The sequence below is a fragment of the Exiguobacterium sp. SH3S3 genome, from assembly GCF_004337115.1.
Classification (GTDB): Bacteria; Bacillota; Bacilli; order Exiguobacteriales; family Exiguobacteriaceae; genus Exiguobacterium; species Exiguobacterium aurantiacum_A.
Window position 1 is genome coordinate 114,548 of record NZ_SJUU01000006.1, and the last position, 56,584, is coordinate 171,131.

Annotated in this window: 58 protein-coding genes and 1 pseudogene (2 of these 59 cut by a window edge); 34 read left to right on the forward strand and 25 right to left on the reverse strand. The window is 53.7% G+C overall.

Features of this window, described 5'->3' with window-relative positions:
* Positions 1-508 carry the 3' portion of a DUF2750 domain-containing protein gene (locus tag EVJ28_RS07575; protein ID WP_131468104.1) on the forward strand. Its footprint begins 209 nt before the window's first position, so only the last 508 of its 717 coding nucleotides appear in the window; the start codon falls outside the window, past its left edge; the stop codon is at positions 506-508.
* 54 nt (positions 509-562) lie between these two features.
* On the forward strand, positions 563-1,099 hold the full coding sequence (locus EVJ28_RS07580) for a DUF2199 domain-containing protein (protein WP_131470535.1): 537 nt from the start codon (positions 563-565) through the stop codon (positions 1,097-1,099).
* Positions 1,100-1,104: 5 nt separating this feature from the next.
* On the opposite strand, the gene EVJ28_RS07585 is transcribed toward EVJ28_RS07580, so the two are convergent.
* Complete coding sequence (locus tag EVJ28_RS07585) at positions 1,105-1,821, reverse strand: DUF5694 domain-containing protein (RefSeq protein ID WP_131457675.1); 717 nt, start codon at positions 1,819-1,821, stop codon at positions 1,105-1,107.
* 334 nt (positions 1,822-2,155) lie between these two features.
* On the opposite strand from EVJ28_RS07585, the gene EVJ28_RS07590 reads away from it, so the two are divergent.
* From EVJ28_RS07590 to EVJ28_RS07605, 4 genes are read left to right on the forward strand one after another with little or no spacing between them, the layout of a single operon-like run.
* Complete coding sequence (locus EVJ28_RS07590) at positions 2,156-2,524, forward strand: hypothetical protein (RefSeq protein WP_131488552.1); 369 nt, start codon at positions 2,156-2,158, stop codon at positions 2,522-2,524.
* A 21-nt stretch (positions 2,525-2,545) separates the two neighbouring features.
* A complete protein-coding gene (locus EVJ28_RS07595; protein ID WP_131488554.1) occupies positions 2,546-3,031 on the forward strand; it encodes an SRPBCC family protein in 486 nt (161 codons plus the stop codon).
* A 2-nt stretch (positions 3,032-3,033) separates the two neighbouring features.
* On the forward strand, positions 3,034-3,510 hold the full coding sequence (locus EVJ28_RS07600; RefSeq protein ID WP_131470531.1) for a GNAT family N-acetyltransferase: 477 nt from the start codon (positions 3,034-3,036) through the stop codon (positions 3,508-3,510).
* A 19-nt stretch (positions 3,511-3,529) separates the two neighbouring features.
* Entirely contained in the window at positions 3,530-4,510 is a 981-nt protein-coding gene (locus EVJ28_RS07605; protein ID WP_131488556.1) for a Gfo/Idh/MocA family protein, read from the forward strand.
* Between the two features lie 33 nt (positions 4,511-4,543).
* Here the strand turns inward: EVJ28_RS07605 and EVJ28_RS14355 are convergent, their stop codons facing one another.
* The 3 genes from EVJ28_RS14355 to EVJ28_RS07615 are packed head-to-tail and all read right to left on the reverse strand — an operon-like array spanning position 4,544 to position 8,664.
* Positions 4,544-4,666: a hypothetical protein gene (locus EVJ28_RS14355; RefSeq protein ID WP_016508707.1), complete on the reverse strand. Its 123-nt coding sequence runs from the start codon at positions 4,664-4,666 to the stop codon at positions 4,544-4,546.
* Complete coding sequence (locus EVJ28_RS07610) at positions 4,647-8,027, reverse strand: dynamin family protein (RefSeq protein ID WP_236634087.1); 3,381 nt, start codon at positions 8,025-8,027, stop codon at positions 4,647-4,649. The genes EVJ28_RS14355 and EVJ28_RS07610 overlap by 20 nt, the downstream gene beginning before the upstream one ends.
* A 16-nt stretch (positions 8,028-8,043) precedes the next feature.
* A complete protein-coding gene (locus EVJ28_RS07615; protein ID WP_131470525.1) occupies positions 8,044-8,664 on the reverse strand; it encodes an NAD(P)-dependent oxidoreductase in 621 nt (206 codons plus the stop codon).
* A 187-nt stretch (positions 8,665-8,851) separates the two neighbouring features.
* Between EVJ28_RS07615 and EVJ28_RS07620 the strand changes: the two genes are divergently transcribed.
* From EVJ28_RS07620 to EVJ28_RS07690, 15 genes and pseudogenes are all read left to right on the forward strand, one after another.
* Positions 8,852-9,943 (forward strand): FUSC family protein, encoded by a 1,092-nt coding sequence (locus tag EVJ28_RS07620; protein ID WP_070327270.1) that lies wholly within the window; start codon positions 8,852-8,854, stop codon positions 9,941-9,943.
* A 117-nt stretch (positions 9,944-10,060) separates the two neighbouring features.
* Positions 10,061-10,486, forward strand: coding sequence for a hypothetical protein (locus tag EVJ28_RS07625; RefSeq protein WP_070327269.1), 426 nt, complete (start codon positions 10,061-10,063; stop codon positions 10,484-10,486).
* A gap of 725 nt (positions 10,487-11,211) precedes the next feature.
* The gene (locus EVJ28_RS07630) at positions 11,212-11,721 is read left to right on the forward strand and encodes a PH domain-containing protein (RefSeq protein ID WP_070327268.1); all 510 of its coding nucleotides are present in this window, start codon (positions 11,212-11,214) and stop codon (positions 11,719-11,721) included.
* Entirely contained in the window at positions 11,718-13,220 is a 1,503-nt protein-coding gene (locus EVJ28_RS07635) for a PH domain-containing protein (protein WP_131470522.1), read from the forward strand. The genes EVJ28_RS07630 and EVJ28_RS07635 overlap by 4 nt, the downstream gene beginning before the upstream one ends.
* Positions 13,221-13,830: 610 nt before the next feature.
* Positions 13,831-15,093 carry an NCS2 family permease gene (locus tag EVJ28_RS07640; RefSeq protein WP_016508713.1) on the forward strand — a complete coding sequence of 421 codons (1,263 nt, stop codon included), beginning with the start codon at positions 13,831-13,833 and terminating at the stop codon, positions 15,091-15,093.
* A 63-nt stretch (positions 15,094-15,156) separates the two neighbouring features.
* Positions 15,157-15,750 carry an Imm64 family immunity protein gene (locus EVJ28_RS07645; protein WP_070327266.1) on the forward strand — a complete coding sequence of 198 codons (594 nt, stop codon included), beginning with the start codon at positions 15,157-15,159 and terminating at the stop codon, positions 15,748-15,750.
* A 109-nt stretch (positions 15,751-15,859) separates the two neighbouring features.
* The gene (locus EVJ28_RS07650) at positions 15,860-16,348 is read left to right on the forward strand and encodes a DinB family protein (protein WP_016508708.1); all 489 of its coding nucleotides are present in this window, start codon (positions 15,860-15,862) and stop codon (positions 16,346-16,348) included.
* On the forward strand, positions 16,345-16,836 hold the full coding sequence (locus EVJ28_RS07655; RefSeq protein ID WP_131488560.1) for a DUF3916 domain-containing protein: 492 nt from the start codon (positions 16,345-16,347) through the stop codon (positions 16,834-16,836). The genes EVJ28_RS07650 and EVJ28_RS07655 overlap by 4 nt, the downstream gene beginning before the upstream one ends.
* 162 nt (positions 16,837-16,998) lie before the next feature.
* A complete protein-coding gene (locus EVJ28_RS07660; RefSeq protein WP_236634088.1) occupies positions 16,999-17,772 on the forward strand; it encodes a hypothetical protein in 774 nt (257 codons plus the stop codon).
* A complete protein-coding gene (locus EVJ28_RS07665) occupies positions 17,769-18,692 on the forward strand; it encodes an AAA family ATPase (protein WP_016508724.1) in 924 nt (307 codons plus the stop codon). Before EVJ28_RS07660 ends, EVJ28_RS07665 begins: the two co-directional genes overlap by 4 nt.
* Positions 18,693-18,694: 2 nt before the next feature.
* Positions 18,695-19,762 (forward strand): DUF58 domain-containing protein, encoded by a 1,068-nt coding sequence (locus EVJ28_RS07670; RefSeq protein ID WP_236634089.1) that lies wholly within the window; start codon positions 18,695-18,697, stop codon positions 19,760-19,762.
* 14 nt (positions 19,763-19,776) lie between these two features.
* The gene (locus tag EVJ28_RS07675) at positions 19,777-20,481 is read left to right on the forward strand and encodes a hypothetical protein (protein WP_131488562.1); all 705 of its coding nucleotides are present in this window, start codon (positions 19,777-19,779) and stop codon (positions 20,479-20,481) included.
* On the forward strand, positions 20,469-21,671 hold the full coding sequence (locus EVJ28_RS07680) for a hypothetical protein (protein WP_145963154.1): 1,203 nt from the start codon (positions 20,469-20,471) through the stop codon (positions 21,669-21,671). The genes EVJ28_RS07675 and EVJ28_RS07680 overlap by 13 nt, the downstream gene beginning before the upstream one ends.
* A 61-nt stretch (positions 21,672-21,732) precedes the next feature.
* Positions 21,733-21,981, forward strand: a pseudogene (locus EVJ28_RS14285) (CPCC family cysteine-rich protein); the annotation flags it as partial.
* Between the two features lie 272 nt (positions 21,982-22,253).
* On the forward strand, positions 22,254-22,805 hold the full coding sequence (locus EVJ28_RS07690) for a hypothetical protein (RefSeq protein WP_131488568.1): 552 nt from the start codon (positions 22,254-22,256) through the stop codon (positions 22,803-22,805).
* A 465-nt stretch (positions 22,806-23,270) separates the two neighbouring features.
* On the opposite strand, the gene EVJ28_RS07695 is transcribed toward EVJ28_RS07690, so the two are convergent.
* Positions 23,271-23,981, reverse strand: coding sequence for a GntR family transcriptional regulator (locus EVJ28_RS07695; RefSeq protein WP_201738408.1), 711 nt, complete (start codon positions 23,979-23,981; stop codon positions 23,271-23,273).
* A gap of 164 nt (positions 23,982-24,145) precedes the next feature.
* On the opposite strand from EVJ28_RS07695, the gene EVJ28_RS07700 reads away from it, so the two are divergent.
* From EVJ28_RS07700 to EVJ28_RS07710, 3 genes are all read left to right on the forward strand, one after another.
* On the forward strand, positions 24,146-26,035 hold the full coding sequence (locus EVJ28_RS07700) for a beta-glucoside-specific PTS transporter subunit IIABC (protein ID WP_131488572.1): 1,890 nt from the start codon (positions 24,146-24,148) through the stop codon (positions 26,033-26,035).
* Between the two features lie 12 nt (positions 26,036-26,047).
* On the forward strand, positions 26,048-27,502 hold the full coding sequence (gene bglA, locus EVJ28_RS07705) for a 6-phospho-beta-glucosidase BglA (RefSeq protein ID WP_131488574.1): 1,455 nt from the start codon (positions 26,048-26,050) through the stop codon (positions 27,500-27,502).
* A gap of 422 nt (positions 27,503-27,924) precedes the next feature.
* The gene (locus tag EVJ28_RS07710) at positions 27,925-28,188 is read left to right on the forward strand and encodes an excalibur calcium-binding domain-containing protein (RefSeq protein WP_131488576.1); all 264 of its coding nucleotides are present in this window, start codon (positions 27,925-27,927) and stop codon (positions 28,186-28,188) included.
* 33 nt (positions 28,189-28,221) lie between these two features.
* Here the strand turns inward: EVJ28_RS07710 and EVJ28_RS07715 are convergent, their stop codons facing one another.
* Together EVJ28_RS07715 and EVJ28_RS07720 are read right to left on the reverse strand one after the other, a co-directional pair.
* Positions 28,222-28,761, reverse strand: coding sequence for a hypothetical protein (locus tag EVJ28_RS07715; protein WP_131488578.1), 540 nt, complete (start codon positions 28,759-28,761; stop codon positions 28,222-28,224).
* Positions 28,758-29,624, reverse strand: a complete 867-nt coding sequence (locus EVJ28_RS07720; protein WP_131488580.1) for an alpha/beta fold hydrolase — start codon at positions 29,622-29,624, stop codon at positions 28,758-28,760. The genes EVJ28_RS07715 and EVJ28_RS07720 overlap by 4 nt, the downstream gene beginning before the upstream one ends.
* 194 nt (positions 29,625-29,818) lie before the next feature.
* On the opposite strand from EVJ28_RS07720, the gene EVJ28_RS07725 reads away from it, so the two are divergent.
* Together EVJ28_RS07725 and EVJ28_RS07730 are read left to right on the forward strand one after the other, a co-directional pair.
* Entirely contained in the window at positions 29,819-30,577 is a 759-nt protein-coding gene (locus EVJ28_RS07725) for a glucose 1-dehydrogenase (protein ID WP_131442822.1), read from the forward strand.
* Between the two features lie 29 nt (positions 30,578-30,606).
* Complete coding sequence (locus EVJ28_RS07730; protein WP_131488582.1) at positions 30,607-31,527, forward strand: NAD(P)-dependent alcohol dehydrogenase; 921 nt, start codon at positions 30,607-30,609, stop codon at positions 31,525-31,527.
* An 85-nt stretch (positions 31,528-31,612) separates the two neighbouring features.
* On the opposite strand, the gene EVJ28_RS07735 is transcribed toward EVJ28_RS07730, so the two are convergent.
* Positions 31,613-32,425 carry a helix-turn-helix domain-containing protein gene (locus tag EVJ28_RS07735; protein WP_161566966.1) on the reverse strand — a complete coding sequence of 271 codons (813 nt, stop codon included), beginning with the start codon at positions 32,423-32,425 and terminating at the stop codon, positions 31,613-31,615.
* Between the two features lie 165 nt (positions 32,426-32,590).
* Positions 32,591-32,851 (reverse strand): DUF1294 domain-containing protein, encoded by a 261-nt coding sequence (locus tag EVJ28_RS07740; protein ID WP_071397523.1) that lies wholly within the window; start codon positions 32,849-32,851, stop codon positions 32,591-32,593.
* 208 nt (positions 32,852-33,059) lie between these two features.
* Here EVJ28_RS07740 and EVJ28_RS07745 point away from each other — a divergent pair, with 208 nt between their 5' ends.
* Positions 33,060-33,842, forward strand: a complete 783-nt coding sequence (locus EVJ28_RS07745) for a LysM peptidoglycan-binding and 3D domain-containing protein (RefSeq protein WP_131464994.1) — start codon at positions 33,060-33,062, stop codon at positions 33,840-33,842.
* 171 nt (positions 33,843-34,013) lie between these two features.
* The gene (gene cls / locus EVJ28_RS07750; RefSeq protein WP_131469311.1) at positions 34,014-35,480 is read left to right on the forward strand and encodes a cardiolipin synthase; all 1,467 of its coding nucleotides are present in this window, start codon (positions 34,014-34,016) and stop codon (positions 35,478-35,480) included.
* 49 nt (positions 35,481-35,529) lie between these two features.
* On the opposite strand, the gene EVJ28_RS07755 is transcribed toward cls, so the two are convergent.
* From EVJ28_RS07755 to EVJ28_RS07775, 6 genes are all read right to left on the reverse strand, one after another.
* Positions 35,530-36,507 (reverse strand): hypothetical protein, encoded by a 978-nt coding sequence (locus tag EVJ28_RS07755; protein WP_131488586.1) that lies wholly within the window; start codon positions 36,505-36,507, stop codon positions 35,530-35,532.
* Positions 36,504-37,532 (reverse strand): DUF58 domain-containing protein, encoded by a 1,029-nt coding sequence (locus tag EVJ28_RS07760; protein WP_131488588.1) that lies wholly within the window; start codon positions 37,530-37,532, stop codon positions 36,504-36,506. Before EVJ28_RS07760 ends, EVJ28_RS07755 begins: the two co-directional genes overlap by 4 nt.
* Position 37,533: 1 nt before the next feature.
* Positions 37,534-38,442 (reverse strand): AAA family ATPase, encoded by a 909-nt coding sequence (locus EVJ28_RS07765; RefSeq protein WP_070327249.1) that lies wholly within the window; start codon positions 38,440-38,442, stop codon positions 37,534-37,536.
* Between the two features lie 110 nt (positions 38,443-38,552).
* On the reverse strand, positions 38,553-38,726 hold the full coding sequence (locus tag EVJ28_RS14095) for a hypothetical protein (RefSeq protein ID WP_161566967.1): 174 nt from the start codon (positions 38,724-38,726) through the stop codon (positions 38,553-38,555).
* Between the two features lie 110 nt (positions 38,727-38,836).
* Complete coding sequence (locus EVJ28_RS07770) at positions 38,837-39,532, reverse strand: amino acid ABC transporter permease (RefSeq protein ID WP_016508715.1); 696 nt, start codon at positions 39,530-39,532, stop codon at positions 38,837-38,839.
* Between the two features lie 6 nt (positions 39,533-39,538).
* Positions 39,539-40,387 (reverse strand): transporter substrate-binding domain-containing protein, encoded by an 849-nt coding sequence (locus EVJ28_RS07775; protein WP_131470644.1) that lies wholly within the window; start codon positions 40,385-40,387, stop codon positions 39,539-39,541.
* A gap of 422 nt (positions 40,388-40,809) precedes the next feature.
* Here EVJ28_RS07775 and EVJ28_RS07780 point away from each other — a divergent pair, with 422 nt between their 5' ends.
* Positions 40,810-41,319: a flavodoxin family protein gene (locus tag EVJ28_RS07780; RefSeq protein ID WP_131470646.1), complete on the forward strand. Its 510-nt coding sequence runs from the start codon at positions 40,810-40,812 to the stop codon at positions 41,317-41,319.
* A 255-nt stretch (positions 41,320-41,574) separates the two neighbouring features.
* Here the strand turns inward: EVJ28_RS07780 and EVJ28_RS07785 are convergent, their stop codons facing one another.
* From EVJ28_RS07785 to EVJ28_RS07795, 3 genes are read right to left on the reverse strand one after another with little or no spacing between them, the layout of a single operon-like run.
* Positions 41,575-42,024, reverse strand: a complete 450-nt coding sequence (locus EVJ28_RS07785; RefSeq protein WP_131488590.1) for a GNAT family N-acetyltransferase — start codon at positions 42,022-42,024, stop codon at positions 41,575-41,577.
* A gap of 18 nt (positions 42,025-42,042) precedes the next feature.
* Positions 42,043-42,759: an MBL fold metallo-hydrolase gene (locus EVJ28_RS07790; protein WP_131488592.1), complete on the reverse strand. Its 717-nt coding sequence runs from the start codon at positions 42,757-42,759 to the stop codon at positions 42,043-42,045.
* Positions 42,760-42,774: 15 nt separating this feature from the next.
* Entirely contained in the window at positions 42,775-43,386 is a 612-nt protein-coding gene (locus tag EVJ28_RS07795) for an NUDIX hydrolase (RefSeq protein WP_016508712.1), read from the reverse strand.
* A 173-nt stretch (positions 43,387-43,559) separates the two neighbouring features.
* On the opposite strand from EVJ28_RS07795, the gene EVJ28_RS14370 reads away from it, so the two are divergent.
* Both EVJ28_RS14370 and EVJ28_RS14375 read left to right on the forward strand, forming a co-directional pair.
* Positions 43,560-43,808: a DinB family protein gene (locus tag EVJ28_RS14370; RefSeq protein ID WP_330849192.1), complete on the forward strand. Its 249-nt coding sequence runs from the start codon at positions 43,560-43,562 to the stop codon at positions 43,806-43,808.
* Positions 43,786-44,073, forward strand: a complete 288-nt coding sequence (locus EVJ28_RS14375) for a DinB family protein (protein WP_370253638.1) — start codon at positions 43,786-43,788, stop codon at positions 44,071-44,073. The genes EVJ28_RS14370 and EVJ28_RS14375 overlap by 23 nt, the downstream gene beginning before the upstream one ends.
* Positions 44,074-44,144: 71 nt before the next feature.
* Here EVJ28_RS14375 and parC read toward each other — a convergent pair whose 3' ends face one another.
* From parC to EVJ28_RS07815, 3 genes are all read right to left on the reverse strand, one after another.
* Positions 44,145-46,550, reverse strand: coding sequence for a DNA topoisomerase IV subunit A (gene parC, locus EVJ28_RS07805; protein ID WP_131470650.1), 2,406 nt, complete (start codon positions 46,548-46,550; stop codon positions 44,145-44,147).
* A gap of 2 nt (positions 46,551-46,552) precedes the next feature.
* Complete coding sequence (parE, locus tag EVJ28_RS07810) at positions 46,553-48,520, reverse strand: DNA topoisomerase IV subunit B (RefSeq protein ID WP_131458887.1); 1,968 nt, start codon at positions 48,518-48,520, stop codon at positions 46,553-46,555.
* A gap of 132 nt (positions 48,521-48,652) precedes the next feature.
* Entirely contained in the window at positions 48,653-49,057 is a 405-nt protein-coding gene (locus EVJ28_RS07815; protein WP_131488594.1) for a CoA-binding protein, read from the reverse strand.
* A 352-nt stretch (positions 49,058-49,409) separates the two neighbouring features.
* On the opposite strand from EVJ28_RS07815, the gene EVJ28_RS07820 reads away from it, so the two are divergent.
* Together EVJ28_RS07820 and EVJ28_RS07825 are read left to right on the forward strand one after the other, a co-directional pair.
* Positions 49,410-50,462, forward strand: a complete 1,053-nt coding sequence (locus EVJ28_RS07820) for a GGDEF domain-containing protein (RefSeq protein WP_131458886.1) — start codon at positions 49,410-49,412, stop codon at positions 50,460-50,462.
* Positions 50,463-50,478: 16 nt separating this feature from the next.
* Positions 50,479-51,489: a tyrosine-type recombinase/integrase gene (locus EVJ28_RS07825; RefSeq protein ID WP_131488596.1), complete on the forward strand. Its 1,011-nt coding sequence runs from the start codon at positions 50,479-50,481 to the stop codon at positions 51,487-51,489.
* A gap of 58 nt (positions 51,490-51,547) precedes the next feature.
* Here EVJ28_RS07825 and EVJ28_RS07830 read toward each other — a convergent pair whose 3' ends face one another.
* The 3 genes from EVJ28_RS07830 to EVJ28_RS07840 form a co-directional block, all read right to left on the reverse strand.
* A complete protein-coding gene (locus EVJ28_RS07830; RefSeq protein WP_131488598.1) occupies positions 51,548-52,687 on the reverse strand; it encodes a hypothetical protein in 1,140 nt (379 codons plus the stop codon).
* Positions 52,684-53,895 (reverse strand): hypothetical protein, encoded by a 1,212-nt coding sequence (locus tag EVJ28_RS07835; protein ID WP_131458883.1) that lies wholly within the window; start codon positions 53,893-53,895, stop codon positions 52,684-52,686. The genes EVJ28_RS07830 and EVJ28_RS07835 overlap by 4 nt, the downstream gene beginning before the upstream one ends.
* A 70-nt stretch (positions 53,896-53,965) precedes the next feature.
* On the reverse strand, positions 53,966-55,138 hold the full coding sequence (locus EVJ28_RS07840) for a MalY/PatB family protein (RefSeq protein WP_131470652.1): 1,173 nt from the start codon (positions 55,136-55,138) through the stop codon (positions 53,966-53,968).
* Positions 55,139-55,255: 117 nt separating this feature from the next.
* Here EVJ28_RS07840 and EVJ28_RS07845 point away from each other — a divergent pair, with 117 nt between their 5' ends.
* Positions 55,256-55,912, forward strand: coding sequence for a M48 family metallopeptidase (locus EVJ28_RS07845; RefSeq protein WP_131470653.1), 657 nt, complete (start codon positions 55,256-55,258; stop codon positions 55,910-55,912).
* A gap of 49 nt (positions 55,913-55,961) precedes the next feature.
* Here EVJ28_RS07845 and EVJ28_RS07850 read toward each other — a convergent pair whose 3' ends face one another.
* Positions 55,962-56,584 carry the 3' portion of a methyl-accepting chemotaxis protein gene (locus tag EVJ28_RS07850; RefSeq protein ID WP_167615645.1) on the reverse strand. Its footprint extends 283 nt past the window's final position, so only the last 623 of its 906 coding nucleotides appear in the window; the start codon falls outside the window, past its right edge; the stop codon is at positions 55,962-55,964.

The following is a 56,584-nucleotide window of genomic DNA, read 5'->3' on the forward strand; positions in this document are numbered from 1 at the left end:
GCGCGGGTTGCCTGAACACTTTATAACGGTCGCTGCGAACGGGAGCGGGGACGAACTTGGTTTTTTGACTTCAGACGTCGAGACGATTTATGTCTGGTGGCACGAGACGGATGAACTCGAACGAGTGGCTGATTCAATCGAGGCGTTCGTCGAGGTGACGCGATTGGAGTTGGACGTGATTGAGACGTTCTGTGAACGTGTCAATGAAAGCGAGACGGTGTTCGGGTTGTCGGCAGAAGCGAATGACGGTTGGGCATATGCGCCCTCGGTCATTGAGGAGACAGACGTGTTACTTTTCTTTTCGACTCGTGAACGTGCACTTTCTTGCAGAGTAGAGGAATGGGACAACTATCATGTGATTGAGTTACCGCTCGATTTATTTATTGCGGCCTGGTTGCCGAATATGTCAGAGGACGGGTTGTTATGCGGGTTGGACTGGCCTAGTGACTTGAAAGGGATGGAATATGATCCCGAGACCGTCCTAGAAGCCATCGAAGAAGCAGAATGATTTTATTTCACATACCGCAATTGTATTTGTTTTTTTTAAAGGAGAACGCATAGAATGATGAACCGTTTCAAACAGAAGCGCAAGCATAGCGCGCAGTGTGCCTGCTCGGTCTGCCAGACGCAGATTGACACACCGCTCGGATATGGCTCACTCATGCCGACCTATATCGAGGATTTCTCAAAGAAAGACATGAAGCGGCGTGTCTTTTTGACCGACGACATCTGCGTCCTAGACGAGGAACATTTCTTTGTGAATGGTTGCCTCGAACTCCCGATTATCGGAGAGGACGACGTCTTCACTTGGAACGTCTGGGTATCGCTCAGCGCTGATAACTTCTTTCGGATGCTTGATGCGTGGGAAGACCCGGCTCGTGTCGGACTTGAACCGATGTTCGGCTGGTTCTCGACAGACTTGCCCGATTATCCGGATACAATCAATTTGAAGACGAATGTCCATATCCGAGAGGTCGGGATGCGGCCGTTCATCGAATTAGAGCCGACCGACCACCCGCTCGCCGTAGAGCAGCGAGAAGGCATCTCACGGGAACGAATTGAGGCGTTGGCCCGTAGTATCGAACGAAGGGAACAGTAAAAGTATTAAGTAAGGATGGCATTGAGTGTACGGACGAGAAAGTCGTCGTCCGTCTCAAAAAACTTTCTCAACAAATGGACGTGTGCTAGGCCATACAATAGCACGATGCGGTCACCCGTCTTCGCGGCACGCCTCACGTTTTCATAGATGCGCTGGTTGCGTTCGTTCCAATACGATTCGACCCAACGCGAGCCAGTCGGTCCGATAGCAGCAATGTCTGTATAGGCTTGATGCATGACATCCGTGACTTCTCTCTGGTTTATATACGCATAAAAATCAGTAATCGAGCGAAGACGGAAAGCAGTCTCCACGCTATGCATGAGTACGCGTTGTGTCGCGATGATTGCCTCCATCTCGACCGGATGAGTGTCCATCACGTCGCCGAGGCTGTCACCGTCAATCGTCTCGTTCCAATCAACGGCTTGAACGAATGACAAGTCGCACAGTTTGGCTAGCCGGAACCCGATTTGCTCGCGCTCATCTTCGGTCGCTGTGCGAGGGTCTGCCACATACGATTGATAGCGTTGACTCAACGAGTGTTGATCAGTGGTTGCGACTTCGAGACAAACGGTAGTCGGTTTGAAGCAAGAACATTGGGCTACGAAATCGTCTAGCTCCTGTTGGCGGGTCGGACTGAGGATATCGGACGCTTCCGGCATCAATACATCCCCGTTGTCCGGCATATTCAAATGTGTCGTTCCGATAAGTAACAACTGAATCATGTTTTGCTCACGCTCCTAAGGTAAGATATCTATAAGTTTTGTATACGAACTCCTACAAAATAGGTTTCAGAGCAGACAATCGAGGGTGAAGCAGTGTGACACGAGACGATTTCTTTTCAATGTACAGGCGCGACCCTGTACGAGGAAAGTCAATCGTTCGTCAAGGTTTGGATCAGGTTCAACATCATGGTCTCCAGGGAATTCTGATGCCGGAAGGGTTCAATCCGGCAACATGGAAGCAAAAGGCAACTGCCGCATTACTCGGTTTCAATCTCGGCAAAGAGACTTTAGAAACATACAAGCGAAAGTATCAGTTACGCTAGGAAGGGGTATTATGTTCGAACTTGTTCGCCATACACAATCCATCGCCTATTTATTTTTCCCTGCCTCTAAGCGGATGGACATTCATCGTCAATTGAGCCGATGTAAAGATGGTTCCATCGAAACGTTTGAGACGACCTCAATCACGTCCGGTTTTGGTTCAATCCAAAAACGGCTTGTGCTTCAGTATGGAGACTTGTCTTCGCTTCAAGTGGAGCATCATGACGTCACCATCACATTGTCTGAAGCGACGCTTCATCACTGGCTGACGGGGCTGGCTGTCGAGTCTGAACATTACGAAGACTTCGTCGTGCCGGCCACACATTTGGACGAGACGAACGCTAAAGGGATTGAGTGGTTAATCTTCTTTAGGAGAACATAGACCAGTCCACGAGGAGGAACAATGAAACAACCTACTGAAATCGCGACTTATCAGATGACCATTCAAGCCCCGATCGACCATGTCTTCGCCTGCCTCGCAGAAGATGAACATATCGTCAAATGGAACGACCATTTGATTGAAAACATTTATGAGGATGGGGACGCATCGCTCGTGACGGGGAAACGGTTCATCTCGGTCCAACAGTTCGAGAAGAAAGAGATTCGGGTCGAATCCGAATTGACGTATGTGAATCGCCCTTATGAGTGTGAAGTGCTAGCGATGACGAATCAGGGAATATCGACATCGACTTATGTGTTGACCGAGACACCGAATGGGACGGACGTGACGATTCGCCTCACGCTCATCCCATCGTCATGGCTGTACTCCTTGTACGTGAAAGGCTTTGCTTGGGCGATTCGGCTCATTTACGACGATCAGTTTAAACAGTTTCGGATCTATACGGAAGCGAGCGCACCGAAGCAGCCTTCCGTTCAGGGGGCGGAGTGACAATGATTCGACCTATTATTCCGACGCTGCGTGAGCCGGTGCGTGACGTCTTTATCGCTGAGTGGGGATCACCTCAAATGGTCATCTCGACCGGGACGTATGACTGCGCTACGCTCGACGGTTTCGTCGCGATGGAAGAAGCGACAATCATCGGGCTGATCACGTATGTCATTAGAGAAGAGGAACTTGAAATCATCTCGCTCGATAGTTTACGAGAAAACCGCGGCATCGGGTCGTCACTACTCGATGAAGTGGAGCGCTTGGCCCGGCTTCATCGACTCAAGCGTATGTCGCTCATCACGACGAACGACAACCTGAAGGCGCTTGCTTTTTATCAAAAGCGGGGTTGGCGCCTCGAACGAATCATCCCTGGTGCGGTTGATGAGGCCCGCCTACAAAAATCGTCGATTCCAATGATCGGCGAGCACGGCATCCCGCTCCATGACGAAATCATCCTACATAAAATTATCACCCACTAAAGAAACGAGGTACATCCTTATGATTCGATTCGGTATCATCGGCACGAACTTTATCACCCATTCATTTTTAGAAGCCGTCCACGAAGTCGAAGGTGCGACCGTTGCGGCCGTCTATTCACGGACAGCGGAGCGGGCGACCGAGTTCGCAAACGAGTATGGGATCGTCCATACGTTCACATCGCTTGACGATATGGCGATGAGCGACGTCATCGACGCGGTCTATATCGCAAGTCCGAACTCGCTCCATGCCGAGCAGAGTATCCTGTTCATGCGGCACGGCAAGCACGTCCTCTGTGAGAAACCGTTCGCCTCGAACGTCGACGAGGTCAAACTGATGCTCGAGACGGCGCGCGAGCACGACATCGTCCTCCTTGAGGCACTCCGCAACATGTTCATGCCGAACTTCCAAATATTGCGTCAAGCGCTGCCTCGCATCGGTCCCGTCCGGCGTGTCATCTTGAACAAATCGCAATACTCGTCGCGCTACGACTTGTATAAGCGCGGGGACAACCCGAATACGTTCAATCCCGCTTTCTCTAATGGTTCGCTGATGGACCTCGGCGTCTATTGCCTCGGTCCCGCCTTGAAACTGTTCGGTCGACCGGACGCCGTGCAAGCGAACGCCGTCAAACTCGAGTCGGGCGTCGACGGGAGTGGTTCGGCCATCTTGTCGTATGACGGCATGGACATCATCGTGCTCCATTCGAAGATTCACGGCACGGACGCACCGTCTGAAATCATCGGGGAAGCGGGCCGCATCGTCATCGACGATATCGCCTCACTCGACCGCTTGACGTTCGAAGGCCGCGACGGGACGACCGAGGAACTCGCCACGGAACAGACGACACACATGAAGTACGAGATTGAAGCGTTCGTGCTTATGATTCTAGCAGGCGAGAGGGAGACCGAGATCCACTCATTTGACGACATGCAGTTGCTTGCTGACGTCATGACCGATATCCGGCGCCGCATCGACGTCCGTTATCCGGCAGATGTATAAAAACAAGCCTCGAGCGCGCGCTCGAGGCTTGTTTTATGATTCTTTATTGAGATACAGATGGCGGATAAACAAACCTAGTGCGACCGTCATGATGACGGCCGGGATCAGGCCGACGAGCAGTAATGAACCCATGCGTTCAATCCTTTCTGAGCGCATCGAGGCGCTGTTTCATGTCATCGAACGACTGCCCGTCCGTCAGTACGCTCAGCTCACCGGCGACGAGGTCGTTCACTTCACGGTTCCAAACAGTGCTGAGCGTCGTCTCGAGCAATTGTAAGTGCGAAGCGGTCCGTTCGGCTTGAGCGGCACCGACTGCTTCGAGCTGTTCCCGGACGGCGGCTTTTAAGCGCGCGCTCAAGTCGTCGCGCAGCTTCGTCCGACCGTCGGCTTCGAAGAATTGATTCGCGTTCTTATAGTGCTTCAACACGGGACGGAACGGGTCCGCTTCGAACGTGACCGGATCGACGGCGTCGCGGAGCCAGTCGATGTCGATGTCTTCCTCGTACGATAACGTCGGCAAGACGGGGCGCAGTTTGAGCGTCTCACGCTCGATCAACCGTTCTGTCTCTTGCTTCAAGAAGCGCTCGAGCCGATATTGGAACACTTGCAGCTCTTGGTGGATGTCGTAGGCGTACTTGTCGAGCGTGCGTGTCAGGGCGCGCTCGAGACTCGCCTTCGAGCCGTCGACTTCGACCGGATGGAACGTCTCCTTGACGAAGTCCGAGAGCCGGAAGAGGGAGCGCGTCTCGAGGTGGGCGAGCAGTTCGTTCACTTCGCGCGTGAACGGGTCGACGAGCGTCGTGACGCTCAATCGGTTGTCGGACTCACGCAACTGTTCGAGTTGTGTGCGATGTGTTTCTTTGACAGTCGCATCGGCTTCGGCTTCGCGTAAGACGTCTTCGAACGCGGTGACGAGAGCGCTCGTCTCGTCTTTGATGCGGACGGCGTTCGCTTGGCGCAGGTCACGGTCGACGAACTGTTCGAGTTTGGCCGAGAAGCGGTCGAAACCATTGTTTCTGCCTTGGATGGCGTTCCGGCTTGAGATCGGCAGGACGGTCGGATTGCGGACGCCGAGCTTCGTCAACTGGTTCGACACGTAATCGGTCACGGCATCGCGTTCCGCGTCATCGGTCGCCAAATCGGACGCGTTGACGAGGAAGAACATGTCATGGCCGCCCGTCCCTTGGACCCGCCCGAGCTGGATGACGAGCTCGCGGTCGGTCTCGGTGAAGGCGTGGTTGTAGTACGTCACGAACAGGACGGCATCGGCGTCGCGCATATAGCCGAACTGTACCTCGCTGTGGCGGTTGAACTGGGAGTCGGCGCCCGGCGTGTCGACGAAGATGATCCCGCGCTCGGCCCAAGGGGAGTCGACATATAGCTCGATCTCCTTGACGATGCAACTCTTCTCTTCCTCGGTGACGAACGAGCAGAACGTGTCGTAGTCGACCGACTGCTCACTGCCGAGATAGGACAGGGGAGCGTTTTTGACGGCGTTGACGAACGGGTGGTCGATGCTGAGCGCTTCAAGTGAAGCGCCGTAGCCGTTCAGTTCCGCCTCGAGCTCGTCCCGTGTCTTGAACGTGATCGAGGCGCTCTTATGGGCTTGACCGTTCGGGGGCACGATCTTTGTGATCGAGGCCGTCAACGGGTTCGGCGACGTCGGGAGCACCGTTTCGCCGAGCAACGCGTTCAGCGTCGACGACTTTCCGGACGAGAACGCACCAAAGATGGCGAGCGTGTAACGCTCGGACTCGGCCCGGGCCAACTTATGACGCAACGACTTCACGCGTGACTTGAATAACGGATGTTTCTCTAATATTTCACATACCGCATATTCATACGAAAAATCAAATGAAAAAGCTGTTACATCATCGCCCAAAAGCGAGGTCGACGCAACTTCTTGTTGCTGGTGTTCGACTTGTTTTTTCGGTAACTGGCCGGCCTCTACGTAATGGCGGGTCTCGAGGTCGCCCAACCGTTCTTCCGAGATATCACGTGCGGCGTAAGTAGAGAGCAGCGCTTGCTTTTCAGTAAGCCGGCGTTGAAGCGCCAGCGTATCGAGCATGTCATATAAGTCGTCTTGCTCGGCCTTGATTTGGTCAATTCGGTTTTTTCCTTCAGCCTCGAGATACGCCTCGACCGAGGTGACCCACGGGTCGGACACTTTCGTCACCCAAGCGGCGAGGGCCGACTCGATGTCACGGCTGAACTGGAGGACCGTGTCGCCACTGAGTGACGCCCCGGCCTTCACTTGCTCGCTGATGAGCGTCTTCGGTGCGGACGGCAATGTGTCGGGACGAGACAAGATCGCTTCTGGCAGCTTCAAGTCACGGACGATGTCCTCGGCGTATTTGATCAAGTGGGGCCGCAAGTTCGTATCAATCAATCGGTTAAACTCTTTGGCGGCGACGTCTTCACGCCGCACACGTTCCTGGCGCGTCTTTTCTTTTGAGAAGAACAGGCCGACTTTGAACTCAGGTGCACAACTCTCCAGATAATCCCGCAACAGTTCACGGAACTCATAGTTCATGATCGGCGCACTGGCGACAATCGGGGACTGGTGTTTAAAGAACTCACGACGGAACGACTGCAGCCACGTCGATTTCTTCTCGAGTCGCTGGAGCCGGGATTGGATCTCCGCCGTCTGCTTCTCGACGACTGGAAGCTGTTCGAGCGCTGTCTCGATTGACCGTACAGATCGGTCGAGCAACGTGTCGACGAGGAGATTTGCTCGCGCCTCACTCTGCTCTCGGGCCGTCTCGATGACGGCTTGGACGTGGGTCCGGAGCCGGACGACCTCGTTCTCCGGGTGGTCGAGCTCGCGGAGCGAGATGTAGAACATATCGTCCGGATTGATGGTATGACGCATAAACGCCGTCTCGAGCGAGCGTTTGAACGCATCAAACGGAAGTTCCGTCTCATCGTGCTTGTCGATCTGATTGATGATGATCGAGTAGGGGCGGGCTTCGGCGCTGAACTGTTTCATCAACTGGATGTTCTGTTCTGATTGGACGTGATTGTAGTCCATCATGAAGAACAAATGGTCGGCGAGGAAGAGCGACCGTTCCGTCGCTTGGCGGTGACGCTCATCGGTCGAGTCGATACCTGGTGTGTCCATCAAGACGACATCACTTCCGAACGGGAAGCGCGGTAGCGCGTATTCGACTTCTTTGATCTCTTCGATTTTGCAGTAGTCGCCCAAATGTTCGAGCTCGTCGGTCCCGAGTCGGATCCAGTCCGTGTCATTGACGGCGACCGAGGCACTTGCGTCACCATTACGGAGCGTGACGATGTTCGCGCTCGTCGGAATCGGGCTCGTCGGCAATACCCCGTCGCCGAGCCAGTTGTTGAGCAGCGTCGATTTACCGGCCGAGAAGTGACCGCAGACGGCAATCCAAATCTCGTCACGCGTCACTTTCCGGAGTGCGGTCCGGGCGAGCCGGGCCGACTCGGTCTCGTCTTCTGTTTCAAATACGTCGGTCAATTGCGCCAGGCGCATGCGTTGTTCGCTCATAATCCCCATCCCCTAATCATGATTCCGTCGTGATCCCGACGCGGTGTCTGATGTATGTTCTGTCTTTCCAGGCGCGAAGCATGAGCTCGGCGACGTCATCCCGTGCAATCGGTCCTGAGTTCAACGTGCCCAACACGTCGGCCGTGATGACGATCTCACCGACAGATTCGCCTTCGATCAATTGCGTCGGACAGACGATCGTGTAGTCGAGGTCGGAGGCTTCGAACAGCTCATAGGCTCGGGCGTGGTCTTCGGCTGCGGTCGTCATCGACCGTTTCGACTCACGCGTCTCGAAGCGATAGTTGTCCGAGTCGTGTGCCCGTAAAATGCCGGCTGTTCCGACGATCAAGATGCGTTTGAGTCCTGCCTGTTGCATCGCCGCGATGACGAGCGGGGTGAAGCGCGACAAGACGTTTTGTTTGTCGGTGCCGAGCGCTGACATGACGACGTCAGCACGTTGTATCGTTTCAATGACGGCTTCCTGGTCGGTGGCGTCGCCGATGATGACGTCAAGACCGTCCCTCGGTTGAAGCGGTCGTCTCGTTAATAGGCGGACGTGATGTCCGTCCTCCAGTAATCGTTCAAGCATCCGCATCCCCGTGCGGCCGCTTCCTCCAAATAAAGCAATGGTTGACAAGTAAACCCCTCCCCATCAAGATTAAAGAAAATATCCAACGCCATCATACCACGGAAGCGCTCTCGAATCGGGCAAAATGACCTGACTTCGACCGGTTCGAAGGGCAAATGTTTCACGCACGCCGAAGTCGGCTAAAAAAATTGCATGACGTGTACAAAGGGGGAAGACACTCCGGTGTCGAGAACGCATGAGATTTGGAGCTAGAACGATCAAAACTGGGATTTCTGTCGCCCTGGTGTTACTTATTGCCGAAGCGTTTCAATTTGAACAAATCGTCGTCCCTGCACTCGCGGCCTCGCTCGCCTTGCTGCCGTCGGTGTATCAGACGGGTGTCCGGCTTTTAGAGGAGATGAAAGGGAACTTGATCGGCGCCTTACTGGCCGTGTTCTCGTTGATGCTGACACCGAACCCGACACCGATCGCGATCGGCGTCGTCATCATCATCGCCATCTCGATCCTGCTCTTCTTGAACCTCGAGTCGACGACGCGGACCGTCATCTTGACGACGATCTTGATCATGGAAGGGGCGAGCCAGTCCGACCTGTCGATCTTTATGTTCGCCGGCGAACGTTACTTGCTCATCATGATGGGGATCACCGTCGCGCTGCTCGTCAACGCGTTGTTGTTCCCACCGCGCTATGAACGGAAGCTCGAAGACGAGATCACGACCGTCTTTCAAATGGCGGTCCGGATTGCCCGCTTGTTCTCCGAGACGGAAGGCGGCCGCTCGTCGTTCGAATCGCTCGACGAGACGAAAAAGAAACATCGCGGTTCGAAGACGACGTATGATTACTTCGAAGAAGAGATCAAAGCCAACCGCTGGCTCGAGAAGAAGACGCCGATCTACCGTCGGGCCGTCCTCAAGTCGAAGATGATCGACACGAACAGTGCCGCCATCCACGTGCTCGACAAGTTGTACGACGATTATTTGACGGTCGAACATCTGCCGCCACAACTCGAGGAAGAACTGTTGCGCCATATGCGGCACTTGCTGCGTCGGCATGAGCGTTTGTTCTCGGCATATGAGCTCGAGAACGAACACATCATCGACCGCGAGGAAGACTTGATCCATGAGAACTTCGACTTCGCCAAGCTGATGATCGAGAAGATGCGCGACGAAGAGGAAGAACTCATCTTGACCGTCGTCCCGCTCGTCGCGGCGATGACGAACTGGGTCAAGGCGATGAACGAACTCGAACGCTACCTCATCACCGAGATGAAGAAGCATAGCGACAATTTGAAAGTGGAACCGCGCAAGAAGTGGTTCTTTGAAGACTAAACGTTTCACGTACATGCCAAGCCGCTCATGCGACTTGGCTTTTTTGCCGGATAAAAAGGAATGTGGAAAGTGACTACCGAACGGAATAAAGGTAATCAGTTAAAATGAGGAGACGGAGTGAAGAAACTGAAAGTTGAACTAGGAATGATTGGCCTCTTTTTAGTGATATGGGTGGGCTTTTCACTGACACTCCCGCCAAAGCTCGTTGCGAGTTCTGAAGATGAAAAGTTTAACGCGATTTATACCGTGTCACATTCTTTAAAGGAGACATGGGCGGGCGAATTGACGTGGGACGAATTGGACGGAGAGATTGTCGACTTGTCTTTTTATGAAAATGACACTCAACTGACTGGAGACTTTTTAAGTGAGCCAATTGACATGCGGCAAAATAGTTACTACGAATTTGTATTTTTAGGATCTGAACCGAATTCAGATAGTGACTATACGCTCCGTATTTTGTGGAAAGCAAGCGGTGAGAGTCATGAGGAGGTTCTGACATTTAAAGAAAAGAAGCGATTCTTCGTTTTGCCGACGCTTGATTGATGGTGCATTGTGCGATGTTTTATAGATATGATGAAACCTTGGATGGGATATTTTTATCGAGTGTCGTTCATCTAAAGGTTCATTTAGAATAAAGAGAAGCTCGCATCATGATTAAGAGGACTACGTTGATGAATTCCTATATTTCGTTACATACTGCACTTCATCTAGATTTTTCATATTCCAAAGAACATGAAATCGATTTATTAATTAGCCAAGGAGCGATTGATTTTTATTATTGAATCTATGTACGAGAAAGACAACTCATTAAATCTCTAGCAGTGGACACATGTAGTGCTCAGTGACCTAGATGAGCTTCGCCTGGCAGATAAGAATGACGATAATTCTTCCTAATAAAAATTTAGGACGCTTCTTTTTTTAATTCATTATATATGCGTATGCACTGGCGCTATTACGATACCGCTGCGCGCACCTATATAAGCGAACAACTCAAAAGTCTTTATCAGCATATAAACGGATGAATGTTATTTGTTCTCAATTAAATTAAGCTAAGCTGAGGAGCTTTATGTGCATCCCACAAAATTTTGGGACACTCAAGATACATCGAACATTTCCAAGAAGACTTTTAGTTAGACTGCACGAATGAGTAAGGACCGTTCGGGCGCACTCGAACACCTTCCCTGTAGCGGAATGAAACTTTTTTCAAATAAACGACGTATACTAAAAGAGAGACGGACAAGCGTCCGAACGGATAGGGGGAAATACCAATGTCAGACATAGAAACAGTACCAGCATCACTCAGCGGTAAACTACCGATCGAAGCACGGACCGTGTTCCGGTTGTCTAGCGCCATCTTTTACTTGATCGGGCTCGTCATCACCGGCGGTCTCGTCGTCGCCTCGCTCTATTTCGACTGGCCGACATGGCTTCAATATACGATGTATGGCTTGCTCGCCATCGATCTCATCTATAGCGTGATCGACATCGTCGTCTTCCAAAAGTGGAAGCAAGAACGCTTCACGTATGACGTGCGACCGCTCGAGATTCGTCTGCACCACGGCATCATCACGACACACGACGTGTTGATCCCGATGACGAAAGTACAGTACGTCCACGCCCAACAAGGACCGCTGCTCCGGAAGTACGGCCTGCAGACGATCACGATCGGCACTGCGGCCGGGTCGCATGAGATCTATGCGATCGAGGAGTCGTTCGCGAAGACGCTCCGTGAACAGATCGCAGTCTATGCCCGCATCGAGGAGGAGGATGTCGTATGACGGAAGCGACGCTCACCTGGCATCGTCTACCGACTCGCGTTTTACTGTTACGTGTATTAGAGGTCATCAAGTCATTTATCATCCCGCTCGTACTGCTATTTGTGATCAATAACGATTGGAGCTCGACGTTCGGCATCATCTTGCGCGTCGGGATTTTGCTCTTCCTCTTGCTCGACGTGATCCAAAAGTTCTTCGGCTGGCGCAATTTCCGTTACGCCTTGGACGACAAGACGATGTATATCATCGACGGGAACTGGATCAAAAAAGAGAAGTCGCTCCCGCTCTATAAGATCCAAAGCGTCCATTCGAACAGTCCGTTCCTTTACCGTCTGCTCAGTGTCGTCGAGTTGACGTTCGACACGAACGCGAACAGCGACGACGCCTCGTTCAAACTGGCCGGCGTCTTCCCGAACGAGGCGAAGCGGCTCGAGGACATCCTCGACCAGGTCCGTCATCGGAAGACTGAAACGGACTTACCCGTGGAAGAGAAGACAGACACGACATCTGCACCGGTGGCGATTGAAAAACCGGCGAGCCGTTTGTTGTATGCCATCTCGACCCGCGAGATCATCATCGCCTCGCTGACGTCGCTGTCGGTATTCGCCATCTTCCCGGTCGCCTCGACGGTCGTGTCCTCGATCGATGACTTCATCAACCTTGATGGGACGTTCGACCAAGTCGGGGAGTGGGTCATCAGCGCCTCGATCATCGCCATCGGCGTGCTTGTCCTTACTGTCTTGTTCCTGTCTGTCATCATCGGCATGGTCATCAACTTCTTGAAATATGGGAACTTCCAACTCGAACGAAGAGGCGACCGGATCCGTGTCGAGAAAGGGCTCTTGAACCGCTCGGCGAAAGAGATCCCGTACGAGAAGATTCAAGCGATCCGCATCAAAGAGACGTTCATCCGGCGCTGGTTCAACATCGTCGGCGTCGAGCTCGTCGCTGCGGGCACGATGGACGAGTTGAAAGACGAGTCATCGACCATCCTCCCGTTCGTCAAACGGGACAAGGCGATGGCCGTGCTGAACGAGCACTTCAACCAGTTCATATGGGCCGACACGCTCCATCGTTTACCGACACGGTCGCTTTGGATCAAGCTGATGCGGATCAGTTGGTTCGGTCTCATCATCAGTGGTGTCGTCCTCTATTTCTTCCGCGATTACGCCTGGTGGCTCGTCCTGTTGTGGGCCATCATCATCGGCGGCCGCCTGTTGAGCTATATGACGACGCGCTACGCTCGGAACGGTCGCTTCGTCGAGCTCCGGACCGGTGCGTTCAACGTCCACTCATTTTTGACGGACAAGCCGCGGATCGAACAGGTCCAAGTGACACAAACGCCGCTTCAGCGCCGTTTCGATGTATGCAACGTCCTGTTCTCGACTCGTGGTGTCTTATCGAATGAAATGATCGAGGATATCCCGAAACAAGAGGCGGATGCCATGTTGAAATGGTTCTCCCGCTACACGGTAGAAGAAGATATGAAAACACCGGGTTAAATCACCCGGTGTTCGTCACGTCAAATTCATCGTTTTCGTGTTTCTAATACTGAAAACCGGGAACAGATATGGTATGATGCAAGTAGAAAGAGACCGGTGCTCGATACACCGGCCTCTGGCTTACAGGCTACCACTTCAAAAGTGGCCCAGCCGCCACAATGGTTAGTGAATCAGAAAGTGACCCATCTCATTGCGCCGAGGGGGTCATTTTTTTGTGCGTTCAGATTTTGCACGATCGGATGATTGGTGGATTACCAAGTGAACAATGATCGGAGCGAGAATCGGGACGATTACATAATCGCCGACCCAATTCCACAGTTGTTCCATCCGCACCACCGCCTTCCTCCATTGCGGAATTGACGGCTGATCCCACTATTGCTGCGTTAACCTGCCTCTTTATTATAGCAGATTCCCGCTAAAATAGATGCTAAAAACAGGAACGTTTGTTCTTATTTAATAAAATGAACCTTTAGATGGAGTCGTCTCAACACTGGGTCCAAAGGTGGAATTGAACTACGATAGTGTTGCATGTCTGAAGTCAGACAGGATATAATGAGTCTCGTGTGTAACCACATGGGTGGGTGAGGGTGCCAACAAAGGATTGATTCCTATGGCAAAACAAACAGAATGGAAAACAGAAACATACGGGGGCGTGCTGAACTTTCTGGCGACAGCATACATCCCGGCCGTACATGCGGCAATCTTGACACAAGCCGGACTCCCGTTCGAGGGAGCGCTCGTCGGAGCGATTTTGACAAGCATCATCGGGACGTTCATCGCGGGACTGTTCAACTTACCGTTGTTGCTCCTACCTGGTATGGGCATCAATGCGTTGTTCACGTACACGCTCGTCCTGCAGATGGGACTGAGCTGGCAGAGTGCGCTCGCCGTCTCGCTCGTCTCGGGGGCGCTTGTCGTCCTCATGACGGTGACGAAAGTGGCGAGGAAACTCGCGAACGCGTTCCCGCCGATTATTCATGACGGACTGACGGTCGGACTCGGCCTGTTCCTCATCTTGATCGGGCTCGAAGCGGCAGGGATCGTCTCGGGCGGTGGTGGGGCACTGCTCCACATCGGAGACCTTGGGGAGCGACCGGTGCAGGTCGCGTTCCTGACGCTATTCGTTGCGATTCTTTTGTTCTTGAAGATGGGACCGAGCAGCTTCCTCTGGACGATCGCGTTCGGTGTCGGTTTGAGCGCTGTCACGGGCACGCTCGACTGGACAGGTGAGTTCGCGCTCACACCGTTCTTCGAGTCGTTCGGGACCGTGTTCGGCAACGTGTCGTTCGCGCAATCGACATCACCGATCTTCCTGATCGCGGTCGGCGTGTTGACGCTCGTCTTGTTGATCGAGAACATCAGCCTGATCCAGAATCAGACGCGGGCGATCGGCAAGGACGATCAAGCCCCGAAAGGTTTGATCGCCCAAGGGTTGTCGACGATGGCCGGTGCCATGTTCGGCTCGAGCCCGACCGTCTCGACGGTCGAGGTCGCGGCCGGCATCTCGGTCGGCGCACGCGGCGGCATCTCGTCGTTCGTGACGTCAGGTCTTTACGTCGTCTCGCTCTTGCTGTTGCCGCTGTTCGCGATCATTCCGGTGACGGCGATCGCGCCGGTCTTGATCATCATCGGTATGATGATGTTCCAGAACGTGAAGCATCTGCCACTCGACAATTGGGAGCAGGCCTTCCCGGCGATCCTCGTCATTATCATGATCCCGTTCACGTACTCCATCGTCGATGGCATCGGGCTCGGCTTCATCGCCTATACGATGATCGTCTTGTTCAAGAAGGGCTATCGCTCGCTCAGTCCGGTCGTCGGTGTCTTGACCGTATTGTTCTTGGTTTTCTTTTCTTTACCAGTCTGGCTATAAGATGGGGCGGTACCGTGTATACGGTGCCGCTTTTTTGTATGATGAAACAAAGGGGGTGTTTGAATGGATCAAGCAGGCGGATTCATTTCCATCGGGATGGCTTATCCGAGCCATTATCTGTTACCTGAACTTGCTCAAAATGTATGTGCGGAACTGTTAAGTAGCGGTGGCGAAATCATAAACGTGACATACAGTCAGGATGAGGCAGGCACTAGTTGGACGACAACGACAGATACCGACTTTGCTCAGATCGGGCATTACGGATCTATCCATTTACAAAGCAACTATTTTGGAGACGTGGACATGACGATGACCGTGTCCCTTCAAGAGATGGACACCTATGTCGGGATTCTCATCGATATAAAGTGGAATGATGTCGTTTCACACCCTGCATCGAGACCCGTGTTCACACAGAAAATCGAACGACTGCTCGTTGACGTGTATCGCCACATGCCATTCTCGTACGCGCTTGCCGGGCACGAACTTGAGCTCGATTGGGCACCTGATACGTTTCCGACATCAGCGGACTGGTTGGATACGTTCCCTCTTTCTATGGTCCCGTCACCACAAGGCGTGGCGGTAACTTACGGTTCAATTTCAATCGACGGGATGACTCCTCAAACCAATAAGAAGAGGTCTATCCCTTTGGATGCATAAGTGAGGCTCAATCACCCCCACCAAGCATTCCTTGATTGACGAAGCTCAGAGCTGGGCGGCCGGAACATGATACAATTTTCTTAGCTTATAACCGAAGGAGGACACTTTCATGACGAACACTTCAAACGTCATCGACGAGTTTGCATCCTATACAAAATGGCTTAACACGCTAACGGAATTGGATGAAACGACGTGGGAGAGCTCGATTTCGACCAACAAATGGTCAATCAAAACGATCGTACTTCACATCGCCCATTGGGACAACCATCTGTTGAGCGTCATCATCCCGGCCGTCAAGGACGGGGAAGGGATGATCTTCCCTGAGTTCGACTCGTTTAACGCGCGAGCGACCCAAAAAGCAAAACGTCTCTCGGGAGAAAACGTGCTCCAATTAGCCAAAACGAGTCGGAGTTCGCTCGTAGAAGCGCTAACGTCACTTAGTCAAGAGACGCTGACTTCGCAGACGACGGCGAACGGAGCGACTCATTGCCCGCATCAAGGTGTCCCGTATACGATTGCCTATATCGTCACCGAGTTCATCGAACATGACCGACATCACCAGCGGCAAATCGACGCTGTACTAGGGACAACGTCTTGAGGAGACGGGCGAAAGTACGCGGTGTCAGACGAAGACTGAAACGGTTGCGCATGTATGTCGACGAACAGACCCATTCGTTCCCGACGACGTTTCACGACGGGTATTGGCACAACAAAATCCCAATCGATCAACCGTTCTTACTATCGGTACAGGAGAACAGCCGGATTCAATATGCGGTCATCGAGGCGATGATGGAGGGGGCCTCCCGTCTCGTGCGTCTCCGAGAAGAGGAGCGGAACCGGGTCGTCGTCTTGTTGGACCTTCCGACTCTTTGGCAGTCCGAACTCCTCGTGTTTGAAAATGATGCACGATTGAAGGTGTTTATGAAACGTGACTCACCGGATCAGACATGGACGCCCTTGCCCTTAGATGATGTGTTTCAACAAAAGCTCGTAGCCTCAGCGGATGTCGAGGTGCATCGGTTCCACGAGCGGATTCAAGATGAGGATGATATTTATACAGGAGAAGTCTGGTTGCTCGTACAATAAGCGAGCAACTTTTTTTGTTAAAAAACTGAATATTCCATTAATCCATATGCTATAATTCTTTCAAAACCATTTTCCAAAAAAAGGATTAAATGGTATTACCTAATGGAAGGAGCCGTTGAATGAGATGCAGTCCAATCTAAATAGGCATGTACGGATCATCGCATGAGAAAAGCCAAGTTTCTTTTTGTGTCAGCAGTCTTGATTTCCTTTATGTTGGTCGCTCTCTTTTCATTCTCTGGTCAACTCGCTTATACGTATTACAAAGGGTTGGATATCTCAGGGAGTGAAATCACGAGTTGGGTCACGGACTGTCACGACAAGCGAAAGTTGTTTGGGTTCATTGAGGTTGTCGATACGGATATTTGGTGTGGAGATGGTAGTGAAGCAGATCCCGGGCCCGGTATTTCTGAAGCAGGAGCGATTATTGGGCCATCAGATGATGAAGGCGGCACACCAAGGGAAGATGAGAATGACTCGTCTCCGTCATACGGTAAACCATCTACAAGCGATTCCGATCGCCTTTCCCTGTTACCTTACATTTTGAGCGCAATCCTTCTTTTGATTGGCATATGGATGTGGCGTAGACGTCGCTTCAACGAAAAGGAGAGGGAAGCCGTTCCGACAGACGAAAGGATCAACTCAAAGCAAGATCCAGACGAAATGTTCGAACAGGCAAAACGCCCCGCTCATCCACTGCCGGATTCTCCGTTACGGCAACATCTGATTCTATTCGAACAAGCGCTGCCGTCGCAACAACGACGACGACCTTTCGAGACGTTATCCGCCTGGGCGAGCCGCATCGAGCTCGACGCCTCACTTTTGAGCTATTTAGAGATTCGTTATGACAAAGTCGCCATCACCCCGCAACGTGAACAAACGTTCAAACAACAGCTTGATGCCTATTTACTTCGCTTAGAAAAGGAGTCTACCCCATGACCATCAAACGCGTATTGGAACAATTAGACCAGATTTATCTCGGGAAACCTGAAATCACGCGCCTCTGTTGCACGGCGTTACTCGCGAACGGGCACATTCTGCTTGAAGACGTGCCGGGTACCGGGAAGACGCTGCTCGCCAAAAGCATCGCGAAGAGCTTTGAGGCCGAGTTCACACGAATCCAGTTCACGGCCGATTTACTACCGTCAGACATCATCGGATCAGATTTCTTTAACATCCAAACACAGACGTTCGAAAATCGGACGGGACCAATCTTCACCAACATTTTGTTGATTGATGAAGTGAACCGGGCCGTACCAAGGACACAGTCGGCATTACTCGAGGCGATGGAGGAGCGTCAAGTCTCGATCGGCGGGGTCACGTATCAACTGCCGGAACCGTTCTTCGTCATCGCGACGCAAAACCCGATCGAGTCGGCAGGGACGTTCGCCTTGCCAGACGCACAACTCGACCGCTTCTTGATGTCTCTTCAAGTCGGGTACCCCGAAGCGGGCGAGGAGCGTCAATTGATTTTACAGACGATTTCAAAAACTCGGCACGTCGTCCATGCGCTCATGACAAACGAGGCGTTCTTGACAGCGCAACAAGAAGTCGAGGAAATCCGACTTCATGACGATGTCGTGACATATCTACTTGCCCTCATCCAAGAGACACGGAATCATCCGCTCGTCGAAGTCGGGGCCAGTCCACGCGCGACGCTCGCCCTCGTCAAGGCGTCTCAAGCTTACGCTTATATCGAGGATCGTCAATTCGTGACCCCAGAAGATGTCCAAGCCGTCGCGCTACACGTCCTATCACACCGATTGACACTCACGCTCGAAGGGGACGTGAAATCGACAAAACGAGAAGTCCTCGCTGATGTACTAGAACGAGTCGATGTACCGGTCGAGAAGGTGTGAAGATGCGACAGGTCGAAGTTAGCACACCTTCCTTCTTAGACGATAAGCTATGGTCGGCCTATACCGGAATGCTTGTCTTGTTTGTTTGGTTCCCATACGTTTGGCCGCTCGCTTATCTATGTGGTGCCGTTCTAGGACTGATGGTTATCCGTAAATGGTTGACGAAAACGATTGTCGAGGCGACGAGTTTGTCTTTCTATCAAAAAGAACAGTTGTTGTTCGTGAATGATTGTGTCTCTCTAAGGATGGATGTGACAGCTGTCGAGCGTCTCGAAGAATTCGGGATTCCGACGTCGGTGCGATTGGTCACGGGACACGGCTTGACGTTTGATGAGGATCAGCGCGTGCGTGTCATTCAACTTTGCGATGAATCGACCTATTCGCTTCCAATCCATGCGACAAAGCGCGGGCCCGTTCAAGTCGAAGAATGCATTCTTCAATTTAGGCTCCCGTTTTGGCTCGGCACCATCTTCGTCACGGACCATGCGCTCACGCTTCCATCTTGGACCATCCTCCCGTCCATCACGAAACGGAACAGGTTGGACTCGCGCATGTTGCGGATGGGGGATCGACTCGTCAAACATTCACCGCTCCACGACCCGTTGATGATCCAAAGCTCAAAACAATATGAGCAAGAGCCGGTGAAACAAATTGACTGGGTCGCTACAGCCAAGACAGGGAAGCTACAGGCGAAAGTATATGAGCGCCAAAACCTCGATACGTTCACATTGATGCTTGACTTGAGCGGTCCGCTCGGGAATGGTCTCCACGCCCGTTACGAAGAGTTGATTCAACAGGCCGCTTATCTGGTATCCTATTTGGTGAAGGAAGAGTGTAAAGTCGAGCTGTTCATCAATCGCCTAGATGCTGATAATAAAGTCGATCACCTTCGGATGAGTGACGGTCGTAAGCAGTTGCGCCTCGCACTCGTGCGCCTGGCGTCGATTCACGAGTCGAATCGATTCGTCGCCTCAAAACGGTTTGGCCGAATCATCGAGCGCCAAAAACATCCACATGCGGAACTGATTCGGATTGATGCGTCATTCCTAAAACAAATGTCTGTCGGTTGAAAGGAGAAAGAAACATGTTCCGCCTGATCACAACATTCGCTTTAGCCGGGGTCTTCACGCTCGGTGCTACGTCGGCAGCGGCGGCGCCGACAGAACGATCCGCGGAGCGTTTCGCTGAAGAACATTTCGAGTCAATCGTCCTCGACCATATCGAAGGAGACGACCCGAGTAACTATCACTTGACGGAAAGTCGCACCGTCTCGTTCGGTCCGCTCCATGAAGTATTGATTGCCGCGCAATCCTGTTATTCGTTGGACGAAATGTGTACGTTCGTCTCGAGCAAGGAGTACGTATCAGCCGTCCTACAAGATGGGGAGCCGAGAAACGTCATCGGTACGTGGGAGCAAGAACCGGGCATTTTCGCCTTCTCCACGTTCGGGTATGGCGACGAGTTGGCCATTGCCTTAGCTGATGTGTCCGGCTCACTCGTCCATTCTGCTCAAGAGAATGCCTGGTTTGACCTAAACGGTGAGACGTTGACCGCCTTGACGACCGATGCGAAACGGTTCATCGGCGGAGACACGATCACGCTCGAGATGTATCAGAAACTCTTGGTCGAGACACATTCAAACGATCAAGGTTCCGCGGAGGATGCCCTTACTGGTGGTTCAGGTGACGTTCAGACGACAGAGTCGAAATCGTATCGGATGCTTGGCCTCGCATTGTTGGCGGGGCTCCCGCTCGGTTATCTTTTGTACCGGAGGCGATGGAAAAGATGAATTTGAAACGTCCGTGGTTACGTGAAGTTGACGCGACCACGGCTTTATTTGTGCGTCAACAGGCGGTGCACACGAATAAATTTGAACAAAAGACGGAGAGTTTATCACGTTCAAACGATGTGGTGTTATGGAAAGTGGACCGTTATGAATTCGACCAAGTCTATGATCAAAGGCTTGATGAGGTGTATCGCTCGATTCGTCGACAAGATGCTGACATCTTTTCATTTCATTCGGATGACATACAGATCGATAAGGGTTTTACCGATGTAACGATACTACGTTACCTCATCTTGCATCCGTTCACGCGAGACGTCTATGTCGATGCCGCATCATCTGGGGTCGTTGAGACGGTGTATGTCTGGATGCATCCGATTGAGGTGTGTAAACAGAGAGACCGAATCACTCGTGTGACGCTAGACGTCTCGGACATCGCGACATGTTTTACGGACTACGAGAAAGAGCCGGACTTGAAACTTTGTCGAATCCTCTGTCATCAGACAGAGATGCTGATTTTACCGAGCCATGCATTCAAAGAGGGAGAAGCAAATCGCCTAATTTACCGACATCTCGCCGACGCAGAGTTCCCGTTACGCGTGGAGCGGAAAACAAAGGTACTGTTGCCAAAGAGACATCGTTTCTCGTTTGAACGCTTAGAAGAGGAGTCTGTCACATCCGGGATTGTTCGCAATCGTGAGGAGATTGAACCATGGCTGACACTTTCCCGTGACGAACATCGCCAAGGCGTCGTCACGTTCTCAAATGAAACGGATTTGCTGGTGAGCTATTACCGTGAGGGACTGACACTCCAAGGGACGACAATCGAATCCGTTGAGTCAATTGACACAGCGGATTATGAGACGTTCTTTCACCACGTGACAAAGGGTGTGTTTCCAATCGAGTTGACGTTCTGTCTCGGAGGAACGTTCGGCCCGAGGGAGAAAGTGTATCGATTGACGCTTCATGATGACGACTGGAAGAAGTTGATTGAAGACAAGCTGCTGCCCCAGCTCGGCAATCTGAAAGCAAGCGGGTTTTGGCAGTCCCTCTCATCCCCTACATCTGTACAGACACTTGAAACGTTCATGGGAGAGTATCATCCTCATATCTTCGGAAACTTCGCACTGGCGCATGATGCGGACGATGTGTATCACTTTCTCGATCATGTGAACGGTTCAATCAAGCGGTTTTGAAGTAGTAAGCAGTGTTTTTACATTGCTTGTTGCATATTTTTTACGAAATGGAGCTGTACAAATGAAAACATATACGTGTCTCTGTTGTGGTTACAAAACGCTGGAGGAAAAGCCGCCCGGAACGTTTTTGATTTGTCCGAACTGCTTTTGGGAGGATGATGGCGTAGGCCCCGACGATTGGGGAGGGGCAAACGGTGTTTCTTTACGAACGGCGCAGCGAAATGTGATTCGTTTCGGGGTTTCCGAGGAACAGTTGGTCGGCGATCGTCCATCGAGAGAATATGAAAAGGACGCGGCATGGAAACCCGTCTGGGAAGCGAATCCGTCGATGTCACCCTCCTTATTAATCGATGGTGTAGTCTTGCATCGAAAAAAGAATAAGCCTATTGATATCAACCGGTTCAATGAACAGTTTGAAAAAATGTTGAAACAAAATGGATGGACGTTTGGCGGAGAATTTGTTCAGTCTGAAGAATAAGAGACTGTTTCGAAAACTACACAACGCATCAAGCCATAAGGTTATACCTCGCTGATCTTGTTTGGCATTTAGAGTAAGAGAACATACAGAAATCAGGTGAAGTAATGTATCGATATAGAATAACCAAATACAATCCCGCTTTTCGAGACGAGCCCTATGGATACAAAAAGGATGAATGGACAGCCATTTCTGATATCGGAAAGTCGTTTGAAGGCATCACGCTTCACTTTGAAGAGTACATGAGAGTTGAAGATGCCTATGTGACCTCGGTCAAGTGGATCATGAAGCATTGCAATGTGATTTCCCTAAGAGTGTCTTATATTGAGAAGCGAGGTCGACTTTCACGTCATGAAATTCAACGGCCTGACCTTTCGGAAATCGTTTATACTGCAAAAACGAGAGATTTGTATAAACGGGTAAAGAAAGGAACTGTGCTGACTGGGTGGAGAATCGAACATATGATTCGCTTGATGTTGCGAGAAGAGCTTTATGCGCAACTCGTTGGGAATGAATCGCATCATAAAGATGAACCGTTTGAAGTGTTTATCGGATACGATTATTTGATGGGGATTCATACGAATATAAATCTTCAGCACCTGAAAGAACAGCTCTTGAATATCGGAATGTATCTCGAAAATCCGTCTGGGGAGAGTTGACTTGAACATACTTAGAGAATTCAAATCAATCGATAGTGAAGTTTGGCGAGTGCAACTCGACGAGAGTGACGCATTCCTCATCATCAAAGATGAGAGAAGGCGGAGTGATCTCACCGATTATCCGTGGTTTTCTGAACATGAGGCTTCTATTTTTGAATCAAAAGAAAACGTGATTCATGTCAGTTATCTCGTCACCCCGGACGTCCGATTGAGTCCGGAACACTTGGCTGAAGTGTATGTAGTTGTCGAACAGCTATTGCATCACATCGCCCAGGCCTCATGTGATATCGTATTCAGCCCATACAGTTTCCCTACCAAAACGGAGATACATACTCATATAAATGAGACGTGTAAGATTGATTCGTATTCAGTCGATGCGTATCGACACCTGACTCAAGTACAGTCCAAATAGATTACGGTTATACAAAAACACCGCCCTTACGCCAATGCGTAGGAGCGGTGTTTTCACATGTACGGCCCGTTCGCCTGAACGACGAACTGCGAGTGCTCGTAATGATAGGTGATACGGGAGTAGTCGAACGGCTTCCCGTTCGTGAGATGAAAGATCGTCTCGATGCGAAGCGTCGGGTCGTCCGCCTGCAAGCCGAGGTATCCGGCTTCCGTCGCGTTCAACCGACCGACCTGCATGTACATGTCGGAGAAGCCGATCGTGACGCTGAGCGCGCTCTGGACGTAGTCGAAGATCGAGTCGGCAACGATCTCCCGGTTCAAATACGGGACGATTTGCTTCACGTAATACGACTCCTCGTGACAAAGCACCTCGCCATCGACGAAGCGGACCCGTTCGACGTGATAGACGTCGTCCGTCACGTCGATCCCGAGGTTCTGCGCAACTGTCTCGTCAGGTTTTGTGACCGAGACGTCGAGCACGTCCGACGTCAAGATGCGGTCGCCGAGATTGCTCTTGAACCCTTGCGTCGAGAACAGGCTCATGTAGCCCGGGCGGTTATGACGCCGGACGAAGATGCCGCTCCCGCGAAGTTGGAAGACTACCCCACGCCGTTCGAGCAGTTCGAGCGCTTTCGTCACCGTGCTCTTACTGACGGCATATTGGCTCATCAACTGTTCGAGCACGGGCAGTTTATCGCCTTGTTTCAAATCATGTTGATTGATGTACTGTTCGATCTCTGCTGCAATCTGTTGGTATTTTAGCACGTTCATCCCTCATCTACTTGAAAATGTTGCCTTCATTATACCACACACATGTTTGCTAAACGTTCACAAACTTTTTTATTGTATCGCTATTGATTAATTGTACCGGTACAATTATAGTAAGGGTGTACAAAATGTAAGCGTTATGAAAAAAGGAGGGTATTCACTTGAGTAAAGTTCGGGATTATTCAAAACTCGCCAAGGACATCTTGGAGGCTGTCGGCGGGGAAGACAACATCATCAACGCAGCCCGGTGTGCGACACGGCTTCGTCTCGTCTTGAAGCGGTCAAACCCGCAGGCGAAAGAGCGTGTCATGGCGATGCCAGGTGTCATCACGGTCGTCGAGACGGGCGGACAGTTCCAAGTCGTCATCGGTCAGCACGTCGGAGAAGTGTTCGAGGAGTTCGCGCAGCTCGTGAAAATCGAAGGCACTGAAACAGAGGCGGACCAAAAAGGAACGATACTCAACCGGATCATCGCGACGATGTCCGCGGTGTTCGCGCCGTTCATCTATATTTTAGCGGCAGCCGGGATTTTGCAAGGGGTACTCATTTTAACGACATTGTTGTTCGAAGGTTTCGCCGAGACGGGGACATACGAAGTGTTCAGCTTCATCTCATGGGCACCGTTCACGTTCTTACCGATCTTTATCGCCATCACGGCATCGAAACATTTCAAGACGAACACGTTCATTTCCGTCGCGGCAAGTGCGGCCTTGGTCAGTCCGACATGGGCCGAGATGGCGGCACGCATCACGTCAGGGGAGGCGATCAGCTTCCTTGGGATTGCCTTGTCCGGTACGACGTACACGTCTTCCGTCTTGCCACCGCTCTTCCTCGTCTGGATCTTGTCGTACGTCGAGCGGTTCTTGAACCGGCATATGAACGAGGTCATTCGTCCTCTATTTGTGCCGTTCTTCAGTTTAGTGCTCATGGTGCCGCTCACGATCCTCGTCATCGGACCAATCACGACGATGGGTGCGGTCGGGATCGCCAACGGCTATAACTTCCTAGCTGAAAACGCGCCGTTGCTCGCTGGCGCCATCATCGGGGGACTTTGGCAAGTCGTCGTCATCTTCGGGGTCCATTGGGGTGTGACGCCGATGGTGCTCGCCAACTTCGACTTATACGGCCGTGACTCGTTCCAAGCCTATCAGACGATCGCCGTCATCGCCCAAGTCGGCGCCGTTCTCGGTGTCATTTTGAAAGCGAAGAGCCAAGAAATTAAAAAAGTCGGAGTGTCGGCCGGGATCACTGGACTGTTCGGTATCACCGAGCCCGCCATCTACGGGGTGACGCTACGCTTCAAGAAACCGTTCATCTTCGGATGTATCTCGGGTGCGGTCGGTGCCATCGTCGCAAGTTTCTTCAATCCTTATTACTTCGCCTACGCCGGACTCCCGGGCCCACTCACGCTTGTGAACGGAATCAGTGAAGACGTGCCGACATCGATTTGGGGACTGTTGATCGGGACGGCGATTGCCATCATCCTCCCGGTCGTCTTGATTCAAATCTTCGGCTTCGGGGAAGACACTGCCAAACAGGCAAATGAAGAATTGGCGACGCCAGCGACAGCGGAAGCGAGCGCGACGGTCGTCCAAGAAGAAACGATTACGTCACCGCTATCAGGGAAAGTCATCGCCTTGAGTGATGTCCCGGACGACGTGTTCGGCTCTGGGGCAATGGGGAAAGGTTACGCCGTAGAACCAAACGGGAATAACATTGTGGCGCCATTCGATGGGACGGTCGTCATGGTCGCACCGACAAAACATGCGATTGGACTGCGTTCGAACTCAGGGATCGAGCTCTTGATTCACGTCGGGCTCGACACAGTGACACTTGACGGGAAACCGTTCACTGTCCACGTCAAAGATGGGGACAGCTTCAAAGCGGGCGATGTATTGATGACGTTCGATCGCGACATGATCGCCGCCCATAACTTATCAAGTATCACACCAGTCATCGTGACGAATAGCTCGACTTACGCCGATGTACTCGTTCAACCAAGCGATGAGACAGACACAACGAAGCCGCTGCTCACGATTGTTCATCAATAAGGAGGAATAAACATGAAGACATTACCGAAAGATTTTCTATGGGGTGGCGCCCTCGCCGCCCATCAATTTGAAGGCGGCTGGGACGCCGACGGCAAAGGCCCGAGCGTCGTCGACGTCTTGACAGCAGGCGCCCATGGCGTCGCACGCCGGATCACGGACAAGGTCGAGCCGGACGAGTTTTATCCGAACCATGAGGCAATCGACTTCTACCACCGCTATAAAGAAGACGTCGCCTTGTTCGCCGAGATGGGTTTGAAGTGTCTCCGGACGTCGATCGGCTGGAGCCGCATCTTCCCGAACGGTGACGACGCCGAACCGAACGAGGCCGGGCTCAAGTTTTACGATGACTTGTTCGATGAGCTGTTGAAGCACGGCATCGAGCCGATCATCACGTTGTCACACTTCGAGATGCCGCTCCACCTCGCCCGTGAGTACGGCGGATTCCGCAACCGGGCCGTCGTCGACCATTTCGTCCGCTTCGCCGAGGTCTGTTTCGACCGTTACAAAGACAAGGTCAAATATTGGATGACGTTCAACGAGATCAACAACAAGATGGACGTCAACAACCCGCTCTTCCTCTGGACGAACTCAGGCGTCATCGTCGAGGAAGGCGAGAACGCCCGTGAGGTCATGTATCAGACGGGTCACCATGAGTTGATCGCGAGCGCGCTCGCCGTCGCGAAAGGGAAAGTGATCAATCCGGACTTCGAGATCGGGGCGATGGTATCGCACGTACCGATCTATCCGTATTCGTCGAACCCGGACGACGTCATGCTCGCCGAGGAGATGATGCGCCAGCGCTACTTCTTCCCGGACGTGCAAGTACGCGGGTTCTATCCGAGCTACGCTTTGAACGAGTTCGAGCGTGAAGGCTACAACATCCCGTTCCTGGACGGGGACGACGACATCTTGAAGAACGGGACTGTCGACTACCTCGGTTTCAGCTACTACATGTCGACGACCGTGAAGAGCGACGTCGTCGCCGACAACAGCGGCGACATCGTCAACGGCGGTCTGCCGAACGGTGTCGAGAACCCATATATCAAGTCGAGCGACTGGGGTTGGGCGATCGATCCGGTCGGTCTTCGCTACGTGCTGAACCGGTTGTACGACCGCTATCAGATCCCGCTCTTTATCGTCGAGAACGGTTTTGGCGCCGTCGATGAGATCATCGACGGAAAGATTCACGACGCGGCCCGCATCGATTACTTGAAGGCCCACATCGAGCAGCTCAAACAAGCGGTCGTTTATGACGGCGTCGACTTGATCGGCTACACGCCGTGGGGCATCATCGACATCGTCTCGTTCACGACGGGCGAGATGAAGAAGCGGTATGGCATGATTTACGTCGACCGTGATAATGAAGGCAACGGCTCGATGGAGCGGATGAAGAAAGACTCGTTCGATTGGTATAAGCACGTCATCGAGACGAACGGGGAAGCGTTGGAATACGAAGCGACAAAATAATTTTCCATGAATAAACCCACCTCTTTCAAAAAAAAAGAGGTGGGTTTATTCCTTCTACAGATGTTGCGGCAATAGGAATTTGCAAAAGTCACTGATTATAGCCGACGAATAACGTAAATGTGATGAGCATGACGGATGAAATCATGAGAACCACAGCGAGTGAGCTGGCGAACAGCAAAAAAAGTTTTGAGAAGTTGATCCGTTTCTTCCAAACCCCTATTAGGAATGCAAGATTCATTACCAAGAAAAATGTGAGCACGAGCAGAGGTACTGCGCGCTCTTGCATCAATATGAATAAGTCCATAATGTAATACTTCCTTTCTTCCGTCATGACATTTCCAAAAGAGGTATATTGCTCGTAATCAACCGTATAATGATGAAAACTGCTAGACGTATCGTCTGCTAATTTGGAGGAAATAAGAATGAAGAAACTGCTTCGTGCAACTGTGGCCTGTCTCGCTTTGTTTACGCTGAGCCTTGCTCCTGCAAATCCGGCTGATGCCGCTGCCAAAAAGTTTAAAAACTGTACCGAGCTCAACAAAACCTACAAGGGTGGTGTCGCGAAAAACAAGACCATCAAAAACAAAGGCGGCAAGACGAAATACAAGCCGTATGCCAACAGTTCGCTGTACAAAGCGAACGAATCGAAAGATCGCGATAATGATGGGATTGCCTGTGAACGCTAAGAGATGAGGGGACAGTCGTCCTCCATCTCTTATTTAGTTATTGAAGCGGTATGATACGTCTCCCGCAGCATCGTAACCGGTGATGGCGTCAATCGATTCGATTTGGTCGACGAGGATGAACCAGACGTCATTCCCAGCTTTCGTGCTCAATAGTTCCGGCTCGAAGCGATCCCCGTTCAACTCGACGACGACACGTGTTGTCGTCCCATGATTCATCCCGTAAAGGATATCGAACGGAGCGCAGTCCAGCTCATCCCCGCACGTCCGTCCGTCGACCGACCAGGTGAGGCCGTCTTCTGACAGCGAGCGGGACGTGATCGACTCGACGTGATCATCGATGGTGATCTCTAAGCCGATGCCTTCAATGAACAGTTCATCGCTTAGCTCGTCTGTCGGGTAGCGTTCTGTGAAGAAACGGAGCGTCATCTCGGGGTCAGCGACCTGATGGACCAGGACGGGTTCCGCCGTCGCTGATAATTCGGGTTGCCCGGTTGATTCCACTTGCCAGGCAATCCCGGCAGAAAGTAGCAACACAACGACGATCATGAGCACAACCTGTTGATTCTGCTTCATGCGAATCTACTCACTTTTTTAGACTGTAAAAACTGACGCACCCGCTCGAACGGGAACTCCGGACTCCAATGAACGAAGTGACCTCCAGGAACGGACTGAAAGGTGACCGGAAGTCGGTCTTGCTGAAGACTCGCAACGGCAGACTTCGTCAATTCAGCTTCTTTCGTGTCCACGCCGATAAAGTCAGCGTAGACGAGAAGCGTCGGTACGCGGAGCATCCTCATGAGCTGGCTCATGTCCAAGTTATAGTAGCCGAACAGTAAGTTCATTCCACCGGGACCTAGTTTGGCAGGAGCATCCAAGGCCCGGCGTACTTCGTCCCGCTCAGGTGACCCCGTCTGCGTGCAGAACGCTTTGAACTGTTCCTCTGAAATCGATTCTGCCGCTTTGTCCGTTATGAATCTCGCCTCGATTTTCCGGACGGCTGTCGGCCCAAGCATGCGGTAGATCACGTTCAAGAGCGGGACGACGAGCCCGAACGCACCATATTCTTGCAGTGGGACTCGCGGGAACGGCTTATGTCCGGCGTCGAGCAAGACGAGCCGTTCCAGCTTTTCAGGGTAATGGGCGGCAAACGCGAGGGCGACCGCGCCCCCGAGCGAGTGACCGCTCACATGGACAAGGCCGAGTCCTGCTTCCACGATATAGCCGTTCACCCAATCCGCTAATTCCAAAGAAGTGACTCTCCCTTTGAGTCCTTCGCAGCGACCGAACCCTGGCAGATCGAGCAGATGGACCTCGAAATCGTCGTCAAGCGCCTCGGCGAGCGTCAGTCCCTCGTTTCTTGAGAACCCCCCGGCCGGTAGGAACAACAGCGGAGGACCGCTCCCGCTCCCGATCACTTCCGCATCATATCGTCCCAAGTCATCAACCCTTCCTCAAATCCCAATATATGTATTCCTTTCATTGTAAAGGAGATATCGTACGAAAAGAAGAACATTCTTCCATCAACAGCATGCAGGTCGCTTCAAATTCGGGTATAGACTACTGACACGTGTCCAGTCCGCACTTGTCGTTTTGCTGTGTCGTCTTCTACTTAGCCAAGGAGGAATGCTGTGTGAAACTATCAGGCAAGACAGCGCTCGTGACCGGTGCCGGTTCTGGCATGGGGCGGGCCATCGCCAAGCTATACGCCGCGGAAGGTGCTCGCATCGTCGCCGTCGATATGAACGGGGATACGGTCGAGGCGGTCGCAAGTGAGATCAAGTCGTCCGGCGGGGAAGCGGTCGGTATCGCCGCGAACGTGACGAAGCAAGCGGACATCGACAACATGGTCGCGACGGCGACGGGGCAGTTCGGCTCACTCGATATTTTAGTGAACAACGCCGGCATCATGGACAACTTCATGACGGTCGGTGAAGTGACCGACGACGTATGGGACCGTGTCATCGCCGTCAACTTGACCGGTCCGATGAAGATCGCCCGGGCCGCCATCAACGTGATGGAGAAACAGGAGTCGGGTGGGGTCATCATCAATATCGCCTCGGTCGGCGGCTTGTTCGGGACACGAGGCGGTGCCGCGTACGTCGCATCAAAACACGCGCTCATCGGTCTCACGAAAAACATTGCCGCGACGTATGGCACGTTCGGCAAGATTCGGGCCAACGCCATCGCACCAGGCGGGGTCAATACGAACATCGGGGCGACGATCACGGCGCCGAGCGATCTCGGGATGCGCGCCATTCAAGCGGCAGGAGAAGCACCGATTGGCGAACCGGACCAAATCGCAAGCGCCGCGCTGTTCCTCGCTTCAAGTGACTCGAGCTTCGTCAACGGGGACGTCTTGAAAGCAGACGGTGGTTGGACCGCCCGCTAAAAGACAAGCGACTTGTGAGGAGGTACACGATGAGAGCAGTGATTTGTACCGCATATGGCCCGCCGGAAGTGTTACAGCTTCAGGAAATTAAAAAGCCTGTGCCGAAAGCAACCGAACTGCTGATTAGAGTACACGCATCAGCCGTTCAATCCGGGGACCGCCGGCTTCGTGCGTTAGATGTACCGGCAGCAGGTAAGTTGCCGATGCGTGTCGTCGTCGGCTTTAAAGCGCCGAGACAGCCTGTCTTAGGTGTCGTCCTAGCAGGTGAAGTGGTCGAGACGGGGCGACGTGTGCAACACTTCAAGGTGGGAGATCGTGTCTATGCGCTGACCGGGATGCGATTTGGTGGCTATGCCGAATATGCATGCATCAAAGAGACGAAATGTGTCGAGCTCATGCCTCAACACGCAAGCTTTGCAGAAGCAGCCAGTCTTCCGTTCGGTGGAACGACAGCCCTTCATTTTTTGCGTAAGGTGAACATCGAACAGGCGAAGTCCGTATTGATTTACGGAGCTTCCGGGGCGGTCGGTTCCATCGCGGTACAGATCGCCAAACATTTCGGTGCTCACGTGACAGCCGTCTGTCGGGAACGAAACTTCGAATTGGTCAAAAGCCTTGGCGCAGACGTAGTCATCGATTATACAAAAGAGGGCTATGACAGCGAACTGACAACGTACGACGCTGTGTTTGACGCGGCAGGAAAAATCGATAAGCGGATGGCTCGTAAACATGTCGGGGAAAAAGGCCGGTTCAGTTCGGTTGCCGGACAGGGAGTAGCAAGCGAACGGAAAGAGGATCTGACCCTGTTGAATCAGATGTTTGAAGCCGGAGACCTGAAGGCCGTCATCGATTCGATTTATCCGATGGAGGAAATCGTCGCAGCGCACCGCTATGTGGACGCCGGCCAGAAAGTTGGAAATGTCATCGTGTCGGTCGTGCATGAGGAATGACATCGTCTCTCGTCCATCGAGAACGCAAAAAGAAGGAGTCTAGCCATCGAAACTCGGCGGCCAGACTCCTGTTTTCATTTCCTCTTCACTTGGTCTTCTTGCCCTTGCGGTAGACGAGCGGGGTGACCTTATGTACTTTCTTGAACGTCTGGACGAAGTGACTGACGCTCGTGTAGCCGTAGTGACTCGCTATTGCGGCGACCGACTCCGTCGTCTCTTGTAACTGATGCGCCGCCACTTCCATGCGGACGTCGCACGCATAGGCGAGCGGACTCTTGCCCGTCCACTTCGTGAAATAGCGGCAACATTCCGCCCGGCTCAAGCCACCGGCCTCGGCAATCTGTTCGAGCGTCACGCGCTCCGTCACATGTTCATGGATATAAGCGAGCATCGCCTTCATCCGGTCTTGACCGACGAGTCTCGTTTGCTCGTTTGTCTGTTGAATCCAGTAACGCCAGACGACCGCCATCTGGAGCGTGGCATCTAAGAGGGCGAACGATGAGTCGCCATGTAAACTTCGGGATACCTTGTCGATCGTATCTAACACGGCCTTCTCCGCGCGCTCGGTCGGCGTGAGGAGTTTTAGGGGCAACGTCGCCCCCGTCATGAACGGCGTGACGAACCTTTCGGCAAGCAACGGTGCGAATAAGTCGTATGGATCGACACGGACGTCGACGAACCGAGTCGCTTCTTCGGACGAAACGACTTGATACAGTTGCCCCGGCGCCAACAAAAGGCCCGACCCGGTGCGAAGACTATGACGGTCCCCGTTGACCATCAAGTCGACGCGACCTGCCCTCACTATAAAGGCGTGGAAGTGATCGGTCACGTGGATCATAGCTGTCATGACCGCGCCTGTTGTCGATTCCACGATCTGAAGTGAACTTTGTTCCAACATCTTCATCCCACCTCAATATTTGAACATTTGTTTCGGGATTACACCGGGCTGACAGTCTTGAACCAGATGAATTCATGATTAATCCGACATTTATATCTCTATTGTCACGAGACGTCTTATCACGTTTCTTCTATATAATGGAGCAGAAAAGATAGCCAGCTCCACTCAGAAGATGAAAAGTGACGTGATCCCGGCGTGAACGAGAATCGCGACCGGGACCCCGATCCGAAACTTCGGCTTCAACGTCTTGTGACGGAAGAGGCGCATCGCGACATAAGCCCCAAACGCTCCCCCGATCCAGACGAGAATGAGCAACGTTTGTTCCGAAATACGCCAAGCCCCGGATTTTGCACGTCGTTTATCGAGGAAAAATGACATAAACGCTAGTAAATTAGTCACAATGTAATACAGCAGTAATAGTTCCAAAGACTAAAACCTCCTTTCTCACCTTATCAGTATAGCTGAAAACGGCTCAACAAAGCCATTTTTATCTAGATTGTAAGAATTCAGACTCCTCTCATCTCCCTGAAAGCTTCTGTAACTGAACTGATATCACTCTCATATCAGCCTGTAACGGCAGTGAAATATAGAGGTGTTACAGTAAGGGAGCGTTAGAAAAGGGAGGAATATTCTTATGAAAAAACCACTATTGACACTAACGGCACTCGCTGGCCTTAGTTTAGGAGTCGCTGCTCCAGCTTCGGCAGCATCAACACACACGGTTCAGTCTGGAGATACTTTGTACCGTATCGCCGTGAACAACGGTGTATCTGTGAACGACATCAAACAAGCAAATAGCTTAAACTCGAATATGATTTATCCTAACCAAGTGTTGAAGCTCGCGAAGTCGGAAGCAAAAGCGACAGCTTCTTCAAACACTTACACAGTTAAATCAGGCGACACGTTGTATCGGATCGCGACAAACAACGGTGTCTCTGTCAATCAATTGATGACATGGAACGGTCTTAAATCAGATCTCATTTTCCCTGGTCAACAATTCGCTGTGAAAGGTGCCAAAGCAGCATCGGTTGCGAACAGTGCACCAACAGCTAAACCAAAAGCATCAACGTCTGCACCGGTGACAAAACAGTCTACGTCTACAACGCAAACTCAAGCTCCGGCTTCGGGTAAGACGATGACAGTTGAAGCAACGGCGTACACGCCATATTGTGCAGGTTGCTCTGGTATCACGGCAACAGGTATCGACGTTCGTTCGAACCCGAACCAAAAAGTCATCGCGGTTGACCCTTCAGTCATCCCGCTCGGCTCTAAAGTATGGGTTGAAGGCTACGGCGAAGCAATCGCTGGAGACACTGGCGGCGCAATCAAAGGGAACAAAATTGACCTCTTGATGCCGACACAACAGCAAGCGCTCAACTTCGGTCGTAAATCAATCACAATCAAAGTCTTAAACTAATCGATCGACCCCAAAAACACCGCAGGCGCGGTGTTTTTTTGCGTTCTATTCACTCAAACCTGCAAGCTCGTATACCTTTCTCCTTCGAAATCAGGCAAACTAGATGTATCAGGTCTTGTCTGGTCAGAAAAACCGGGGTATGTACCAAATCGTAAAAGGGGGGAGAACCTGATGCTCACGACAGAAATCATCATCAGCGTGTTCGGCATCCTGCTCGTCATCTTGAACATGACGTTCGCCATCACGATCATCTTCTTTGAACGGCGCGACATCGGCTCGACATGGGCCTGGCTGCTCGTCCTCTTCTTTTTGCCGCTCATCGGCTTCTTCATCTATATCTTCTTCGGTCGTTTGATCAAGTCGAACAACTTCTATCAAGTCGACGAAGAGCGGCGTAGTGAGTATGCGTTGCACGTCCAACAACAGCTCGATGAGTTGGATGGGAACCAGCTGATCTTCAAGCAAGACCCGCTGTTAGCAAAATACCGGCGTCTCGCCAGGTTGAACCTGTCGTCGACAAACGCGCTCGTCACGTATCATAACGACATCCAAGTCATCCATGACGGGAAACAGAAGTTCGCGGCCTTGTTCGACGATATCGAGGCGGCCAAACAAGAAATCAATATCCAATACTACATCATCCAGAACGATTCGCTCGGCCAGGCGTTGATCGCGGCGCTGACCAACCGGGCCCAAGCCGGTGTCCGGGTCCGGTTGCTCTATGACGCCGTCGGCTCGAGAGGGCTGAGACGTAAACATTTCAAAGAGCTGATCGAAAGCGGAGGCGAGGTCAAGTCGTTCTTCCCGTCGAGCCTCGGCATCAACTTCCGCGTCAACAATCGCAATCACCGCAAACTGTGTGTCATCGACGGCGACATCGGCTATATCGGCGGCTTCAACGTCGGCGACGAGTATATGGGGACGAACCAGCATTTCGGCTATTGGCGTGACGTCCATCTGCGGATGAACGGGGAGGCGGTCCAAGAGTTGCTTGAACGGTTCTTGCTCGATTGGAACCGTTCCGTCCCGACGAAACGAAAAGCGTTGAAAGAAGAGTTCATTTGGCCAAGCAAGACCCTCGAGGCGTTCAAGTCACCCGTCCAGATCGTCACGTCCGGTCCGAACTCGACGACGGAGCATTTAAAGAATATGCTCGTCAAGATGATCGGGGAAGCGAAAGAGACGATCTACATTCAGACACCATACTTCATCCCGGACGCGAGTTTCCTTGACGCCTGCCGGATCGCGCTCATGTCAGGGACGAAGATTCAACTGATGATCCCGAACAAACCGGACCACATGTTTGTCTACTGGGCGACATACGCCAATGCGGCCGAACTCGTCCGGTACGGGGCCGAGGTGTATACGTACGAGGGCGGTTTCCTGCACGCGAAGACGCTCGTCATCGACGGCGAGGTCGCTTCGATCGGGACGACGAACATCGACGCCCGCAGCTTCCACCTCAACTTCGAGATTTCGGCCCTCGTCTATGATGAGGCTGTCGCCCGGTCCGTCATCGACGCGTTTGACCGCGACAAATCGTGTGCTGAGCTGTTGACGCTCGAACGTTATGAGACACGGACGAAATGGATCCGCTTCAAAGAGAGCGTGTCGCGTCTGTTGAGTCCAATCCTATAAAAAAACCAGTCAAGACGCCCGGGTTCAATCCCGAACATCTTGGCTGGTTTTATTTTTTCAACACGTGTTTGACGTGTCGTTCAAACGCCTCGACGACCGTGGTCGGCGCTTCTTTCTCACCGTACTCGGCCGCCTCGAGCCAACTTGCGAACAAGCTTCCATCGGTAAAGTCGATCCGTTCCAACCACTCGTGCGCGGTCTCCTCGCGATGGCGAGGGTGCACCTGTTCGAGCCGGCGTCCGGCCTCGAGCAAGCGGACATCACGTGGCGTCCGCGTCAAGCGACGTTCCGTCCGTGCCGTCTGATGGGCCTTTTTCGGGACCGACAGCACTTCGTGGATGTCTTTTCGCTTTTGTAAATAGAAGAACAACAGGACACCGCCGACGAGCAGGACGATGAAGAAGATGACTAGCGCGGAAGACTGATTCTTCGCCGATTCGAGCAACGTCTCGTTCGCGATCGTCTCGGCATCGATGTTCGGGTTGTCCGGTATCATGAATCGATTGACCCGGTCGGACGGGTCGAGCGTGATCCCATCGAACCAGCCGCCGATCCAAAGCAGGAACGGTCGGATCCAAGTGATGAGGTCGCCGAACAACAGCTCTTTGACCGTCCGGATGACAAAAGCCAGTCCGAGACCGACCGCTAGGCCGACGACGAGCGTCGACAACATCCGTTTATAGTCGCGACGGTAATACAGGCTCCGTTGCCAAAATAAAAACAGGAACGGGAACACGATCATGAGGAGCGGTTGCTCGGCCGGTGGGAACAGCCAATCCGTGATCAAGAACAACACGCTCGCGATCGCGTAACGGTCGGTCCAATCGAGCGTGCGGATGAAGGCGTGCGCATACGTGAACAACAGCAACGTGATGCTCATCTCATACGAGAACCAGAGCGCACCGATACTGAGCAAAGTCTGGACGCCGAGCTGCCAGTTCCGCGGCAGACGGAGCGTCAACAGGAAGACGAGCGGATAGACGTGACCGACATAAAATGCCGCGAACAACCACCAGAGCCAGTTCATTTGCCGTCACCTCCGAGCCGAAGAATCGATTGGCTGCCGCCATATTTGGCGACTTTCCGTTCGAACAATGACCGGGCCATCGGGAAGTCTCGTTCCGACAGACAAGCGAGCGTCGTCATGACCTTGCGGAAATGGGTCTCGCCGCTCCCAGGTGCGAGATCGTAAGTGATCCCATCTTTCGTCAGCGTCGGGACGATCAGCCCATAGCTCGCGTTCTCTTTCTCGAAGTCACGGCACAGCGCCGCCGCTTGCGAGATCACCCGTTCCATCTGATGGGTGAGGGCGCGGCCGTCTTTCGTCAACAAGTCCAAGACGACGACGTACTCGTTCGCCTGGACGGGTTGCTCGGTCCGGGCCAGCAGTTCGCCCGTCTTCGCGTAAGCCGACCAGTACAGTTGACGCATCGGTTGACCGTGATACGGGGCGACCGACTGGAACGTCTCCGGGTCACGGTAGGCGCTATGCCGGACCATCTCCTCACCCGGTAGCGTCGGTGGGCGTTTCGGGATCGGATAAGGCAGGAACTCTGGGAAGACGTACCCGATCCTTGCGAGCGGTTCCTCTTTATAGAGCGAGAACATGCGGAGCGGGTCACGGATCTCCATGCCGATCGCCTCGACACGGATCGGACCTCGCTTGATGGCTTTGAGCGGTAAGTCATAGGAGACGACCGACTCGCCGCCGACATAATTCTCTTGGCGCCAGAAGGCGTGGTTTTCCACTTCGACGGTCGGGTGGAGATAACCCGACAAGCGGACGACACCGAGCGGGACTTTCGCAGTCGAGATGAGGCGGATGACGTACGACTCTTCGTCACCCGGGAACAGTTTCAGTTCGTCCGTCACTTCGACACGGACGTGTTCGGCCAGGCGGAACAACAGCTCGGGCATGACGAGCGCGTAGATGCTGACGCCGAGCAAGGCGCTCGCGAGGAACACGTTCCCGTAAAGCGCCGTGAAGACCCCGACGACGAACAAGAGCCACATGTAGCCGGATTCTAGATAGCGCGGGCTGACGAGTTGCATGTCACACCTCGGATGGGACCGCGATGGTCTCTAACACAGATTTGATCAGCTTCGACGGTTTCGTCTTGAGCGACGCCTCGACCGTCAAGACGATGCGGTGTCCAAGAATCGGCAAGGCGAGCGCCCGGATGTCTTCCGGTGCGACGTAGTCCCGTCCGTCCATGTAGGCGTGGGCCCGGGCCGCCATTGTGTAGGCGAGCGTCGCCCGCGGGCTCGGTCCGACCTCGATGTCCCGGTGGTGGCGGAGCGCCTCGACGAAGTCGAGCAGATAGTCTTCCATCGCCTCGTGCAGCGTCACGTCACGGACGGCTTGCTGCATCACGGCGAGCTCTTCGTGTTTCAACGTGAACGGAGCGGCGCTCAAATGCTCGTTTCGGAGCAGCCGGCGCTCTGACTCCCGTGACAGCGGGGCGAGCGAGAGCTTGAACAAGAACCGGTCGAGCTGAGCCTGCGGAAGCGGGAACGTCCCTTGTCCGTCGAACGGATTCTGCGTCGCGATGACGAAGAACGGGTCCGGCAAACGGAGCGACACCTCACCGAGCGTCACTTGACGCTCTTGCATCGCCTCTAAGAGCGCCGACTGTGTCCGTGGTGTCGTCCGGTTGATCTCATCGACGAGTAAAATCGATGTGAAGATCGGTCCGGTCCGACGTTCGAACGCTCCTGTCGTCGGATTGAACAGTTCCATCCCTAAAATGTCACTCGGCAGCGTGTCCGGCGTACATTGCACGCGCTGGAACGCGGCCGATACGGAGGAGGCGAGGCTCCGGGCGAGCGTCGTCTTGCCCGTCCCCGGCCGGTCCTCGAGTAAGACATGTCCCCCTGAAAGCAAGGCGATCGTCGACAGCTTGATCGCTTTCGATTGCCCGATCACTAAACCGTTTAAATGTGTCGTCCATTGTTGCACCATAATAAAATTCCCCCGTCTATTTTCTGATAATTAAGAAAATCATAGCACACTCGTGGACCGAGGTGGCACGCTAAAGACTAGACGTTCCCGAATGCGTCCATTGCACACCGTTAATCCGGAGAGGAAGATTTCGCTTTTTTGCGATGATGAAACGTGACAAACACGTAATAGAGGACGATCATGCTGGTATATGGGTTTAAAGCACTGACCCATGCCGGCCCATCGAACAAAATATACGTGAGTGTGATGATGAGTGCCGAGAAAAATAAGAGTTTTGAGAACATATGTGATGCGTCTCCTTTGGATTGAATGATGGAATATGTTGACTATACCATGTCACTTTCTCAATAGCCGCCCGACGAAAAAACTGACCTGCCCGCATCAGGCAAGTCAGTCATCGTTTCGGTGTATCCAAATAGCGTTCGAAATGCCGCTCGAGCCAGTCTTGGAAGAACGACATGAACGTGCAGATGCCCCAGTAGATCAGAGCGACGACCAAATACACGGTCATATAGTCGAACTCACGACCACCGACGATCTTCGCCTTGTTGAAGATCTCAGGGACGGTGATCATCGCGGCGAGAGAGCTCGCCTTGATCAGATCAAGGAACACGTTCGAGAGCGGGGGCAGGGCGATCCGCGTCGCTTGAGGCAACGTGACCCCTTTCAACGTCAGCCACTTGTTCATGCCGAGCGAGCGGGCCGCTTCAATCTGTCCCTGATCGACGGCACGGATCGAGGCGCGGATGATCTCCGCGATATAGGCGGCCGAGTTCAAGCTGAAGCCGATGATCGCTGCCGTCAGCGCCGCGAACTCGATCCCGATGAACGGGAACCCCGAGTAGAGAATGAACAAGATGATCAAGATCGGGACGCCGCGCATGAACGAGACGTAAAACGTCGACGGATAACGCACTAGCCTTGACGGAGACAGCTTCCCGAGCGCGAGCACGAGCCCTAACACTAAACCGAAGAACATGCTGAGGAAGGAGATCCAGAGCGTGTTCGGTAGCCCACCTAGCAAGTATGGGAACGAGCGGATGGCGAGGTCGGCGTCAAAGATCGCTTCCCACTTCACACCTTCGAACATATCGCCTTAGTCCAATTCGACGATTGTCGCGTCGACGTCCGGTTCGACGGATACGTCAGCACCGTTATAGAACTGCTCGGACAGCTCCTTCACCGTGCCATCCTCAAGCATCTCTTCAAGGACGCGGTCGATGTTCTCTTGCAAGTCGACGTTGTCTTGATTCATCAAGAGTGCGACGTCTTGCGGGTTATAGGCGATATCCGGGTGGATCGCGATATCGAATTCCGGGAAGAAGGCGAGGGCGAGCGTCTGGAGGTAGTAGTCGTTCAAGATGACGTCGGTCCGACCTGTCGACACGTCGCGAAGATATTGGTCGTTCGTCGCGTTGTCGTAGATGACTTCTTCAGCCCCATACTGGCGCGCCACGTCCATGAAGACGGTCGTCGCTTCACCAGCTGCCTTTTTACCTTTCAAGTCTTCGAGCGACTTGATGCCTGAAAGATCGCTCTTCCGGACGATCGCCGTCCCGTACGTGTGCTTATACGGTACGGAGAAGGCGAACTTCTCTTTGCGGTCGTCCGTCACCGAGATGTCGTTCGCCACGACATCGACTTGTCCGTTTTGGACGCTCGTCAACATGTTATCGAACGCCATTTCTTTGAACTGGACCTCGAGGTCGAGACGTTTTCCGATCTCTTTCATGACCTCGACGTCAAACCCCGTCAAATCGTCACTTTCTTCTTCGCGGAACGAGGCAGGGTAGAGTGTCCCGGCCGTACCGACCGTGAGCGTACCTTCTTCTTTAATCTCATCCCAGCGTGTCGTATCGGCCTGATCGGTGCTAGAATCACCACACGCCGCGAGCGGGACAGCGAGCAAGATGGCTGCTGCTAAACCTTTTGTCATACGTTTCATTCGTGTTCCTCCTTAAAGTATCATCTGTCTAAAAATAGCATGATGAACGCCTAGAGGCAACTGCGAAGAACATCGAAACAGCAGGTAAGATATTTTTGAAACGTTTATTCTAAAAGCGCTATCATGTGATTGAATCAGGGTTTCATACAGGTAATACAGATAAGAATAATTTATGAAACAGCATGCGATTCACCAACCTTCAACCTCTAGAAAATCGACAGGTGCGCAAGTGGGAGAAAGAGGCAAGATGAGTCCACAGCTTTTTAAATCAGATGAGAGGACTGTGCTAGTTCCCGAGAGGAAGACCTATGCTAGCCTGTCCAAGAACAGGCGAGGACAGTTAGGTTCTTTGCCATCGTTTCAGGGTATTTCCTCTGTAGATAGAAGGAGGGAAAGCTAAAAACGATGGAAGGAGTGACATAATGAAGAATAGTAGCTTGATTGTATATTACTCATGGATCGGCAGTACAGAAGTAGTCGCGAAAGAAATTCAAAGGATTACAAAATTTGACATTCAAAGAATCGAAGATAAAAAGAAGCCAAAACTCGGTAACATCGCCAGTGCAGCAATGGGAGCGTTTTTTGGTCTAGGAGGCGTTATCATGCCAATGGACTTTGCATTAAAAGAATATGAGCATCTATTCCTAGGAACCCCAGTCTGGGCAGGAAAGACGCCCCCGGCAATTAATAGTTACTTAAAAAAGACTTCTTTCAAAAACAAGAAAGTTTGGCTGTTCATAACTAAAGGTGATGAAAAAGTTCCCCAACAGGTTATCGACTCAATTACAAAAAGGATTGAGAAGAAAGATGGAAAAGTGATGGGCAGTATTTCGATAACGACAAAATGGGATCCCAAGACGAACATTCCTATTGCGCTTGAGGATGTCCAGAAACCGATCTATGACTGGCTGAAAAGAGGAGGCATTTTATAAAATTTGAACGGAATCAAGCTGTGCCAACGTCTGAGCGAGGAACAACAAAACGAATCGGTGGCTAAGGGAAGCACGACCTGCCGACATAACTGATCACGTGGACGTGGGAAGCAGGTGAGTCCTGAAAACTACCGAGGAATCGATTCAAATTTTATTAGTTTACATAACATATATTATCAGTAAAAATAAAACTCCGTCTCAATTCTTTAGTATACTTAAAATAGTGAGACGGAATCTGTAATTATGAGAGTGTGATCAAAATCGCGTAAACCGGATCAATGTGACACCTGGTTCCGGTTCGAACTCGGCGCTCGGCTCGAAGCCAAGCTTCGAATACAATCGTTTGGCCGGACCGTTATGTTTGCCGGTATGCACGTAGACAAGTTTGTCCTCGTGTAGACTGAGCACGTGTTCTAACAACGTCGTCGCGAGCCGCGCCCTGAAGTATGTCGGATCGATGCACAGCTTCGTGATCTCGACCGTGTTCTCGTCCGCCTCGATCGTCACAAACCCGATCATCCGCTCCTCGTTGTATAAGCCGTAGCTCAGACCCGGCAAGTTTTGAATGACCTCGACCGTCTCATATCGGGCCGGGATCTCGTCAAATCCGATCAGTTCGGCCTCGACCGCATAGGCGTTCCGTTGAATCTCGAGCATTTGCTCGGCTTGCCGGTAATCCGTCGTCCGAATCTCCCGTAACTCCATCTGTCATACCCCCAAAGATTATCGTGAGAAGCGACGGGCTTGCTTACGCTTAGCCCGTTTCAGTGCCAAATAGAGCCGATGTGTGCCTTCAAGCGCTTTGCCGTGGCCGACGAACGTATGACGCGGCGCCAAGTCAAGCAACCGCTCGGCATGGTCGACCGCGGCCCGCTTGTCCCATGTCGCCAGACCCGGGAGCGGGAACAACGGACGCGTGTCCCCTGCCACTGCGACTCCCCCATGTGATTGGAACGCGTCACCGGCGAACAACAGGCGATGCTGTTCATCGAAATAAGCGATCGAGCCCGGGGTGTGGCCGGCGGCGGCATAGACGCGAAGACCGAACAGCCGCTCACCCGGGTCGAGCAGCTTGTCCGGTAGCGACCGGATCGGCGGCAACGAGCCCTTTATGTTGAGCGGCCGCTCACCTGAGTCCGTCGTTCGGTCCCCTGCTAACAGGCGGGCGTCACGGCGTGAGACGTAAAGCTCGGCGTGCGGATGCGCCTTCAGAATCGTATCGACCCCACCGACGTGGTCCCCGTGGGCGTGGGTGAGCAGAATCGCGAGGAGGGGGCGGTCTTGTGCCTCGATATACGTTAAAATGTCAGCGGCGTTCTGCTTCAACCCGGCATCGATCAAGACGAGGCCGAGCTCTTTCTCGATCAATTGGACGTTGATCGGCAAGACGGGTGAATAGAACGTCAGCTGGTGGACATCTTCAATCCGTGTGACTTTCATAAGACCTCCCCTTTCCTAGTCGAACAGTGTGACCCAATCGTCCTGCCACCGGGCGTCAAAGCACATATGGAGCTGTTCGAGCGTGTTGCGGGCGAGCGACAACGGCGGCAAGGCGTCACGCGAGAAGAAGCCGATCTCGCTCGTCTCATGGCTGACTTGAGCTTCCCCGCCGATCAGCTCACACTCGATGAACAGTTTATAATAATGTTGTGACAACGGCGGGTGCGGGTGACGGTGCATATCGAACAAGGCGACGAGGCGCATCGGGGCGACATCAAAGCCTGCCTCTTCCCCGATTTCCTTGATGATATTGTCTGACGGTGACAGCCCGACCTCACAGAAGCCGCCTGGCAGCGTCCACAGCCCGTCCGACCGCTCACGCACGAGCAGCAACTCGTCGTCTCGGAAGACGACACCGCGTACGTCGAGCTTCGGTGTCGGATAGCCGTTGACGTGCGTCAGTTCAGTGATCTCATGCAAGGCGAGGTTCGACTGTCGTTCGAACATATCGGTCGCAATCTGCTGGAGCTCGAGATAACGCTCGCGGTCGAACTCGTCCTTCGTGAACGTCAAGCCCGCTTGCGACAGTGCTTGTAGCCGTTTGGCCCAAGTGAGCCAGTCTGACATAGAAATCCCTCCATCGTTTGTCCTGCTTATCCCATTCGCCATCGGGCTTGATTGTTCCTTTTCATAATACCCGCTCCCGCAAGAAAGTATTTGTCGCGCCAGTCTGGAGTTTACGACACCCGGCTCATGGTATACTCGACGGAAACATCCGTAGCAGTAGAAGGAGGAGGCATATGTCCGCTATCGAATTGTTGTCCCGGCTCAAGCAAGACCTCGACCACTACTCATCTAATCAACTCCGCTATAAGGAGAAGACGGATGTTTGGTCGATCGGGCAGATGTATGACCATATCATCGTCGTCGCCCATGAGTATCTAGACGAGATGGAAGCGTGTCTGACGAATGCTGAGCGCCAACCGCTCGGGAAGACCGAGTTTGGGGAGCTGTTGTTTAGCGACGGTGGATTCCCCCCTATTAATTAAAATCAAACTACCGGACGAAATGAACGCCCCGCCCGACAATACCGATAGCCGTGAAGCTTTGAAACGCCGTCTTGACGACCTCATCACACGGTTGGAGAAGTGTGAGCCGATGATTCACGCGGCCGACCCGAACTGTAAAGCGCTACATGGCGGCTTCGGCTGGTTGAACGCGCAAGAGTGGTACACGCTCATCGAGATGCACACCAGACACCATTTGCTTCAACAGGCGGAATTGGAACGGTATCTTAGAGCGTTCCATGACTGACAAAGACGAATAGAGACAAAAAAAGCCTGCACACGCGACAGTATATGTCATGTGTGCAGGCTTTTGCTGAATCAATCGAGATAGACGTCCTCGATGTCACCGAACGTCTCCTCGTCGAAGACGAATGAGCCGTTGGCGTAGCGGTCGAGCAGTGTCAGTTGTTTCGCGTTGACCGTCTTCGCGGTCTCTTTGCCGACGATGTGGATCGTCTCATCCCCATGCACCGGCAGCACGCGGCGGATCTGGTGCGGTTTTGATTTGACCTCACGGATGAGCATCGTGCCACGCAGGTTGCGGTTCGTGCAGTCGAACTGGTCCTCGAGTTTCATCTTCTTGACCGCTCCGCGTTGCGTCACGAGGACGAACAGCGGCGGTGTGAAGAAGGCGAACGCGTCGGCGACGACGTCACCGTCTTTCAAGTTCATCGCTTTGACACCGGCGGCACGCTGTCCGACGACCGGGACGTCGTCTTCTTTGAACCAAAGCCCGTATCCACGCTCAGAGACGAGGAAGAGTTGGCCTGGACCGTCACTGATGCCGGCGAAGACGACCTCGTCGTCCCCTTTCAGTTTCAGCGCCATGAGCGCCTTCGACTTGCGCTGGGCGTCATAGTCACGGAGCGGCGTCCGTTTGACCATGCCGTCTTTCGTGACGAACAGGCAGTGTGCGTCCGTCTCGAACGTCGAGACGACGTCGGCCGAGACGACTTGCTCGCCTTCGATCGGCACGAGGTTGGCCACGTGTTGGCCCGCGTCTTTCCATTTCGTCTCCGGGATCTGGTGGACCGGGATGAGCAGGTAGCTGCCTTTGTTCGTCCAGACGAGCAGGTGGTCGGTCGTCATCGCCTGGGTGAGGAGGACGGGCCGGTCTTTTTGTTTCATCTCCGGCATGTCCTCGCTCGAGGCGCCGTATGAGCGCATCGACGAACGTTTCACGTAGCCGTCACGGCTGACGAACACCATCGTCTCTTCGACGGCGATCATGACCTCGGTCTTCAGTTTCAATTCTTCGACTTCGGCCTCGATGACCGAACGCCGCTCATCACCGAACTCGTCGCGGAGCGCCGTCAACTCTTTTGAGATGAGTTTCCGCTTCGTCGCGTCGACGTTCAAGATGTTGGCGAGGCGCGCGATCTCTTTTTGCAACACTTTCGCTTCTTTTTGGAGCTCGACGATGTCTGTGTTCGTCAAACGATACAATTGAAGCATGACGACCGCTTCGGCTTGACGGTCCGTGAACGAGAAGCGATCCATGAGCTTCTGCTTCGCCTCGGACTTGTCCTTGGCCGAACGGATCAGTTCGAGCGTCTCGTCAAGCACTGAGATGGCTTGTTCGAGCGCGTCGACGATCTCGGCGCGTTTCTTCGCCTGTTCGAGCTCGAACGTCGTCCGGCGGGTGACGACTTCCTCGACATGTTTCAAATACGCATCGATGATCGGTAACAGACCGAGCTGTTTCGGTGTCCGCTGCACGATCGCGACCATGTTGTAGTTATAGGCGAGCTGCAGGTCGGTATGCTTCAAGAAGAAGTGGAGCACACCTTCCGCATCCGCTTCTTTCTTCAATTCGATGACGACGCGGACCCCGGTCCGGTCGGTCTCGTCACGGACTTCGGCGACGCCTTCGACTTTCTTGTCGAGACGGAGCTCTTCCATCTTCTTGACGAGGTTGGCCTTGTTCACTTCATACGGGAGCTCGGTGATCGTGATCTGTTCACGGCCGCCCTTGAGCGGCTCGATGACTGATTTGGCACGGATGATGATCTTGCCTTTACCGGTCTCGAACGCTTTCAAGATGCCGTCTTTGCCCATGACCGTGCCACCGGACGGGAAGTCGGGACCTTGCATGTAACGGAAGGCGTCATTCGGCGTCTCGACTTCGCCGGCGAGTCGGGCGATGGCGAGATTGAGCACTTCGGTCAAGTTGTGCGGTGGGATCTCGGTCGCATACCCCGCCGAGATCCCGGTTGTCCCGTTCATGAGCAGGTTCGGTAGGAGTGACGGCAAGACGAGCGGTTCCTCGGTCGAATCGTCAAAGTTCGGCGTGTAGTCGACCGTGTTCTTGGCGATCGACGTCAGCATGACACCGGCGATCTTCGACAGCCGGGCCTCGGTATACCGCATCGCGGCAGCCGAGTCGCCGTCCATCGAGCCGTTGTTCCCGTGCATGTCGATGAGCGGGTAGCGGAGCTTCCAGTCTTGCGACAGGCGCACCATCGCCTCATAGACAGAAGAGTCACCGTGCGGGTGGTAGTTCCCGATGACGTTCCCGACCGTCTTGGCCGATTTCCGGTACGCCTTGTCGTTCGTGTTGCCTTCATGGTGCATCGCATACAAGATCCGGCGCTGAACGGGCTTGAGCCCGTCGCGCGCGTCCGGGAGCGCCCGGTCTTGAATGATATATTTCGAGTAACGCCCGAAACGGTCTCCGACGACCTGTTCGAGCGACAAGTTTAAAATGTGTTGAATCGTCGACATCGTTACATCACTTCCTCAATCGCTTTAGTCACATGTTCATTGGCGATGATCGAATCATCTTCTTGGAGCCCGAAGGCGACGTTCTCCTCGATCCATTCGCGGCGGTGGGCAACGTTGTCCCCCATGAGCACCGAGACGCGCTTGTCGGCGACGGCAGCGTCATCGATCGTCACGCGGATGAGTGTCCGTGTGTCCGGGTTCATCGTCGTCTCCCACAGTTGATCGGCGTTCATCTCACCGAGACCTTTGTAGCGCTGGATGATATAGCCTTTTTTGTACACTTTGACGAGTTTCTCGAGCGCTTCCTCGTCCCAGGCGTATTCGAACTGCTCCGACTTGCCTTTCCCTTTCGAGATGCGATAGAGCGGCGGCAAGGCGACGAACACTTTGCCCGCCTCGACGAGTGGTCGCATGTAGCGGAAGAAGAACGTCAACAAGAGCACTTGGATGTGGGCCCCGTCCGTATCGGCATCGGTCATGATGATGACTTTGTCGAAGTTGCAGTCACTGAGATCGAAATCGTGTCCGACCCCGGCGCCGATCGCGTGGATGATCGTGTTGATCTCCTCATTTTTCATGATGTCATTGAGTTTCGACTTCTCCGAGTTGATGACCTTCCCGCGGAGCGGCAAGATCGCCTGGATCGTCCGGTCACGGCCTTGCTTGGCCGAACCGCCGGCCGAGTCCCCCTCGACGAGGAACAGCTCGTTCTTGGCGGCGTTTTTTGATGTCGCCGGCGTCAGTTTCCCGTTCAAGATGCTCGAACGTTTCTTTTTCTTGCCGTTACGCGCCTCTTCACGCGCTTTCCGGGCCGCTTCACGGGCCTGGGCCGCGCGGATCGCTTTCTTGATGAGCATCGTCGCCATCTGCGGGTTCTCCTCGAGGAAGATCGTCAGCTGCTTGGCCATGACGGCGTCTGCGCTGGCACGGGCTTCAGGCGAGCCGAGTTTCGACTTCGTCTGTCCCTCGAACTGGAGGAACTCCTCCGGGATCCGGACCGAGACGATGAGCGTCAACCCTTCACGGACGTCGCCGCCGTCGAGGTTCTTGTCTTTTTCTTTCAACAAGCCGTTTTTGCGGGCGTACTCGTTCATGATCCGGGTCATCGCCGTCTTGGCGCCGACTTCATGCGTCCCGCCGTCCCGGGTGCGGACGTTGTTGACGAACGACAACACGTTCTCCGAGTAGGCGTCCGTGAACTGGAAGGCGAGTTCGAGCTCGATGTCGTTCTCGGTCCCTTCGAAGTAGACGGTCGGGTGGAGCGTCGCCTTGTCGTCATTCAAATAGTGGACGAACTCGGCGATCCCGTTCTCGTAATGGAACGTCTCTTGCTTGTCCGAGCGTTCGTCGGTCAACGTGATCGTCAACCCTTTCAATAGGAAAGCCGACTCTCGGAGCCGTTCGGCGAGCGTGTCGTAGTTATACGTCGTCGTCGAGAAGATGCTTGTGTCCGGCTTGAAGTAGACGCTCGTCCCGGTCTGGCGGGCTTTCCCCGTCTCGAGGAGCGTCGTCTGTGGCACACCGCCGTCAGCGAACGTCTGCTCGAACACCTTGCCGTCGCGATAGATCGTGACGAGCAGCTTGCTCGAGAGCGCGTTGACGACCGAGGCGCCGACCCCGTGCAGTCCGCCTGACGTCTTGTAGCCGCCTTGGCCGAACTTTCCGCCGGCATGGAGGACCGTGAAGATGACCTCCGGCGTCGGTTTTCCCGAGGCGTGCATCCCGGTCGGCATACCACGTCCGTGGTCACGGACCGTGATGGCATCGTCTTTATGGATCGTCACATCGATCTGGTCACCGAAACCGCCGAGCGCCTCGTCGATCGCGTTGTCGACGATCTCGTAGACGAGATGGTGCAGCCCGCGATGGTCGGTCGAGCCGATATACATCCCTGGTCGTTTCCGAACGGCAGCGAGCCCTTCAAGCACTTGGATGGCGTCTTCATTATAATTAAATAGTTTTGTTGACATGTCAGTCACCTCATCTTCGAACACATGTTCGTTTTTCATACCTAATTGTATAGCTGTTTCGGGATTCTGGCAAGCCTTCCTCCCCGCGTCGTCGACGCGTGAAAAAAAGTAGACCTGCCGCAGGGGCAGGTCTCAGCCGAGGAGTCGAGCGTGCTCGACGTAAATACACCGGTTCTCGATGTAGTCAAGTCCGGCAGCATGAACGATTCGTTCGGCGTCCTTGCTCGACAGACCGAGCTGGTTAAAGACGAGTCCGACATCCCCATGACGGACCGCGTCCTCGGCAACGCCGGCCAAATATTCGCTCCGGCGAAACACGTCGACGATATCGATTCGTCCCGGGATGCTCTCGACCGTCGGATACACCTTGCGGCCGTTCCACGTCTCGAGCGTCGGATTGACAGGGATGACCGTATACCCTTGCAGGAGCAAATACTCCGCAATCTGGTTGGCGGTCTTGTTCGGGTTCGATGACACACCGACGACAGCGATCGTCTTCGCTTCAGCGAGATGTTGTTTCAAACGTTGGTCGTCCATCCTGAAATCCCCCTTTTGTTTACGTTCTCAGTGTAACGTTACCTCGTTCCCTGTTTCAAGCTTTATTTTCGCTTAACGGATGAACGGCTGTCGAAACAAAAGTTTATATCCCTCATAGTGGTTTACATAATAATATATTGTCACCCTGTTGATTCGCTTTTAAATCGAACGATGCCACCATGTCTGTTTTAACGAATCAAACGACGCTTCTATAAACCTTGCGTGAAATATCTATTTCACGCAATTATAACGTCCTTAAATCAACGTTTACAGAGAGTGGATTGACTTGATTCATGAACAGGCGTAGGCAAATCCTTACCGTTTCGGTATACTGGAACGAGGAGGTGTTCACGTGGGGACTGCCTATGAGGAACGTCGCGGTACACTGTATAATTACCGCATCACTTTTTACGGGAACGCGCTCGCATGGCTCATCCATGTCGTGTTCCTGATCACATTTTGGCGGCTCGACGTCATGGTGCTCGCCTGGTCGAACGTGTTCAGCGTTCTTTATTACACGCTCTCATTCTATTTCGTACATAAACGGTACTACCGGATATTCTTTACCGGACTGTTCGTCGAAGTCGTCTATAACGCCATCATCTCGACGATCGTCCTCGGGTGGGGCGCGAACGTCCATTACTTTATCATCATGGTGGCGTACGGGGTGTTCTTCATGCCGAACGTCAGTCGCTTGGTCCGTATCATGTCGACCGGACTCGCGATGGCGATCTACAGCTTCCTCTACTTGAACGTCACGGTCGGGACACAGCCGCTCGCCCCCATGATCGAGCAAGTGATCGGGCTGACTTGTCTGCTGTCGACGATCGCACTCATCGCCGGGCTGACGTTCGTGTTCGAGAACTCGGTCGTCGAGGTGACGACCGAGTTAGAACGGTCGAACGAACGATTGAACGTCCTCGCTTCACGGGACGGATTGACCGGGCTATATAACCGGATGACCGGCTATCAACGAATCGAGCAAGCCGTCATGGAAGCCGTCGCAGACGGCCGCCCATATGCCGTCGCACTCGCCGATATTGACCACTTCAAAGCGTTCAACGAGCGCCACGGCCATGATTGTGGCGACCTCGTCCTCAAACAAGTCGCCGCTGCCCTCGAGCGGACCGACGGGATCTGTGTCCGTTGGGGCGGAGAAGAGTTCTTGCTGTTTTTGAGCAATCAGACAGCAGATGAGGTCGCACAGACGCTCGACTGCCTCCGGGAACGGATCAAGACGACCGAGACGATCTATGACGGGCGTCGCCTCAGCGTCACGATGACGTTCGGCGTCTCGTGCCGCGACGGATTAGAGGCCGTCGACACACTCGTCAAAGAAGCAGACGACCGCCTCCGGGCCGGGAAACAGGCCGGCAAGGACCGGATCGTCACATCGATCAGTTAACAAAAGGAGAGATTTTTTGAGTATATTCCGCCAGCTCGGGCAAGCGCCGGCACGTGTCACGACGCAGCGTTTCAAGCTGAACGGATACGAGCGCATGCCCGGCTTCATCCAACGTTTCTTGAACCATTTGGCCGCGAAACACTATTCAGAACAGACCGCCCAGCGGTACTTATACGATTTCTTCGACTTCTTCCGGTGGGTCGAGGCCGCGAGCGCATCCGAGGTCGACCCAACCACGGTCGACCTCGCCTCGTTCGTCGAACTCGATTATGCGGGCGCGGATGCCTACGCGTCCTATCTCGCGCTCGAGCTCGACAACGCCCCGAGCGTCATCAACCGAAAGTTGTCGACGATGCAGTCGTTGTTCAACTTCTTGATCGAGTCCGGGATCGCGTCACACAACCCATTCCAAGCGGTCGAGCGTCCAAAGCGCGCCAAACGGAACCCGGTCTATTTGACGGAACATGAGTGGCTCGACTTCTCGACGCTCGTCCGCAGCAACGTCGGCATGTCCGACCGCGAGGCGAGCTGGTACGAACGGAACCGCGACCGTGATTTTCTGATCATCCAGCTGCTCGGACTGACCGGGATGCGCGTCTCCGAACTCGTCGGGCTCGACTGGAGCGACATCGACCTCGCGACCGGGACGATCCGTGTCATCGGGAAGGGGAACAAAGAGCGGGTCATCCCGCTCGCCTCCACGCTCGAGCCGTTGCTGCTTGACCATCGTCAAGACGGGACCGGGCCGCTGTTCCGTTCCGAGAAAGGAAGACGCATCTCGGTCAGGACGGTGCAACACCTGCTCAAAGGACATATCGACCGGTTGAAACCGTACCTCCCGTTCTTGACCCACAAGCAGGTCACGCCCCACAAACTTCGCCACACGTTCGCTTCCCGGTTGGCGATGAGCGGGGTCGACGTCTTGACGATCCAACAACTGCTCGGTCACGAGTCGGTGGCGACGACGCAAGTCTATGCCCATATCGGTGACGAGAAGAAAAAACAAGCGCTATCTGGTTTACGATAATATGTTATGTAAACCATACTATAAAAGCACGGCCCTCTACGAATCGAGGGCCGTGCTTTTATAGTTGTTTCGTCGACAAGATGACGATCGTCTCGTCGAGTACCGTATAATAAGCGTCTTCGAACGCCTGTCGCTCGTTCGCCTCCAAGTTGAAGATGCTGACCCCGCCGTTGCGCCCATCGGCCGATTCGTGGATGAAGTAGTTCGCGTCGAGCACCCGTTCGAACGGTGCCGTGTCCAAAAATCTCGCCCCGGTCGTCGCATCGATCAACTCCGTATGCTCCCTCGATTCTTCGACCTTGATGAAGATGGTCGAACTGACGTCGTCATACGTGAAATCGATTGGTTCATAGGCACCCCAGTCGACGACGGCGAGCTCGTGCAGGACGTCCGGTGCCGCCAGTTCGTACACCGTCTCCTCATTGGCTGCGTCGATGAACGCCGCAAACCGGAGTTTTTTGTCACGCTCCCCGAGATACTGGACCGTGTCCCCCTCCCCTTGCAACCGGATCAAATCATCGAACGGGATTTCGTCCGCTTTCGACCAAACGGCCTCGACCGCCTCGTCGAGCGGACAGATGAGAATCGCTTCGGAATGGTCGATCGGGTCATCGGGTGAGATGCGTCCCGATTCGAGCGCGTCATAGTAATCAAACTCGTCCAACCGTGCGTTACATACGATGTAAGACACACCTTCGAGCTCTGTCGTGAACAAATACAGTTCACGGAAGCGCCCGGCATGGCCGACGAGCCGCTCGTCACGGATACGTTCTTCGCGGGACGTCTCGGCGTCGAACAGCCACGCCTCGTCCGTCGCCTTGAAACTCGTCAAAAAGAGGAAATAACGGTCGGCGAGCACCCAATATAACGTGCTGTTGCCCCGTTTCTCGAACGTCGTCAGCACTTCTTCATCACCTGTACGATAGTCGAACGCGATCAGTTCCGTGCTCACGACCCCGGTCCGGTCCGGGGTCTCGTTCAAAAAGTAGACACGGTCGGCGCTGATGAACAGTTTTGATATGCCATAGTCTTCGAAGACGCGGCGATTGATTTGCGTGATGGTGCCATCCGCTTCATCGTACCGAAAGATGGAAAAGCTCGTCTCCCCCGTCTTCTCACGGTAGTACACGGACGACTCGGTGACGGCGATCAAGTCTTCGTGGCTGATTGACATGGCGCGTGCATCGACGATTCTCATAGAGCACCTCTTTCATAAGTGGATTCGATCGGTTCGACGGTGACGATACCGGGAGGACGTTTCGGGAACGAGATCCGAAGATGGGCGTACTCGATGATCGACTGGTGAGAGTCTGCCTTCTCGACCCAGCGGATCCGTTGCTGGTTCGCAAGCGCGTGGCCGATCTTCTCTTCGATTTGAAACTTGGATATGCCGCGATAAGCGACTTCTTGAATATAGGTCGACTCATCGGACTCGAACTGCTGCCACACTCCCATGACGAGCTGTCCGAGGGCCGAGACCCGGTTCTCGGGCAAACGGACCGTGCGCAACGTCTGCTCGACTTCTTTCAGACAAACGACCGGGTCGTCGGCGACTGCGAACAGCCGCTTCGCCGAGTTGTTCATGACCCGGTAACGGCGCTTCCCGCTCTCGAGCCGAAGCACTTGGGCGTACGGTTCGACCGGTACGCCGTGGAAGAACGTGTCCGTCCCGCCCCAGGCGAACCCGAACGACGGGTCGAACTTCCGGATCGTTCGCATGAACGCGAGCATGAAGTCTTCGACTTCCCTGCGCTCGAGCCGGAGCCATTCGGCGAGCGCCAACGGTCCGTGCTGTTTCGAGATCCGGTCGACCGGGAAGAACAGGTCCCCTTCGGCGAGACGGTGGGGGCGCAGTTCGACCCCGTCGGCCCGGTAGTCGGTCGCTTGACGGCCGCTGCGCCCCGCGTAGATGATCCACTCGTCGTCCGTGCTCTCGATGGCGTACGCCTGATGCGCCCAAGGCGGTGTCGCGTATAGCGCCGGGAACTCCTCATACGTCTCGAGATGCAAGTACGAGCGGTCGTTCCAGATTTGGGCGAGCAATCGGACGATCTCCCCCGTATCCGAGTCTTTCGGGGCGATATAGTTGCCGGTGTTCCCGATATAGGTCAAGATGTGGAGATCGTAGGCGTGGTAGAGATGCCGGACGATCCGTTCAAACACCGCTGCGATCATCCGCTCGAACAACGGGTGGTCCTCGCTCCGGTCGACCGTCGTCGCATCGACGGTACACATGAGCCAGCCCATGCGCACATACAGCCGGATGCGGAGCGGATAAGAGATCAACGGCGACGAGGACGCGTGGATCTCCGTCATTCCGATGTTGGCCATATTCTCAACCTCTAGCGTAAACCCGCTACGCCTCAGCTGCTCCTCCATCTTCTTCTTCCAATTGATCGTCTCCATCTGCCTCACTCGCTTTCTGTCGCCACGTCATCTTGACTGACTCGTTCTGAAATTTTTCCCGTTTCTCGTTTCATACAAACGCTTTTCCGTCGGAATGGGTCTTGATCCGTCCGAGCGCCTCGTCAACGATCGTCCGGGATGTACCGAAATTGAGACGCTCGAACGTCGACGCCGATGCCCCGAACGGAACACCCGGTGACAAGAAGACCCGCACTTCCTCGTGGAGCCATTTCTTCCGAGCTTCGGGCTCAAGGCCGAGCGCGGCGAAATCGATCCATAACAAGTAACTCGCCTCCGGCATGAAGCACGTCAGCCGGGGTAACTCGGCATTCAGGCGCTCGACGACATAGGTGGCTTGTTCCTCGAGCTCGGCCGTCAGCTGGTCGAGCCATCGTTCCGCCCGGACGTCTGTGTAGGCGGCGATGATGGCCGTATTGGCGAACGGTGTCGGTAGGACGTGGTGTTTGTTTTGGACTTGGATGATCCGTTTGCGCCAGGCGTCATCCGGACAGATGATGTACGACGCGAACAAACCGGCGATGTTGAACGCCTTCGACGGGGCGCTCACCGTGATGCCCCGGTCGTCGAGTCGGTTGATCGCCGTATGGTGCTGCGACGGATACGTCAGATCGGCATGGATCTCGTCTGCGACGATGATGACGTCGTACGTTCTCGCCAACTCGACGACGCGCGCGAGCTCGGACTCTGTCCAGACGCGACCGACCGGATTATGCGGTGAACAGAGCAAAAACAGTTTCGCCTGTCGCATTGCGTGTTCGAGGGCGTCAAAATCCATCTCATACTTGCCATCGACTTGTTTGAGCGGGGCGTCACGCACAACGCGTTTCAACCCGGTCACGAGTTCATGGAATGGTGGATAGACCGGGGATTGGATGACGATCCCGTCCCCTTCCTTCGTCAACGCCTCGACGATGTGGGTCAGTCCGGGCACGACCCCGCTCGAGAACAATACATGTTCGGGGGTGACGACGAGTCCGTGTCTCCGCCCGTACCAAGAGCTGACGGCTTCCTGGGCTTCTTTCGCGAACATCGTATAGCCGAACTCTCCTGTCGCCGCACGCGCCGCAAGCGCTTCCGAGATCGAAGGTGCCGTGCGGATATCGATATCGGCCACCCAGAGCGGCAGTACGTCAGACTTCACATGGAACCAGCGCTCGAGGCCGTCCCATTTCACCGAGTCGGTGCCGACCCGGTCAAGCGGTTGATGTAAGATTGATTTCATAGTGATCCCTCCTGTCCCTACTGTAACAAAAATTGAAGCCACTGGTCGTCAAAAGCGTGGCGGATTTTCGAGACGTCGGCTATAATCGACCGAGAACAGTGTTTGGAGGTGACAACGATGAGCGTAAGTATCATCCGCCATAAACGGCGAAAAAAAGCGGCTTTCTACATAACAAACGAAGGAATCGAGCTCCGCATCCCGGCCCGGTTGCCGAACCGGGTCGTTGAGACGATCTTAAAACAGCATGCGGACTGGATAAACGACCGGCTCGCGGCATTACCTAAAACCCCGTCGTTGCCGAACGACCGGCTCCGTTATCGAGGTGAGACCGTGCCGCTCGTGCGCACGAACGCCGTTGACGCCTTCGACTACGACGGGACAGCTTTCCGGTGCCCGGACCGGTGGGACGAGTCCAGGATAGGGGCCGCATACGAGGCGTGGCTCCGCGACGAGGCGCTCACTTATGTCACCAAGCGAGCACCTTACTATGAACGTCTGCTCGGGGTGAGCGCTGCGAAAGTCCGCATCGGCCATCAAAAGACGCGCTGGGGCTCGTGCAGCTCGCGCGGGACGATCTCGATCAACGTCCGGCTCATGCTCGCGCCGATCGAAGTGATGGATTATGTCATCGCCCACGAATGGACACATCTCGTCCATTTCGACCACTCCAAATCGTTTTGGTCGACTTTATCCTCTGTTTATCCGGACGTCGATGGGGTGATGGCGTGGTTGAGACAACACGGTCATACGCTCATCGTCAAAAAAACCAATTGAGTGGACTCGCCACCGACGACGGTGGCGGTTCCTTCAATTGGTTTTTTCGTCAGATCGCCGAAGTGAACTGTTCGGCCGTCCCGTTCAATGACTGGGCCGACTGCTCGATCTTCCCGAAGCGTTCGAGCGTCGCTTCCATGATGTTGACACTCGCATGAATGTCTTCGTTCGATCGTGAGACGCCGTCGACAATCGAGGCGAGCTCTTTGTTCATCCCCTCGGTGTTGGCCCGGACCTCGATGACGGCGCGCTCGACGAGACGAGACAAGTTACGGACCTCGGTCGCGACGACGTTGAAGCCGAGGCCGTGTTCACCTGCCCGTGCCGCCTCGATGGCGGCGTTCAGTGACAACAGGTTCGTCTGGGCCGCGATCTCTTTGATCGTACTGGCGATTTTCGTGATCTCTGCCGCTTGGTCTTGAAGGTTGCCGAGCGTCTTCAAGTTTACCGATGCGTCCGACTCGAGCCGCTCAATCGTCCGCTTCAAATGTAGGCTCTCCTCCATGCCACGGCGGGCCCGGTCATCAAGATTCTCGGCCATGTCACGGAACGTGCGGGCGTATCGTTCGATCGTCTGTTGCCGCTCGGTGATGTCCGAGGCGATCTTGACGACACCGATGACGTCATCCCCCTCATAGATTGGCATATACGTCGCCTCGAGCCAAATCGAGT

Excerpts from the sequence above, each read along its gene's own strand:
- EVJ28_RS07580 (WP_131470535.1), top strand. The coding sequence starts at position 563 with ATGATGAACCGTTTCAAACAGAAGCGCAAGCATAGCGCGCAGTGTGCC.
- EVJ28_RS07585 (WP_131457675.1), bottom strand. The coding sequence starts at position 1,821 with ATGATTCAGTTGTTACTTATCGGAACGACACATTTGAATATGCCGGAC.
- EVJ28_RS07590 (WP_131488552.1), top strand. The coding sequence starts at position 2,156 with ATGTTCGAACTTGTTCGCCATACACAATCCATCGCCTATTTATTTTTC.
- EVJ28_RS07595 (WP_131488554.1), top strand. The coding sequence starts at position 2,546 with ATGAAACAACCTACTGAAATCGCGACTTATCAGATGACCATTCAAGCC.
- EVJ28_RS07600 (WP_131470531.1), top strand. The coding sequence starts at position 3,034 with ATGATTCGACCTATTATTCCGACGCTGCGTGAGCCGGTGCGTGACGTC.
- EVJ28_RS07605 (WP_131488556.1), top strand. The coding sequence starts at position 3,530 with ATGATTCGATTCGGTATCATCGGCACGAACTTTATCACCCATTCATTT.
- EVJ28_RS14355 (WP_016508707.1), bottom strand. The coding sequence starts at position 4,666 with ATGCGCTCAGAAAGGATTGAACGCATGGGTTCATTACTGCTCGTCGGC.
- EVJ28_RS07610 (WP_236634087.1), bottom strand. The coding sequence starts at position 8,027 with ATGAGCGAACAACGCATGCGCCTGGCGCAATTGACCGACGTATTTGAA.
- EVJ28_RS07620 (WP_070327270.1), top strand. The coding sequence starts at position 8,852 with ATGAGATTTGGAGCTAGAACGATCAAAACTGGGATTTCTGTCGCCCTG.
- EVJ28_RS07630 (WP_070327268.1), top strand. The coding sequence starts at position 11,212 with ATGTCAGACATAGAAACAGTACCAGCATCACTCAGCGGTAAACTACCG.
- EVJ28_RS07635 (WP_131470522.1), top strand. The coding sequence starts at position 11,718 with ATGACGGAAGCGACGCTCACCTGGCATCGTCTACCGACTCGCGTTTTA.
- EVJ28_RS07640 (WP_016508713.1), top strand. The coding sequence starts at position 13,831 with ATGGCAAAACAAACAGAATGGAAAACAGAAACATACGGGGGCGTGCTG.
- EVJ28_RS07645 (WP_070327266.1), top strand. The coding sequence starts at position 15,157 with ATGGATCAAGCAGGCGGATTCATTTCCATCGGGATGGCTTATCCGAGC.
- EVJ28_RS07650 (WP_016508708.1), top strand. The coding sequence starts at position 15,860 with ATGACGAACACTTCAAACGTCATCGACGAGTTTGCATCCTATACAAAA.
- EVJ28_RS07660 (WP_236634088.1), top strand. The coding sequence starts at position 16,999 with ATGAGAAAAGCCAAGTTTCTTTTTGTGTCAGCAGTCTTGATTTCCTTT.
- EVJ28_RS07665 (WP_016508724.1), top strand. The coding sequence starts at position 17,769 with ATGACCATCAAACGCGTATTGGAACAATTAGACCAGATTTATCTCGGG.
- EVJ28_RS07670 (WP_236634089.1), top strand. The coding sequence starts at position 18,695 with ATGCGACAGGTCGAAGTTAGCACACCTTCCTTCTTAGACGATAAGCTA.
- EVJ28_RS07675 (WP_131488562.1), top strand. The coding sequence starts at position 19,777 with ATGTTCCGCCTGATCACAACATTCGCTTTAGCCGGGGTCTTCACGCTC.
- EVJ28_RS07680 (WP_145963154.1), top strand. The coding sequence starts at position 20,469 with ATGGAAAAGATGAATTTGAAACGTCCGTGGTTACGTGAAGTTGACGCG.
- EVJ28_RS07690 (WP_131488568.1), top strand. The coding sequence starts at position 22,254 with ATGTATCGATATAGAATAACCAAATACAATCCCGCTTTTCGAGACGAG.
- bglA (WP_131488574.1), top strand. The coding sequence starts at position 26,048 with ATGAAGACATTACCGAAAGATTTTCTATGGGGTGGCGCCCTCGCCGCC.
- EVJ28_RS07710 (WP_131488576.1), top strand. The coding sequence starts at position 27,925 with ATGAAGAAACTGCTTCGTGCAACTGTGGCCTGTCTCGCTTTGTTTACG.
- EVJ28_RS07715 (WP_131488578.1), bottom strand. The coding sequence starts at position 28,761 with ATGAAGCAGAATCAACAGGTTGTGCTCATGATCGTCGTTGTGTTGCTA.
- EVJ28_RS07730 (WP_131488582.1), top strand. The coding sequence starts at position 30,607 with ATGAGAGCAGTGATTTGTACCGCATATGGCCCGCCGGAAGTGTTACAG.
- EVJ28_RS07735 (WP_161566966.1), bottom strand. The coding sequence starts at position 32,425 with ATGTTGGAACAAAGTTCACTTCAGATCGTGGAATCGACAACAGGCGCG.
- EVJ28_RS07745 (WP_131464994.1), top strand. The coding sequence starts at position 33,060 with ATGAAAAAACCACTATTGACACTAACGGCACTCGCTGGCCTTAGTTTA.
- cls (WP_131469311.1), top strand. The coding sequence starts at position 34,014 with ATGCTCACGACAGAAATCATCATCAGCGTGTTCGGCATCCTGCTCGTC.
- EVJ28_RS07755 (WP_131488586.1), bottom strand. The coding sequence starts at position 36,507 with ATGAACTGGCTCTGGTGGTTGTTCGCGGCATTTTATGTCGGTCACGTC.
- EVJ28_RS07760 (WP_131488588.1), bottom strand. The coding sequence starts at position 37,532 with ATGCAACTCGTCAGCCCGCGCTATCTAGAATCCGGCTACATGTGGCTC.
- EVJ28_RS07765 (WP_070327249.1), bottom strand. The coding sequence starts at position 38,442 with ATGGTGCAACAATGGACGACACATTTAAACGGTTTAGTGATCGGGCAA.
- EVJ28_RS14095 (WP_161566967.1), bottom strand. The coding sequence starts at position 38,726 with ATGTTCTCAAAACTCTTATTTTTCTCGGCACTCATCATCACACTCACG.
- EVJ28_RS07770 (WP_016508715.1), bottom strand. The coding sequence starts at position 39,532 with ATGTTCGAAGGTGTGAAGTGGGAAGCGATCTTTGACGCCGACCTCGCC.
- EVJ28_RS07775 (WP_131470644.1), bottom strand. The coding sequence starts at position 40,387 with ATGAAACGTATGACAAAAGGTTTAGCAGCAGCCATCTTGCTCGCTGTC.
- EVJ28_RS07780 (WP_131470646.1), top strand. The coding sequence starts at position 40,810 with ATGAAGAATAGTAGCTTGATTGTATATTACTCATGGATCGGCAGTACA.
- EVJ28_RS07785 (WP_131488590.1), bottom strand. The coding sequence starts at position 42,024 with ATGGAGTTACGGGAGATTCGGACGACGGATTACCGGCAAGCCGAGCAA.
- EVJ28_RS07790 (WP_131488592.1), bottom strand. The coding sequence starts at position 42,759 with ATGAAAGTCACACGGATTGAAGATGTCCACCAGCTGACGTTCTATTCA.
- EVJ28_RS07795 (WP_016508712.1), bottom strand. The coding sequence starts at position 43,386 with ATGTCAGACTGGCTCACTTGGGCCAAACGGCTACAAGCACTGTCGCAA.
- EVJ28_RS14370 (WP_330849192.1), top strand. The coding sequence starts at position 43,560 with ATGTCCGCTATCGAATTGTTGTCCCGGCTCAAGCAAGACCTCGACCAC.
- parC (WP_131470650.1), bottom strand. The coding sequence starts at position 46,550 with ATGTCGACGATTCAACACATTTTAAACTTGTCGCTCGAACAGGTCGTC.
- parE (WP_131458887.1), bottom strand. The coding sequence starts at position 48,520 with ATGTCAACAAAACTATTTAATTATAATGAAGACGCCATCCAAGTGCTT.
- EVJ28_RS07815 (WP_131488594.1), bottom strand. The coding sequence starts at position 49,057 with ATGGACGACCAACGTTTGAAACAACATCTCGCTGAAGCGAAGACGATC.
- EVJ28_RS07830 (WP_131488598.1), bottom strand. The coding sequence starts at position 52,687 with ATGAGAATCGTCGATGCACGCGCCATGTCAATCAGCCACGAAGACTTG.
- EVJ28_RS07835 (WP_131458883.1), bottom strand. The coding sequence starts at position 53,895 with ATGGAGACGATCAATTGGAAGAAGAAGATGGAGGAGCAGCTGAGGCGT.
- EVJ28_RS07840 (WP_131470652.1), bottom strand. The coding sequence starts at position 55,138 with ATGAAATCAATCTTACATCAACCGCTTGACCGGGTCGGCACCGACTCG.
- EVJ28_RS07845 (WP_131470653.1), top strand. The coding sequence starts at position 55,256 with ATGAGCGTAAGTATCATCCGCCATAAACGGCGAAAAAAAGCGGCTTTC.